This is a genomic window from Sporichthyaceae bacterium (assembly GCA_036269075.1).
Taxonomy (GTDB): domain Bacteria; phylum Actinomycetota; class Actinomycetes; order Sporichthyales; family Sporichthyaceae; genus DASQPJ01.
This window is the reverse complement of sequence record DATASX010000002.1, coordinates 1-57,671: the sequence shown is the minus strand read 5'-3', so window position 1 is coordinate 57,671 and position 57,671 is coordinate 1. Positions and strand designations below refer to the sequence as shown.

At 70.5% G+C, this 57,671-nt stretch carries 53 protein-coding genes (1 of these 53 running past the window's edge); 27 read left to right on the top strand and 26 right to left on the bottom strand.

Annotated features, from left to right (window positions below; translation table 11 throughout):
- A protein-coding gene (locus VHU88_00275) for an aldo/keto reductase (GenBank protein ID HEX3610096.1) crosses the window boundary here: on the top strand, positions 1–575 show its 3' portion. It extends 313 nt beyond the left edge of the window; 575 of the gene's 888 nt are visible here — the last part of the coding sequence; its start codon lies beyond the left edge, outside the window; its stop codon occupies positions 573–575.
- 26 nt (positions 576–601) lie between these two features.
- Here VHU88_00275 and VHU88_00270 read toward each other — a convergent pair whose 3' ends face one another.
- Genes VHU88_00270 through VHU88_00255 form a run of 4 tightly spaced genes read right to left on the bottom strand, consistent with a single transcriptional unit; the run spans position 602 to position 5,583 of the window.
- The gene (locus VHU88_00270) at positions 602–1,423 is read right to left on the bottom strand and encodes a DUF2470 domain-containing protein (protein HEX3610095.1); all 822 of its coding nucleotides are present in this window, start codon (positions 1,421–1,423) and stop codon (positions 602–604) included.
- Positions 1,424–1,432: 9 nt separating this feature from the next.
- Complete coding sequence (locus VHU88_00265) at positions 1,433–2,953, bottom strand: ABC transporter substrate-binding protein (protein ID HEX3610094.1); 1,521 nt, start codon at positions 2,951–2,953, stop codon at positions 1,433–1,435.
- Between the two features lie 28 nt (positions 2,954–2,981).
- Entirely contained in the window at positions 2,982–3,989 is a 1,008-nt protein-coding gene (locus VHU88_00260) for a hypothetical protein (protein HEX3610093.1), read from the bottom strand.
- 19 nt (positions 3,990–4,008) lie between these two features.
- Complete coding sequence (locus VHU88_00255) at positions 4,009–5,583, bottom strand: PEP-utilizing enzyme (protein ID HEX3610092.1); 1,575 nt, start codon at positions 5,581–5,583, stop codon at positions 4,009–4,011.
- A gap of 75 nt (positions 5,584–5,658) precedes the next feature.
- Between VHU88_00255 and VHU88_00250 the strand changes: the two genes are divergently transcribed.
- The 11 genes from VHU88_00250 (at position 5,659) to VHU88_00200 (ending at position 17,023) form a co-directional block, all read left to right on the top strand.
- Positions 5,659–6,285 carry a helix-turn-helix domain-containing protein gene (locus tag VHU88_00250; protein ID HEX3610091.1) on the top strand — a complete coding sequence of 209 codons (627 nt, stop codon included), beginning with the start codon at positions 5,659–5,661 and terminating at the stop codon, positions 6,283–6,285.
- Between the two features lie 72 nt (positions 6,286–6,357).
- Entirely contained in the window at positions 6,358–7,485 is a 1,128-nt protein-coding gene (locus VHU88_00245; protein ID HEX3610090.1) for an acyl-CoA dehydrogenase family protein, read from the top strand.
- Positions 7,486–7,487: 2 nt separating this feature from the next.
- The gene (locus VHU88_00240) at positions 7,488–8,993 is read left to right on the top strand and encodes an acyl-CoA carboxylase subunit beta (GenBank protein ID HEX3610089.1); all 1,506 of its coding nucleotides are present in this window, start codon (positions 7,488–7,490) and stop codon (positions 8,991–8,993) included.
- Between the two features lie 18 nt (positions 8,994–9,011).
- On the top strand, positions 9,012–10,931 hold the full coding sequence (locus VHU88_00235) for an AMP-binding protein (GenBank protein HEX3610088.1): 1,920 nt from the start codon (positions 9,012–9,014) through the stop codon (positions 10,929–10,931).
- Positions 10,931–11,386: a MaoC family dehydratase gene (locus VHU88_00230; protein ID HEX3610087.1), complete on the top strand. Its 456-nt coding sequence runs from the start codon at positions 10,931–10,933 to the stop codon at positions 11,384–11,386. The genes VHU88_00235 and VHU88_00230 overlap by 1 nt, the downstream gene beginning before the upstream one ends.
- The gene (locus tag VHU88_00225; protein HEX3610086.1) at positions 11,383–12,231 is read left to right on the top strand and encodes a CoA ester lyase; all 849 of its coding nucleotides are present in this window, start codon (positions 11,383–11,385) and stop codon (positions 12,229–12,231) included. The genes VHU88_00230 and VHU88_00225 overlap by 4 nt, the downstream gene beginning before the upstream one ends.
- Entirely contained in the window at positions 12,228–13,160 is a 933-nt protein-coding gene (locus VHU88_00220; GenBank protein HEX3610085.1) for an LLM class flavin-dependent oxidoreductase, read from the top strand. The genes VHU88_00225 and VHU88_00220 overlap by 4 nt, the downstream gene beginning before the upstream one ends.
- Positions 13,157–14,884 carry a biotin carboxylase N-terminal domain-containing protein gene (locus VHU88_00215; GenBank protein HEX3610084.1) on the top strand — a complete coding sequence of 576 codons (1,728 nt, stop codon included), beginning with the start codon at positions 13,157–13,159 and terminating at the stop codon, positions 14,882–14,884. The genes VHU88_00220 and VHU88_00215 overlap by 4 nt, the downstream gene beginning before the upstream one ends.
- Positions 14,881–15,294 carry a thioesterase family protein gene (locus VHU88_00210; GenBank protein HEX3610083.1) on the top strand — a complete coding sequence of 138 codons (414 nt, stop codon included), beginning with the start codon at positions 14,881–14,883 and terminating at the stop codon, positions 15,292–15,294. The genes VHU88_00215 and VHU88_00210 overlap by 4 nt, the downstream gene beginning before the upstream one ends.
- Before the next feature lie 77 nt (positions 15,295–15,371).
- The gene (locus VHU88_00205) at positions 15,372–15,746 is read left to right on the top strand and encodes an STAS domain-containing protein (GenBank protein ID HEX3610082.1); all 375 of its coding nucleotides are present in this window, start codon (positions 15,372–15,374) and stop codon (positions 15,744–15,746) included.
- Between the two features lie 215 nt (positions 15,747–15,961).
- Positions 15,962–17,023, top strand: coding sequence for a glycine-rich protein (locus VHU88_00200; protein HEX3610081.1), 1,062 nt, complete (start codon positions 15,962–15,964; stop codon positions 17,021–17,023).
- A gap of 11 nt (positions 17,024–17,034) precedes the next feature.
- On the opposite strand, the gene VHU88_00195 is transcribed toward VHU88_00200, so the two are convergent.
- The 5 genes from VHU88_00195 to VHU88_00175 all read right to left on the bottom strand — a co-directional run bounded on the left by VHU88_00195 (position 17,035) and on the right by VHU88_00175 (position 21,229).
- On the bottom strand, positions 17,035–17,370 hold the full coding sequence (locus VHU88_00195) for a metallopeptidase family protein (protein HEX3610080.1): 336 nt from the start codon (positions 17,368–17,370) through the stop codon (positions 17,035–17,037).
- Between the two features lie 151 nt (positions 17,371–17,521).
- Complete coding sequence (locus tag VHU88_00190) at positions 17,522–18,136, bottom strand: DUF305 domain-containing protein (protein ID HEX3610079.1); 615 nt, start codon at positions 18,134–18,136, stop codon at positions 17,522–17,524.
- On the bottom strand, positions 18,136–19,608 hold the full coding sequence (locus tag VHU88_00185) for a hypothetical protein (protein ID HEX3610078.1): 1,473 nt from the start codon (positions 19,606–19,608) through the stop codon (positions 18,136–18,138). Before VHU88_00185 ends, VHU88_00190 begins: the two co-directional genes overlap by 1 nt.
- Positions 19,609–19,712: 104 nt before the next feature.
- Positions 19,713–20,471: an ABC transporter permease gene (locus VHU88_00180; protein ID HEX3610077.1), complete on the bottom strand. Its 759-nt coding sequence runs from the start codon at positions 20,469–20,471 to the stop codon at positions 19,713–19,715.
- Positions 20,472–20,566: 95 nt separating this feature from the next.
- Positions 20,567–21,229 (bottom strand): peroxiredoxin-like family protein, encoded by a 663-nt coding sequence (locus tag VHU88_00175; GenBank protein ID HEX3610076.1) that lies wholly within the window; start codon positions 21,227–21,229, stop codon positions 20,567–20,569.
- Positions 21,230–21,336: 107 nt separating this feature from the next.
- Between VHU88_00175 and VHU88_00170 the strand changes: the two genes are divergently transcribed.
- Positions 21,337–21,972, top strand: coding sequence for a TetR/AcrR family transcriptional regulator (locus VHU88_00170; protein ID HEX3610075.1), 636 nt, complete (start codon positions 21,337–21,339; stop codon positions 21,970–21,972).
- Here the strand turns inward: VHU88_00170 and VHU88_00165 are convergent.
- Genes VHU88_00165 through VHU88_00140 form a run of 6 tightly spaced genes read right to left on the bottom strand, consistent with a single transcriptional unit; the run spans position 21,920 to position 27,094 of the window.
- Entirely contained in the window at positions 21,920–23,350 is a 1,431-nt protein-coding gene (locus tag VHU88_00165) for a glycosyltransferase family 87 protein (GenBank protein HEX3610074.1), read from the bottom strand. The genes VHU88_00170 and VHU88_00165 overlap by 53 nt on opposite strands.
- Complete coding sequence (locus tag VHU88_00160) at positions 23,347–23,826, bottom strand: hypothetical protein (protein HEX3610073.1); 480 nt, start codon at positions 23,824–23,826, stop codon at positions 23,347–23,349. Before VHU88_00160 ends, VHU88_00165 begins: the two co-directional genes overlap by 4 nt.
- On the bottom strand, positions 23,826–25,160 hold the full coding sequence (locus VHU88_00155; GenBank protein ID HEX3610072.1) for a molybdopterin-dependent oxidoreductase: 1,335 nt from the start codon (positions 25,158–25,160) through the stop codon (positions 23,826–23,828). Before VHU88_00155 ends, VHU88_00160 begins: the two co-directional genes overlap by 1 nt.
- Positions 25,161–25,171: 11 nt before the next feature.
- Positions 25,172–25,822 (bottom strand): class I SAM-dependent methyltransferase, encoded by a 651-nt coding sequence (locus VHU88_00150; GenBank protein ID HEX3610071.1) that lies wholly within the window; start codon positions 25,820–25,822, stop codon positions 25,172–25,174.
- Positions 25,812–26,447 carry a DUF2064 domain-containing protein gene (locus VHU88_00145; GenBank protein ID HEX3610070.1) on the bottom strand — a complete coding sequence of 212 codons (636 nt, stop codon included), beginning with the start codon at positions 26,445–26,447 and terminating at the stop codon, positions 25,812–25,814. The genes VHU88_00150 and VHU88_00145 overlap by 11 nt, the downstream gene beginning before the upstream one ends.
- A complete protein-coding gene (locus tag VHU88_00140; protein ID HEX3610069.1) occupies positions 26,444–27,094 on the bottom strand; it encodes a glycosyltransferase family 2 protein in 651 nt (216 codons plus the stop codon). Before VHU88_00140 ends, VHU88_00145 begins: the two co-directional genes overlap by 4 nt.
- A 129-nt stretch (positions 27,095–27,223) precedes the next feature.
- Between VHU88_00140 and VHU88_00135 the strand changes: the two genes are divergently transcribed.
- Complete coding sequence (locus tag VHU88_00135; protein ID HEX3610068.1) at positions 27,224–27,952, top strand: response regulator transcription factor; 729 nt, start codon at positions 27,224–27,226, stop codon at positions 27,950–27,952.
- A 13-nt stretch (positions 27,953–27,965) separates the two neighbouring features.
- Positions 27,966–29,093, top strand: a complete 1,128-nt coding sequence (locus VHU88_00130) for a HAMP domain-containing sensor histidine kinase (protein HEX3610067.1) — start codon at positions 27,966–27,968, stop codon at positions 29,091–29,093.
- Positions 29,094–29,123: 30 nt separating this feature from the next.
- On the opposite strand, the gene VHU88_00125 is transcribed toward VHU88_00130, so the two are convergent.
- The 3 genes from VHU88_00125 to VHU88_00115 all read right to left on the bottom strand — a co-directional run bounded on the left by VHU88_00125 (position 29,124) and on the right by VHU88_00115 (position 32,832).
- A complete protein-coding gene (locus tag VHU88_00125; protein HEX3610066.1) occupies positions 29,124–30,182 on the bottom strand; it encodes an NAD-dependent epimerase/dehydratase family protein in 1,059 nt (352 codons plus the stop codon).
- Positions 30,183–30,285: 103 nt separating this feature from the next.
- Positions 30,286–31,917, bottom strand: coding sequence for an NAD(P)/FAD-dependent oxidoreductase (locus VHU88_00120; protein HEX3610065.1), 1,632 nt, complete (start codon positions 31,915–31,917; stop codon positions 30,286–30,288).
- Positions 31,918–32,061: 144 nt separating this feature from the next.
- Positions 32,062–32,832 carry an enoyl-CoA hydratase-related protein gene (locus tag VHU88_00115; protein ID HEX3610064.1) on the bottom strand — a complete coding sequence of 257 codons (771 nt, stop codon included), beginning with the start codon at positions 32,830–32,832 and terminating at the stop codon, positions 32,062–32,064.
- Between the two features lie 134 nt (positions 32,833–32,966).
- On the opposite strand from VHU88_00115, the gene VHU88_00110 reads away from it, so the two are divergent.
- Together VHU88_00110 and VHU88_00105 are read left to right on the top strand one after the other, a co-directional pair.
- The gene (locus tag VHU88_00110) at positions 32,967–33,638 is read left to right on the top strand and encodes a TetR/AcrR family transcriptional regulator (protein ID HEX3610063.1); all 672 of its coding nucleotides are present in this window, start codon (positions 32,967–32,969) and stop codon (positions 33,636–33,638) included.
- A gap of 15 nt (positions 33,639–33,653) precedes the next feature.
- Entirely contained in the window at positions 33,654–35,348 is a 1,695-nt protein-coding gene (locus VHU88_00105; GenBank protein HEX3610062.1) for an AMP-binding protein, read from the top strand.
- Here VHU88_00105 and VHU88_00100 read toward each other — a convergent pair.
- The 6 genes from VHU88_00100 to VHU88_00075 form a co-directional block, all read right to left on the bottom strand.
- Positions 35,332–36,120: a TIGR03084 family metal-binding protein gene (locus tag VHU88_00100; protein HEX3610061.1), complete on the bottom strand. Its 789-nt coding sequence runs from the start codon at positions 36,118–36,120 to the stop codon at positions 35,332–35,334. The genes VHU88_00105 and VHU88_00100 overlap by 17 nt on opposite strands.
- A 63-nt stretch (positions 36,121–36,183) precedes the next feature.
- Complete coding sequence (locus tag VHU88_00095) at positions 36,184–38,172, bottom strand: DUF4350 domain-containing protein (protein HEX3610060.1); 1,989 nt, start codon at positions 38,170–38,172, stop codon at positions 36,184–36,186.
- 71 nt (positions 38,173–38,243) lie between these two features.
- Positions 38,244–39,146 (bottom strand): ABC transporter ATP-binding protein, encoded by a 903-nt coding sequence (locus VHU88_00090; GenBank protein HEX3610059.1) that lies wholly within the window; start codon positions 39,144–39,146, stop codon positions 38,244–38,246.
- 70 nt (positions 39,147–39,216) lie between these two features.
- Positions 39,217–42,102, bottom strand: a complete 2,886-nt coding sequence (locus tag VHU88_00085; protein HEX3610058.1) for an AAA family ATPase — start codon at positions 42,100–42,102, stop codon at positions 39,217–39,219.
- A 21-nt stretch (positions 42,103–42,123) separates the two neighbouring features.
- The gene (locus VHU88_00080; protein HEX3610057.1) at positions 42,124–43,401 is read right to left on the bottom strand and encodes a hypothetical protein; all 1,278 of its coding nucleotides are present in this window, start codon (positions 43,399–43,401) and stop codon (positions 42,124–42,126) included.
- A gap of 36 nt (positions 43,402–43,437) precedes the next feature.
- Complete coding sequence (locus tag VHU88_00075; GenBank protein HEX3610056.1) at positions 43,438–45,009, bottom strand: ABC transporter substrate-binding protein; 1,572 nt, start codon at positions 45,007–45,009, stop codon at positions 43,438–43,440.
- Between the two features lie 192 nt (positions 45,010–45,201).
- Here VHU88_00075 and VHU88_00070 point away from each other — a divergent pair, with 192 nt between their 5' ends.
- From VHU88_00070 to VHU88_00040, 7 genes are read left to right on the top strand one after another with little or no spacing between them, the layout of a single operon-like run.
- Positions 45,202–46,104 (top strand): branched-chain amino acid ABC transporter permease, encoded by a 903-nt coding sequence (locus VHU88_00070; GenBank protein ID HEX3610055.1) that lies wholly within the window; start codon positions 45,202–45,204, stop codon positions 46,102–46,104.
- The gene (locus VHU88_00065; GenBank protein ID HEX3610054.1) at positions 46,101–47,138 is read left to right on the top strand and encodes a branched-chain amino acid ABC transporter permease; all 1,038 of its coding nucleotides are present in this window, start codon (positions 46,101–46,103) and stop codon (positions 47,136–47,138) included. The genes VHU88_00070 and VHU88_00065 overlap by 4 nt, the downstream gene beginning before the upstream one ends.
- Positions 47,135–48,034, top strand: a complete 900-nt coding sequence (locus VHU88_00060) for an ABC transporter ATP-binding protein (protein ID HEX3610053.1) — start codon at positions 47,135–47,137, stop codon at positions 48,032–48,034. Before VHU88_00065 ends, VHU88_00060 begins: the two co-directional genes overlap by 4 nt.
- The gene (locus VHU88_00055; protein HEX3610052.1) at positions 48,031–48,768 is read left to right on the top strand and encodes an ABC transporter ATP-binding protein; all 738 of its coding nucleotides are present in this window, start codon (positions 48,031–48,033) and stop codon (positions 48,766–48,768) included. Before VHU88_00060 ends, VHU88_00055 begins: the two co-directional genes overlap by 4 nt.
- Positions 48,769–48,813: 45 nt before the next feature.
- On the top strand, positions 48,814–49,197 hold the full coding sequence (locus VHU88_00050) for a hypothetical protein (protein ID HEX3610051.1): 384 nt from the start codon (positions 48,814–48,816) through the stop codon (positions 49,195–49,197).
- A gap of 1 nt (position 49,198) precedes the next feature.
- Positions 49,199–49,675, top strand: coding sequence for a hypothetical protein (locus VHU88_00045; protein ID HEX3610050.1), 477 nt, complete (start codon positions 49,199–49,201; stop codon positions 49,673–49,675).
- 24 nt (positions 49,676–49,699) lie between these two features.
- On the top strand, positions 49,700–51,316 hold the full coding sequence (locus VHU88_00040; protein ID HEX3610049.1) for an AMP-binding protein: 1,617 nt from the start codon (positions 49,700–49,702) through the stop codon (positions 51,314–51,316).
- A gap of 40 nt (positions 51,317–51,356) precedes the next feature.
- Here VHU88_00040 and VHU88_00035 read toward each other — a convergent pair whose 3' ends face one another.
- Positions 51,357–52,511: an acyl-CoA dehydrogenase family protein gene (locus VHU88_00035; protein ID HEX3610048.1), complete on the bottom strand. Its 1,155-nt coding sequence runs from the start codon at positions 52,509–52,511 to the stop codon at positions 51,357–51,359.
- Positions 52,512–52,732: 221 nt separating this feature from the next.
- Between VHU88_00035 and VHU88_00030 the strand changes: the two genes are divergently transcribed.
- Genes VHU88_00030 through VHU88_00020 form a run of 3 tightly spaced genes read left to right on the top strand, consistent with a single transcriptional unit; the run spans position 52,733 to position 56,716 of the window.
- On the top strand, positions 52,733–54,073 hold the full coding sequence (locus tag VHU88_00030) for an ABC transporter permease (protein HEX3610047.1): 1,341 nt from the start codon (positions 52,733–52,735) through the stop codon (positions 54,071–54,073).
- A 36-nt stretch (positions 54,074–54,109) separates the two neighbouring features.
- Positions 54,110–55,690, top strand: a complete 1,581-nt coding sequence (locus VHU88_00025; protein HEX3610046.1) for an AMP-binding protein — start codon at positions 54,110–54,112, stop codon at positions 55,688–55,690.
- A gap of 12 nt (positions 55,691–55,702) precedes the next feature.
- The gene (locus tag VHU88_00020) at positions 55,703–56,716 is read left to right on the top strand and encodes a TIGR03617 family F420-dependent LLM class oxidoreductase (GenBank protein HEX3610045.1); all 1,014 of its coding nucleotides are present in this window, start codon (positions 55,703–55,705) and stop codon (positions 56,714–56,716) included.
- 12 nt (positions 56,717–56,728) lie between these two features.
- Here the strand turns inward: VHU88_00020 and VHU88_00015 are convergent.
- Positions 56,729–57,671: DUF222 domain-containing protein (locus VHU88_00015; protein HEX3610044.1), on the bottom strand; the 943-nt coding region annotated here is incomplete at its 5' end.

Here is a 57,671-nt window from a genome sequence, read left to right as displayed (position 1 = left end):
ACGGGCCGAGCATCTGGAAGCCTGTCGGGCGCCCGGAGTACCTGCGTCAGCAGTGCGAGATGAGCCTGCGTCACCTCGGCCTGGAGCAGATCCCCCTCTACCAACTGCACCGCATCGATCCGCAGGTTCCCGTCGCCGAGTCCGTGGGCGAGCTGAAGGCGCTGCAGCAGGAGGGCAAGATCGGCCACATCGGGCTGTCGGAGATCTCGGTCGACGACCTGCTCGAGGCGCAGCGGACGGCGACCATCGCGACCGTGCAGAACCTCTACAACCTGTCCGACCGAAGTGCCGAGGCGTTGCTGGACCACTGTGGGAGCCACGACATCGGCTTCATCCCGTGGTTCCCGCTGGCCACCGGCGAACTGAGCAAGCCGGGCGGCCCGCTGGCCGAGATCGCGCACCAGCACGGTTCGTCGCCGTCGCAGCTGGCATTGGCCTGGTTGCTGCACCGCTCGCCGGTCATGCTGCCGATCCCGGGCACCTCCAGCGTCGAGCACGTCGAGGAGAACATCGCGGCCGCGCAGATCGAACTGAGCCCGGCGGAGTTCGACGCACTGGCCGCAGCAACTTCCTGAGCGCACTTGGTTGGCCCCGCCCGGCGTCAGGCCTCGAGCCGGGTCCGGGCCTCGCGCAGCAGCGCGATGGTCTGTTGTCGCACCGCGTCGGTGTTGTCGGCGCGTTCGAGGAAGCCGACGCGGACGGATTGCTTGTCAGCACCGACGGTGGCGAGCACGTCCATGCCGTAGCGGTCGACGCCGGTCAGTTCGGCGCCGGACGGCTCCAGTCCGCCGAAGACCCGGCAGTAGTCGAGCAGTGCGTCGGCGTGGTCGTCGTTCATGTGCCGGACGACCCCGTCCGCGACGGCAGTGAGCGGATCGGGTTCGGCGGTCCGATAGTCCTCGGCGCTGACCCAGCTCATCCGGCCGAATCCGCCGACGTATCGGACGTCGGTGACTTCGAGGCGATACACGGCGAAGTCGTGGAACGTGGCGTAGAACGCTGTGGGGTGCGCGGCGAGGTACTGGTCGAGGCAGTCCTGGCGCTCGTCTTCCCCGACCTTGTGCGTCTGCCCGATCAGCGTGACCCGGCCGAGGGCGAGCAGGTTCTCACCGCCCTCGTGCTCGGTGATCAGCAGTGAGGCGCGCGGGTCGGCGGCCATGTTGCGGGAGTGCTCGGCCAGGCCGGACAGGCACAGCAGCGGCCGACCCCGGTCGTCGACGGCATAGCCGACCAAGGACCCGAACGGGTAGCCCGGGACCTCGGTGCTCAAGGTGGCCAGCGATCCGAATGCCTTGCCTGCCACCAAGGTGCGCGAGCGTTCGGCATCGCTCGGCAGGCCGTGCAGGTTCGCGGTGGCGCGCATCGTCGCCGCGCTGGCCGTCTGCTGATCGGGCGGGACACCGTGGCCGCCGTAGCTGGTCATGCGCTCAGCCTAGGGGTGCGCCAACTTCCGGTCCGGACCGAAGCACACGGGTCGGCTGCCGTCGACGGCGGCGAAACCCTTCTCGTCCAGGCGCAGGCCGTAGTAGCAGTCGACAGCCTTGGCCGGGGAACCCTTGGTGAAGGTGGCGCCCGGGCTCAGCCCCTGGAGCTTCTCGTTCGTCAACTGCCACAGCCCGTCGAGGACCATCGCGGTGGTGATGGTCCCGGCGCGGGCCTGGGCCGCGACTTTTGCCACCGCGGCCTCGAGGAGCTTGCCGGCGGCCCAGCCGAGCAACGTCTGCTGGTCCTCGGGGGCGGACGGGGCGTAGCGCGCCGTGGCCGCGTGAAAGGCCTGAATTCCCGCGGTGTCGGTGGTGGTGTAGGGCACCAGGCCGCTGCCCAGAAAAGTCCGGTTGCGACGCAACCCGGGATCGACGGAGGCGGCCGCGGACAACCCGATCGCACCCATCGAGATGGCCGGGAAGTAGTTCAGTGACGCGCAGGACCGAACAGCACGCACGCTGGCCGAGCCGTCCAGCCCGAGGAAGAGCGTGGTGACCCCGGCTTCCTTCATCTTCTGGCACTCGAACGTGTAGTCCGACTGGATCAGCGAGACCGCCTGGATCGGGCCGGGTTCGGCGCCGGCCCGTTCGACGCTCTTCGGGTAGTTGTTCTTCAGCCCGGTACAGATCGACGCCTCGACGCAGTACAGGAGACCGGCCTTGCGGGTGCCCGGTGTCTGCTTGGTCGCCTCGATCACGCCGCCGTCGTAAGAGGTGAGCGGAGCACCGCCGGTCGGGAACAGGTAGGGGCTCTGGACCCAGTCCTCGGCGGTGATGTCGCCGCCGACCACGGGCACCTTGTCGCGCTCGGCCGCGGTCCGCAGGGCGGCGATGGCGATCGGCGCCCCCGCGCCGACGACCGCGACCGCACCGCGGTCGTGGACGATCGAGTTCCAGTTCGCGCTGACCCGAGCCGGGTCCGAGGCGTCGTCGAGTTGGATCAGCCGCACCGGATGGCACGCCAACCCGCCGCGGGCGTTGATGTCCTTGGTCCACACCGCCAAACCGCCGCGCAGGCCGCCGATGGCCGCGCCCACCAGTCCTGATGAGGCCAGTGTCTGCCCGAGCACCACCGGGGCGAGTTGCTGCGGGCACGACGCGTCGACCGCGATTGCCGCAGGCTGCTGCGCGGCACTTGCGGTGCCTGCGGTCACCGCCTTGGTGCCGGCGACCGCGCCCGGCCGGGCGCCGGATCGCGCCGCGGGCGTCGGCACGCCGGGAACCGCGACAGTGCGGGCCGCGACGCCGGCGCCGGCCGGGGCGGCCACCACGGCCGGCGAGCCGCTGGGCGCAGCCGCTGCCGCGCCCTGGGTCTCCGCCTGCGCGGCCCCGGGTTCGTACCCGTTGCCGGCCGCGACGACGGCGGCGTGGTCGATGCGGCTACCGCCGCAACCGGTCAACAGCGCCAGCACCAGACCGAGGGCCGCCAACCTTCGGCGGGCGATCGCGTCGCCGAGCACCGCAGGCATCGCCACCTCCGTCGGTAGAGCCGCACCCTCAGCGGGTGCTCAGGTCCTCGATACGTCGGCTGCGCTCGCAGAGGCCGTAGCCCACCTCGCCGTCCCACCGGCAGCGCACGATCGCGTCGTTGAGGATCTTGACTCCGGGATCGGCGCGGTCGGCCCCGTACAGCGGCTCGTTCGGCTCGGCCAGCGTCATGGTCTTTGCGGTGAGCACCTCGAACTCGACCTCGACCGCGCGGCCGCCGTCGTCGAGGCGGACGAGGCCACGCCGTGGCTCGGCCACCGCGCTCTCCAGCGTCGGCATGTCGACGGGGGTGGCCTCGCGCAGTTTGCCGTCCTCACAGATGAATGCGCTGTCCAGCGCGACCCGGTCGTCGTTGCTCCACATCCGCAGGGCCACGAACACGCGCCCGCTGGGGAACTCGGCGTGCACCCAGGAACCCCGACGGAAGTGCGCGAAGTCGCGCGGCCCGTAGCTGTGGTCGCGGATGCCTGCCCCGGCGACCGCCCAGGACCGATCCCCGCAGCGCACCTGGCCCACCACCAGGCCGGGTTGCTCGTAATGCGTCAGCGCCCACGACTGGCCGGACATCGTCGCCGCGCCGAGGTCCCAGATCGGGGTCAGGGCCTCGAACTCGTACCGGAACGACAACGGGATCACCGGCCCGTCGGTGTGCAGTCCGCCGGCGAGTTGCTCGAGCGAGGTGCGGCGCACCAGCGCCTCCCCCGAGACGGTCCAGTCGGTCAGCGGCCGGTCGCAGCGAAACGCCAGCGTCCCGTTCGACGGACCACTGCGCCCGGCCGGCTCCGGACCCGGGCCGTAGGCCTTGCCGACCAGGACCTCGCCGCCGGGCAGGAACGCGGTGACCAAGGAACGCCAGATCGTGGGGTCGTGCGGCATCCGGCCCAGGTGGGTCCACAGGCCCACCTGCTGGGCCGGGTCGTAGAACTGGAAGAAGTAGTTCTCGCTCCACAGTTCGACGCCGTCGGCAATCGCGTGGGTGTAGTCCTCGTTCGGGTCGACCTCGTACGGGTTCTCCACGGCTGCTCCTTCGCGGTCATCAGATTCGGGTGACGGTCCCGGCGCCGCCGTCCAGCCGCACTCGGTCGCCGGTCCGCAGCAGTCGGCTGCCGTCCCGGGTGTTGATGACGCAGGGGACGCCCAGTTCGCGGGCGACGATCGCGCCGTGGGACAGCGGACCGCCCACGTCGATTGCCAGGCCGGCGGCGACGACGAAGCCCAGCGACCAACTCGGATCGGTGAGCGGGCAGACCAAAATCTCTCCCGGCTCCAGCTCGTCGAGCGCCTCGGCGCGCTCGATCACGCGCGCCGGTCCTTCGACCACGCCGGGGCTGACGGCGAAGCCGGACAACTCGACCGGGCCGGCTGACGGATCGTCAGATGTCGGCAGTGGCTCGGGCCGGCCGGTCCAGGCGTCCGGCAGGCGCTGTGTCCGGTACTCCTCGAACCGAGCCCGCCGCTCCTGCACCAACTCGATCGCGTCGACCGGCAGCGGGCCGGTCAGTTCCGCCATCGTCAGGAAGAAGACGTCCTCGGGATCCTTGAGAAGTCCGTCGGCGTGCAGGCTCGCACCGAGGCTGCGCGCGGCCAGGCGGCCCCCGTCCACCGCCCGGAGGAACGACGAGCGTCCGGTTTCCCGCAGCGGCACGAAATGCCGAACCAGGCGCAGCAGCAGGTGCGCACCGGGCCGGCGCACAGCCGGAAGGGCGGCGAGCAGAATGCGCTGCGCTTGCGCGGCCTCCGCGGCGCGGCGACGTTCGACCGCGGCCGGGGCGGCCTGTGCGGGCATGGTCCGGAACCGTTCCGCCATGGCACGCAGCGGCGTGTCGTCCTCCCGCCACGGATGCGCGGACAGCTCACCCTCGTCCGGCCCGTGATAGCCGTGGTCGGCGACGAATGTCGCGAGCTCGCCCTGCCCGTGCGCGATCTGCCACAGCTGATCCAGCCACGCCGTCTCGTGGATCGACTGGCCGGTCACCAGGCGCAGCTCCAAACCCGGATGTCCCGCTGCCGTGGCCACCTGGGCGAGCGCACTGAACAGCGCCGGCGCGAGCATGGTGCCGATCGTGTGCGGGACCATCACGCGGGTGTACAGCTCGGCGGCCTGCCGCAGCACCGCACGGGCCCCGGCCGGGTCGCCCGACGGCCGCGCCACGACCTGCCGCCACCACGCGTCCGCCTCGCCCTGCAGCGCCAGCAGCCGACGGTTCACGCTGCGTGCGGCCCGCGGCGTCCGGACCGCCACCACCGGGTAACGCCGGCGCATCGGCGCCGAGGTGACGCCGGGCCGCACGGTGCCGAAGAACTCGCGCTCGAGGGCATCCCCCGACTGCCCCGGGCTGCGGTCGGCCATCGCCCGGAACTGGTCGAGGTTGATCGCCGCCCGGCCGTGGAAGACGCCGATGAAGCGCTGGTCCGGATCGCGCGGCCAGCCGATCTCGGCACGGCGCAGCACCCCCAGCTCGGCGAACGCGGTGCGGACGCTGACCTCGGAGGCGCGCGCGTAGAACGTCCACGTCAACGGGGTGATCACCCCGGGCAGCGCCTCGGCGGCGTTGACCCGGGTCCAGAACGTGTCCGGTCCGCCCAGCGTGTCGAGAGGGTCGCTCGCCATGGCCTGCACGTTACACATTGTTCGTAGAATGTGTAAGAGGCTGAACGGCTCGCCTTCCCGGTAGGCTCGGTCGGGATGACGACCGTCGAACTCGCCGCCGAGCGCGGCCGCATCTTCAAGGCCGCCGTGGCGTGCTTCGCCCGGTACGGGCTGCGGCGGACCACGATGGACGACGTGGCGCAGGCGGCCGGGGTCTCCCGCAAGACCGTCTACAACTACTTCACCAACAAGACCGTGCTCATCGCCGAGGTGATCTTCGACGAGGCCCGCCGGGTGAACACCAGGGCCCGGCGCGGCCTGGACCTGGACCTGCCCTCGGCAGAGCTGCTGGTCGAGGCCGAACTGGCGTTGCTGGCCTCGGCCCGCAAGTCCGGTCACATCAAGATTCTGCTCAACCCGGCCGACTTCGGTGCTGCCGCCGCGGTGATCGACAACTCCGAACGCGTCGCGCAGGTGCAGCACGAGTTCTGGGACCCGGTTCTCGACCGCATCGAGGAACGCGGCGAACTCCCGGCCGGCACCGACCGTGCCGAGCTGGTCGCCTGGCTGACCTTCGTACATGTCGGTCTGTGCGCCCGACCGGAGGCCGCGGACCGCAAACACGTGCACCGACTGCTCGCCCGCTACGTCGCGACCGGTGTGCTCCACGCCGACGCCTGGTCGGGCTCGACCCGGCCGAACCTCGGAGTTAGTCCAGGTTAAACTGCCCGCCTCGACGCGTTCGGCACGACCGGGACGCGACCCCGACGGAAGCGGGCCCGCATGAGTTGGGAATTGAGCGAGGAACACGTCGCATTCCGCAAGACCTGTCGGGCATTCACCGACCGGGAGATCCGCCCGTTGGTCGACGAGGCGGAGATCAGCGGCACGTTCCCCGCCGACCTGTGGAAGCGCCTGGGCGCCGCCGGCCTGCTCGGGTTGTGCACGCCCGCCGAGCACGGTGGCACCGAGGGCGATTCGCTGGCGGTGGCGGTGCTCTCCGAGGAGCTGGCCCGGGCCTCCGGCGGCATCGCGGTGACGGCATTGGTCAGCGCCTACATGGCCGGCCCGCACCTGGTCCGCAACGGCTCGGCGGCCCAGCAGCAGCGGTGGCTCGCCCCGATCTGCGCGGGTGAGGCGGTCTCGGCGATCGCGGTCACCGAGCCCGACACCGGCTCCGACGTCGCCGGCCTGACCACTACCGCGCGGCGCACCGCCGCGGGCTGGGTGCTCAACGGCCGCAAGATGTTCATCACTAACGCCGGCCTGGCCGACGTGACCATCGTCGCCGCGCGGACCGGGACCGGACGGCACGACGGGGTGACGCTGTTCCTCGTCGAGAAGGGCACGCCGGGCCTGTCCTTCGGCTCGCCGCTGCGCAAGATGGGCTGGCACTCCTCGGACACCCGCGAGGTGCTGCTCGACGATCTGGCCCTCCCGGCCGACGCCGTGCTCGGCACCGAGGGCCGCGGGTTCCAACAGATCATGGAGGGCTTCCAGCTCGAGCGGATCTCGTTGGGTGCGATGGGGCTGGGCCACGCCGCGGAGTGCCTGGACCTGGCAAAGGCCTACACCGCACAGCGGGAGGCCTTCGGCGCCCCGCTGACCCAGCTTCAGACCATCCGGCACAAGCTGGCGATGATGGAGATCGAGCTGGAGTCTGCCCGGTTGCTGGTCTGGCAGTCGGCGGCCCGGCTGGACGCCAACCACCCGGAGGCGTTGAAGACGGTCGCCCAGGCCAAGTTCCTGGCGGCGATCGCGGCCAATCGCATCGTGGACGACGCCGTCCAGTTGTTCGGCGGTGCGGGCTTCGTGGAGGAGACCGCGGTGGCGCGGCACTATCGCGACGCGCGGATCCTGCGCATCGGCGGCGGCACCGACGAGATCCAGCTGGAGATCCTGACCAAGGACCTGGCGCGTTGACCGTGGCCGACCAGCTGGCAGACGCGACGGCGCGGGCCCGGGCCGGCGGCGACCCGGCGCGCTGGCCGACGAAACTGCCGGTGCGCGAACGCATCGCCTTGCTCGTCGATCCCGGCTCGTTCACCGAGGACGGCCTGTTGGCCGCCGCGACCGACGAGGCCCTGCCGGCCGACGGGGTGATCACCGGCATCGGCCGCATCGACGGACGCCGCGTCGCAGTGCTGGCCAGCGACTACGCGGTGAAGGCGGGCTCCTGGGGCCGGCTGACCTGCGAGAAGCAGATCCGCCTGCTGGAACGGGTCGACCGCGACCCCATGCCGGTCATGTACCTGGTCGACTCCGCGGGTGGCCGATTGACAGACCAGATGGGCTTCTTCCCGGGCCGCCGGGGCGCCTCGGCCATCTTCCATCTGCAGGTGCGGCTGTCCGGTCGGGTGCCGCAGCTCTGCGTGCTGCACGGTCCCTCGGCCGCCGGCGGCGCGTACCTGCCCGCGTTCTGCGACTGGGTCGGGATGGTCGAGGGCAACGGCTCGATGTACTTGGCCAGCCCGCGGGTCGCGGAGAAGGTCACCGGCGAGATCACCACGTTGGAGGAGATGGGCGGCGCGATCATGCACGCCTCGGTCTCCGGCTGCGCCGACGAGGTGTTCGGCTCGGACTGGGAGGCGATCGCGGCGGCGCGACTGCTCTTGTCCTACCTGCCCGACGACTTCGACCGCGCCCCGGCCGCGGCGCCCGGCCGACCGCCCGAGCGGGTGCTGACCGACGCGATGGTGCCGGCCGACCCCAACAGCTCCTACGACGTGCGCGACGTCGTCGAGACGATCGTCGACGCCGGGTCGTTCTTCGAGATAAAGGCCCGGTGGGCGCAGGAGATCGTGGTCGGGTTGGCCCGGCTCGACGGTGGGGTGGTGGGCCTGGTGGCCAACCAGCCCGCGGTGCGCAGCGGGGCCATCTTCGTCGACTCCGCCGACAAGGCCGCGCGGTTCATCACGATGTGCGACGCCTACAACATCCCGCTGCTGTTCCTGCACGACGTGCCGGGATTCATGGTCGGGGTGGCGGTCGAACGAGCCGGGATCATCCGGCACGGCGCGAAGATGATCGCCGCGATGTCCTCGGCCGAAGTACCGAAGTTCAGCATCGTGCTGCGCAAGTCCTACGCGGCGGGGAACTACGCGATGTGCGCGCCGGGCTTCGAGCCGCGAGCCACCCTGGCCCTGCCCACCGCGACGATCGGCCCGATGGGCCCGGAGGCGTCGGTCAACGCGGTCTATGCCAACAAGATCGCCGCGATCGACGACCCGGCCGAACGTGCCGAGTTCATCGCGGCCCGCACCGCCGAACAACGCGCCGACATCAACCTGCTGCGCATGGGCAGCGAACTGGTGCTCGACGCCGTCGTGGCCCCCGGCGACCTACGCGCCGAACTGATCACCCGCCTGGCCGATGCCGCCGGCTGGAGTCGCTCGCCAGGACGCCGGCACCGGATCAACTCCCCGGTCTGACACCAGAAGGAGCCGATGATGTCCGACGCCCACCTGCCGGGAGGTCCCCTGCTGCCGTTGCGTCCGGACTGGGTGCGCGCCGACCGGGTCGCGCAACTCGCGAAGGTGCGCGCGTGGGACGACCCGGACCGGTACTGGGAGTGGGTCGCCGCGCAGCAACGGTGGATGACGCCCTACCGGGAAGTCCGCACCGGCAGGATCGACGACTTCCGTTACTTCGAGGGCGGGCGGATCAACGTCGCCGACAACTGCGTCGACCGGTGGGCGCAGGACCCGGCCACCGCCGACCGGGCCGCGATCATCTGGGAGGGCGAACCGGGCGACACCCGCACGGTCACCTATCGGCAACTGCGCGACGAGGTCTCGGAGTTGGCCGCCGGACTGGTCGACCTCGGAGTCGGGCAGGGCGACGTCGTCGGCCTGTACCTGACCAACCTGGTCGAGGCCTTCACCGCCATCCACGCCTGCAACCGGATCGGCGCGATCTACACGGTGCTGTTCGCGGGCTTCGGCGCCGACGCCGTGGTCTCCCGGCTGCAGACCGCGCGGGCCAAGGTCGTGATCGTCGCCGACGCGGTGTACCGCCGCGGTCGCGCGGTCCCGCTGCTGGAGAACCTGCGCGCGGCGCGCCCGCGCATCCCGACGTTGACGACGACCGTCGTGGTGGACCGCACCGGGCAAGCCGTCCCGTTGGAGCCCGGCGAGGTCGCCTACGCCGACGTCGTTGCGGCCGGGCGGGGCGGCGTCGCGCCGCTGCCCATGGACCCGAACGACCCGGCGTTCCTGATCTTCACCTCGGGCACCGAGTCCCGGCCCAAGGGCGTGGTCCACTCGACCGGCGGCTTCCTGCTGGGGACCTGGGCGAACGCGCACTGGCAGGTGGGTTGGGAACCGGGCGACGTCTACTGGGTGGCCGCCGACGTCGGCTGGCTGACCTTCCCCATCCAGGGCGTGATCGGCGGACTGGCCTGCGGCATGACGATCTGCTGCTTCGAAGGTGCGTTGGACACCCCGAGCCCCAGCCGGTTCTACGAGATCTGCGAGCGGCACAAGGTCACCAAGGTGCTCGGCGCCCCGACGCTGTTCCGCATGCTCCGCAAGTCCGGCGACGACTTGGCCGCCGCGCATCCGCTGAACCTGAAGCTGATCACCATGCAGGGCGAGCCGCTCGACGGGGACACCTTCGAGTGGACCACGCGGACCTTCGACGTTCCGGTCGTCAACGCCTACGGACAGACCGAGACCGGATCGACCTGGGCCTACCCGGTGTACGGGGTCGAGCCGCTCAAGGCCGGATCGCTGGCGACCGCGGTGCCCGGCCACGCCTTCGAGATCCTCGACGACAACGGCACTCCGGTCCCGCCCGGCACCAAGGGGAACCTGGTGCTGACCACGCCGTTCCCGACCATGTGCCGCACGGTCTGGGACGACCCGGCGCGCTACCGACAGGCCTACTTCTCCCGCTTTCCGGGCCGTTATGCCACCAACGACGAGGCGGTGCTCGACGAGGACGGCCACCTCTGGGTGCTCGGCCGGGTCGATGACGTCATCAACGTCGCCGCGCACCGGATCTCCACGATGGAGATCGAGGCCGTTGTCACAGCGCATCCCTCGGTGGTCGAGGCCGCGGTGGTCGGGGTGCCCGACCCGACCAAGGGCACCGTGCCGATCGCATTCGTCACGCTGGCCGCCGGAGTCGAACCGGAGAAGGCGCGCGAACAGATCGGCGAGCACATCGTCGCCGAGATGGGCGCCTACGCGCGGCCGGCGGCGATCCACATCACCCCGGTGCTGCCGAAAACCCGGACCGGCAAGACGATGCGCCGCCTGTTGCGCGACCTGATCGTGCACGGCAAGCCGACGGGCGACACCTCCGCGATGGAGGACCCGGGGGTCCTGGAAGTGGTGGCCGGGGTCGTCGCCGGGGAGCACAGCTGATGGCTGGTCAGTACTTCGAGGATCTGACGGTCGGTCAGGTCGTCGAGCACGCCACCCGGCGCACCGTCACCGAGACCGACAACGTGTTGTTCACGACCATGACGATGAACCCGGCGCCGCTGCACCTGGACCACGAGTACGCGGCCGGGACGGAGTTCGGGCAGCCGTTGGTCAACTCGATGTTCACTCTGGCCCTCGTCGTCGGGCTCTCGGTGCCCGAGCTGACCCTCGGCACGATCGTCGCGCAACTGGGGATGAGCGACATCGTGTTCCCGGCCCCGGTGTTCCACGGCGACACGATCCGGGTCTCCAGCGAGGTCGTGTCGATGCGCGAGTCGAAGTCCCGGCCCGATGCCGGTGTCGTGGTCTTCGAGCATCGGGCTACCAACCAGCGCGGCGAAGTGGTCTGCAGTGCTCGCCGCACGGGTCTGATCCACCGGCGGAGCGCGGTTTGACGAGCAACCCACCCCGGCAGTGGCGCAGCGTCCTGTTCGTGCCGGGTAATCGGCCCGAGATGATCGCGAAGTCCGCGCGCAGCCTTCCCGACGTCGTGATCGTCGACCTCGAGGATGCGGTCGCGGCGCCGGAGAAGAACGCCGCGCGGTTGCAGGTGCTCGAAACGTTGCCCGCCGGTCGCCCGGAGGTGTCGACCGTGCTGGCCCGGGTCAACCCGACCGGCTCGCAGTGGCATACCGCCGACCTGGCCGCGAGTCTGCGGCTGATCGAGGCCGGGGCGTTGGACGGGGTGGTCCTGCCCAGGTACGAGCACACCGAGGAGTTGGCTGCGCTGCGCGCCGAACTGCCTGCTGACGCGGTGGTGCTGGTCGGGTTGGAGACCGCGCTGGGGGTCGCGGACGCCCGGCCGCTGCTGGCCGCCGGGCCGGACGCGGTCTACTTCGGAGCCGAGGACTTCGCCGCCGACGTCGGTGGGCGACGCAGCCCGGGCGGCCAGGAGGTGTTGTTCGCGCGTAGTCAGGTCCTGTTGGCGGCCGCGCTGAGTGGCCTGGCAGCGGTGGACCAGGCGGTGGTCGCAGTCCGCGACCTGACGGCTTTCCGGGTCGACGCGGCGGCCGGGCGCGATCTCGGCTATGTGGGGAAGGTCTGCCTGCACCCGGACCAGGTCGTCGTGGCCCGCGAGGTCTTCACCCCATCGGCGGCGGAGGTCGAGCACGCCCGAGCGGTGCTGGCCGCGGGCGCCGCCGGCGTGGCCGTGGTCGACGGTGCGATGGTCGACGGCGTCCACGTCCGGATGGCACAGCGGGTGCTGGCGCGGGCAGGCTTCGGGGAGGACGGGTCATGAGGGTTGGACTGGCCGTGCCGTTGGGTCTGCCCTTCGACCGCATCCCGGCACTGGCCCGCCGGGCCGAGGAGTTGGACTACGACCTGTTCGCCTCCGGCGAGCACGTCTTCTTCCACGGGGCGGTCCCGAACGCGATGGTCGCCCTGGCCGCCGCAGGTGGAGCTACCGAACGCATCCGACTGCTCTCGGCGTTGACCCTCGTGCCGACCTACCCGGCCGCGTTGCTGGCCAAGATGGCCGCCACGCTCGACGCGGTCACCGGCGGCCGCTTCGAGTTGGGGGTCGGCGTCGGCGGGGAGTACCCGTCGGAATTGCGCGCCTGCGGCGTGGATCCGCGGCATCGCGGTGCTTACACCGACGAGACGTTGGAGGTGCTCGCCAAGCTGTTCACCGGAGAGCGTGTGACCCACGAAGGCCGCTTCGTCACCATCGAGAACGACCGACTGGACCCGCCGCCCGTGCAACGTCCCGGTCCGCCGCTGTGGGTCGGTGGCCGCAAGCCGGCCGCGGTGCGGCGGGCCGGACGGTTCGCCGATGTCTGGATGCCGTACCTGATGGAGCCCCGACAGGTCGCGGCGAGCCTGGCCGAGGTGAGCGAGGCCGCGCAGGCCGCCGGCCGCAAGCCCGATGCGGTCGCCGGCGCGTACTTCGCCTGGACCCACGTCGACCCCGACGACGCCAGGGCGAGGCGCGACGGCATCGCCACGCTGAGCCGGCTCTACCAGCAGGACATGACCCCGGTGGCCGATCGCTACCTGGTGCTCGGTTCGCCGGAACGGGTCATGCAACGGCTCGGCGAGTACGCCGCGGCAGGCGTGCGGACCGTCTTGATCGCGCCGGCCTGCCCGGACGGGGCGGCGGAGTCGCTCGTCGAACTGGTGGCTGAAACCGTGCTGCCGGCTCTGCACAGCGAGGAGTTCGCCCGGTGACCGTGCTGACCACCGATCCGGTCGAGCCGCTGGGTTCGGTCCTGATCGCCAACCGGGGCGAGATCGCCGTGCGGATCCTGCGTGCCGCGAACGACGCCGGTCTGCGTGGCATCGCCGTGCACACCGTGGTGGACGCCGGTGCCCTGCACGTCCGCCGCGCTGACGAGGCCCACGAGGTCGGCGACTACCTGGACATCGAAGCACTGGTGACTGCCGCGGTGCGCAGCGGCGCGCAGTCCGTGCACCCCGGTTACGGATTCCTGGCCGAGAACGCGGACTTCGCCGCCGCGGTGCTCGCGGCAGGCCTGACCTGGATCGGTCCCCCGCCCGCGGTGATCCGGAACCTCGGCGACAAGGTGACGGCGCGTCAGATCGCCGCCGCAGCAGGGGTTCCGATGGCGCCGGGGACCACTACGCCGGTGAGCGACGTGGCCGAGGTGGCGGCCTTCGCCGCTGCCCACGGGCTGCCGCTGCTGATCAAGGCGGCGTTCGGCGGGGGCGGTCGGGGCCTGCGGGTGGTGCGCGAACTCGCCGAGATCCCGGAGGCCTTCGCCGCCGCGGGCCGGGAGGCCACCGCCGCTTTCGGGCGCGGTGAGTGTTTCGTGGAGCGGTTCCTGGACGGGGCTCGGCACGTGGAGGCGCAGGTCCTGGCCGACGACGCCGGTCGGGTCGTGGTCGTGGGCCTGCGGGACTGCTCGGTGCAGCGCCGGAACCAGAAGCTGATCGAGGAGGCCCCGCCGCCGACGCTGCCTGCCGGGGTCCCGGAGCGGTTGAGTGCGGCGGCCCGGGCATTGTGTCGATCGGCGGGCTATCGCAACGCCGGGACGGTGGAGTTCCTGGTCGGGGCCGACGGCTCGGTCGCGTTCCTGGAGGTCAATACCCGGCTGCAGGTGGAGCACCCGGTCACCGAGGCGAGCACCGGGGTGGACCTGGTCGCCGAGCAGTTCCGGCTGGCCGCCGGGGCCGCGTTGGTCAGCGAGGCTGACGTACCCGCGACCTGTCATGCGGTCGAGTTCCGGCTGCCGGCCGAGGATCCGGCCGCGAACTTCGTCCCGTCACCGGGCACGCTCACCGCCTTCGCCGTCCCGCTGGGCCCGGGGGTGCGCTGCGATGCCGGGGTCGAACCCGGCGATGCAGTCGAGGCCCGTTACGACTCGATGTTCGCCAAGTTGATCGTCTCGGGACCCGACCGTGCCACCACGCTGCGGCGCGCGCATCGTGTGCTCGGGGAGACCGTCGTGACCGGGGTCCCGACGCCGATCGAGCTGTACCGCAGCATCGTCCAGCACCCGGACTTCGCCGGGGAGCCGTTCCGGGTGCACACCCGATGGGTCGAATCCGACCTGGCGGTCCCGGGGGCGGCGCCGGACCCCACGACGGTCTCGGTCCGGGTCGGCCGGCGATTGATGCCGGTGGCCCTGCCGGGGCTGGCCGAGGTCGGCGCGCGGGCCGAGCAGATCCGCGCCGACTCCGCCGACCTGCGGGCCGGCGGCGCGGCAAGCGCGGACGGCCCGACGGTGATCGCGCCGATGCGCGGCACGATTGTGGCGGTCGCGGTCAAGGACGGCGACGTCGTGGCGATCGGCGACCTGATTGCCGTTTGCGAGGCGATGAAGATGGAGAACCCCGTCCGCACGCGCCGAGCCGGGGTGGTCGCCGGACTCACGGTTGCCGTCGGCGATCCGGTCGATCAGGGCAGCGTGCTGTGCGAGATCCGCCCGTGAAGGATTCGCTGCGCCCCGGGCTGACCCATACACTCACCTACGTCGTGCCCGAGTCGAACACCGTCCCGATGCTGTTCCCCGAGGCGACAGTGCTCGCCTCGCTGCCCAAGGTGTTCGCCACCGCCTACATGGTCGGACTGTTCGAGTGGGCGTGCACCGAGCTCGTGGCCCCACATCTCGACGAGGACGAGCGGACCCTCGGCGTACACGTCGACTTCAGCCACACCGCCGCAACGCCACCGGGTCTCACCGTGACGGTGAACGCGCTGCTCACGAAGGTCGAGCGTCGCAAACTCGAGTTCGAGGTGTCCGGCCACGACGGTGTGGACGAGATCGGTGGCGGGGTGCATCGACGAGTGGTGATCCGCTTCAGCCAGTTCGAGGAACGGGTGGCCGGCAAACGTCGGTGAGGCGAATTCAATGCCGTGCGCTGCACTACCCGGCGTGTTCCGGGAACGAACGCCGCACTCGCGCCGTTGCTCCCTACGTGGCAATCGAGGACGCACGACTGCGCATCAGTGTCGGCGCCGACGGCAGTCCGTGCGTGCTCACGGTCGCCGGCGAGGTGGACATCGACACGGTGGACCTCCTGCGCCGCGCTCTGAGCGACGCGCTGACCTGCGGCGCGAACCCGTCGGTCGTGGTCGACCTGACCGGCGTCACGTGGTTCACCGCGCACGGGCTGACGGCGCTGGTCGAGGCCCGCGGCCAGGCCCGGGCCTTGGGGAAGCGACTGCGGGTCGTGGTCGGCGACAACCGGGCTGTGACAGTCCCGCTGCGAGCCACCGGCCTGGATCGCACCGTTGCCCCCTTCCCCACCCTCGCCGACGCCTTGGATCCGGTAGCGGCAGCAGCTTCGTGACGAAAGCGAGACGCCGCTGAAACCCGGCCGAAGGCCGCTGAAACCTCCCCGACGCGCGGGCTTCACGCAGCCTCGACGGACAGGTGAGCCGGGCCACAAATCCGTTTGAGGGATGCCGGCAGCGGCAAGAATGACGCTGTCGGTTCGGGTCCCTAAGGCCAAACGAGAGCAGCGGGCAGATGTCGGCGAATCCAATTATCGGCGCAAGCCGCGCGGTGTCCGCGCGTACCGCGCGGCACATGTTCCGGGCGACGGTCCCGGCCGCGGCCATCTCCCTCGTGCTGGCGGGTACGGCTCTTCCCGCGTCCGCCGCGGAGACGTCGGGCAACTGTGGCGCCCCCAGTACGCCCGGCACCGTCACATGTGCCTACGACAACCCCAAGGTCACCAACTACGTGTTCCGCGTCCCGGTCGGAGTGACCGACGTGCACATCGCGGCCCTCGGCGCGGCCGGTGGCGACGGCGGCACGATCAACCCCAGGGTGCACGCTCCCAAAGGCGGGGCCGGCGGCTCGGTCGCGGCCGATTTCCCCGTCATCGCCGGTGACGTGCTGCGCATTCTGATCGGCGGCCGGGGCGAGAATGCCGAGGGCCTGAAGCAGGGCGTCGGCGGAGTCAACGGGGGCGGCAAGGGCGGCGCCGGAACAGTTGGCGGTGGTGGCGGCGGCGGTTCCTCGAGCGTGCGATTCGACGGCACCGACTGGGCATCCCGCATCCTGGTCGCCGGTGGCGGTGGCGGCGCCGGCGGTGCCATGGACTCGGCTGCGGCGGCCAAGGCCGGCGGCGGACCCGGCGGCGGCGAGCGCGGCGGAAACGGCAGCGGCGACGACTTCGGCAAGGGCGGCATCGGCGCAATGGGGCCCTCCGGCGGGGCCGGTCTGACGCGGGTCACCGGCCTGGACGGCCACAGCGGATACGACGAGCGGTTCGGTGGCTACGGCGGCGAGGGTGGATACGGCACCCTCAACAGCATCCGGCACTCCGGCAACCCCGCCGAAGGTCCGATCGGCGCCGGTGGTGGCGGCGGCGGCTACGCCGGGGGCAGCGGCGGCTCGTCGGGCGCGACGCTCGGCGGGGGCGGCGGCGGTGGCAGCGGGTTCGCCGCGACCGCGGCCCTGGCACCGGCTGTCGCGCGGCTCGGGTCGATCGAACTCTCCATGGGCACGGAGCGTGGCGACGGCCAGGTGTTGATCACCTACCGGATCCCCACCGACCGGCACGACCGGCCCGGCCCCGCCGCAGGCGGCCCGCCCACCCTGGCCGCCCACCGATCCTGAGTGACGCGTAGTCAGGCCCAACCGAGCTCGTGCAGTCGTGCGTCGCTGAGGCCGAAGTAGTGCCCGATCTCGTGCTTGACGACGATCTCGACGCGCCGCAACACATCCTCGTAGGTCGAACACCGCACGAGAATCGGGTAGCGGTAGATCGTGATCCGGTCCGGGAGCGCGAAGGCGTACTGCATGCCCCGGCGGGTGAGCGGGATCCCCTCGTAGAGACCGAGCAGATTCGGCCGCCCGAAGCCGTCCTCGACGCCGAACGCCACGTTCGCGATCCGTTCGCTCAGCGCCGGCGGCAAGTTCTCCAGAACCCGGGCGACCTCGAGCTCGAACTCCGCTGCGTCCATTGCGTACACGGCGACCTGCCTCCGTCGATTCCGGGCAGCCGGGCGACCGGCGCAGAGACTGAATGCCGGCGGGGTACGGCGCTATTCCGGCTTGCCACCGATCGGCGCAGGGAACCTGGACACATGCCCGCGAAATGCTCCTGACGATCAGTCAGGACCGAGGGCGGACGGAGTTGAGCAGCCCGAGGATGGTCCGGGTCTCCTCCCGCTGCGTGAACGCCATGCGCTGCGCGAGGCCACGGACCACGGGCAGGCCCGCCCGAGTGCCTGCGTCGGTCAACATCGGCAGGCCGCCGTTGTGGTGACGCAGCATCAGTTGCAGGAACGTCAGGTCCAGCGCGGTGCCGTGAGCGGTGCGCAAGCTGTCGAGCTCCGCGGCGGTGGCCATCCCCGGCATGGTGGTCATGCGCCGGGTCGACCCCGTCATCCAGGTCATCGGCGCACCGGCCGGAAGCGTCGGCGCACCCCACAGGGCCAACCAACCGCGCATCGTGCCGATCTCGAGCAGTTGGTCGTCCTCGATCCCGGCGGCCAGTGCGGCCACCCTCGGGTCGGCGGTCCGGCCGCGGACCAGTTGGGCCATCAGCACGGCCTGCTCATGGTGGACGATCATGTCCTGGCTGAAGCCGATGTCCACCGGCCCGGGAGCCGCCACGGACGCGGCCGCGCGGCCGTCGCCCTGCAGCGAGGCGCCGAGCGCCACGCCCAGCCCGAGGACACCCGCGACCGTCAACCCGGCGACCGCCTGGCGCGTCCGAGTCCGCATCACGGCCTCCGGTAGGCCTGGTTGGTGAACCGCAGTGCCAGGAAACCGTTGTCCTGGCAGCTGGCCCAGAGTTGGTCGACCCCGACGAACCGCGGGGGTGAGCTGCACCAGTCGGCGGTCAGGTCGGCGGGCTGGTCCCAGCCGGCCATCACCCCCGGGCCGGTGTCCCGGATGCCGGACAGGTTTCCCGAGTAGGTGATCGCGTGGGCGGCGTGCTCCGAGCCGAGCAGTTGCTCGTTGCGTCCGACCTGAGCCGGCGGGTTGAAGTACGCGATCTCCTTGGGGTTCATCGGATCGCGCACGTCGAAAACCCGCACACCGGACTGGAAGAACCCGCACGCGAGCGCCGTCGGGTCGGCCTTGCGGTCCACGCCGCAGTAGTGCGCGTCGTAGCCGAAGAGGCCGTTGTGCGCGACGTCGGGCGCCACGCTCGCGGCGTTCTCCGGCCTGCTGACCTCCAGCTGCAACTGTCGGACGATCGTGGGCCGGGTCTCGTCGCTGATGTCGATGATGTGGACGTCCTCGCCGGCGAACTCGTCGACCGCGATCAGATAGGGCTTGCCGTTCCAGGTGACCGGGATCGTGTGCTGAGCGACCGACTCAGGTCCGCCCCAGGTGACCCGGCCCAGCTCACGGAACACCGGCATCGGCTTGCGGGCCTGCACGTCGCTGACGTCGAGCACGACCACCCCGGCGGGGAACGCGGTGGTCAGGTACATCCGGTTGCCGTCCGGGCTGAGCTCGAAACCGTGGTCGGCGAAACCGATCGCTCCGATCCCGGCGATCCGCGGATGCGTGGGATCGGCGACGTCGATCGCGGTGAGGCCACCACCGCCGAGTGAGGACGACCAGTAGGTCCGCCCGTCCGGCGACCACTGTCCTTCATGGTTGACCGTCGTGGCCGGCATCGTCTGATCGGTCCCGGCGAAGGAGTTCAACAACCTCGGGTGCGCGCAGTCGCTCTTGATGTCGTAGACGTCGAAGGCCAATGTGCCGAGCGCGGGCCCCACCGAGACCCCGGCCAGCAGGCCACGGGCCTCGTTGACCTTCAGCGTCTCCCAGGTGTCGGTGAGCATCGCCGGGCTGGTCAGGTTCGCCGTCAGTTTCGGGTGCCGCGGGTCGGTGGCGTCGATCACCTGCACGCCTTCGGACTTCTTGCGGCCGAGGCCGAAGACCGAGGTCGCGTTGTAGGCACAGTGGCCGTACTGCGGGTTCACCCAGGTCGTACCCTCGCCCTGGTACTGCCCGAGCAACTCCAGGTTGCAGGAGTAGCCCTGCCGCGAGCGTCCGCTGCGTCGATCCGCCAACGGGACCTGGCCCTGCAACCCGGTTTCCGGAGCCGAACCCGGCCCGCACTGGGCACGCGGAACAGTGCTGCGCACACCCGGCGAACCGGCCGAGGAAGCAGCTCCGAACGCCGGGACGACCAACGCCAACGCGCAGACGACGGCAGCTGCGCCACGAGAACCCATACGGAACTCCGATCAAGCGGATCAGGCCGGCTTCCGAGAAGGTCAAGTCCAAAAGTATTCGCCGGGTGCGAAGCTACGCCGGGAACCGGAACCGCGCCACTGTCTCAGCGGGCGCTATTGCTTGCGCGCTCCGGCAGCACGGCCGGTGCTCCGAGCAACCGGACCAGCACGACCGCGGCGATCGCCTGCGTGGTCAGCACGGCGGTCAGCACCACGAGTTGGAAGCGGGCCGCCTGGACCGGGCTCGCGCCACCGAGCAGCGCACCGATGAAGGCGCCCGGCAGGGTGACCAGGCCGGTGGTGCGGGTCTGGTCCAGCGCGGGCACCAGGGCCTCGGCGGCAGCCTCGCGGGCGATGTCGGCCACCGCGTACCGCATCGTCGCGCCCAGGGCCAGCCAGGCCTCCACCTCCTCGCGGCGGGCGATCAGGCCGTCGTGCAACCGGCGCCCGGCCAGCGTCGTGCCGGTCATCGAGGCGCCGACGACGATCCCGCCGGCGGCCACCACGTACCGCGAGTCCAGCGGCAGCACCCCGAGGCCGAACACCACCAGCAGGCTGGTTCCTACGCCGGCCACGCAAGCCGCGGCCACCGCGGGCCAGGCGCCGTCGGTGTCCGGCATCCGGCGCGCCGCGGTGCGGATCGCCACGGTCAGCATCACCAGCAGGACGAGGCCAACCGCGGCAGGCCGGGTGATCGCCCCGCGCAGCAGCACTCCGACCACGCTCAACTGCACGGCCGCCCGGACCACGGCGACGACCGGACCCCGACCGGCCGGCACCCGACCGATGCGCAGGACCAGGCCGGTCAGGCACACCAGGACGAGCACGCCGAGCACCAGGTGCGCCACCTGCGACCGGCTCACGACGCCCCTCCCGACCGCAGGCGCTCCCTCCGATCGGCGACATCCTTCCCGACGCGCGATGGATCAGCGAAGTGACGTGCTGTCAGTTCGCGTACTCAGCCCGGCAGGAGGCCGACCTGCTCGAGGATGTCGGCAGCCTCGGTCCGGGTCGTGAAGTCCGGATGGACGTCGATCCAGCGGATCGTTCCGGAGCTGTCGAGGACGACCACGGTCGGCATGGGGATCGCCTGTGTCCCGTCAGCGTTCGAGGCAGCCACGTCCACGCCCAGATCGGCCTGCGCGGACCGTGCGGCCGCACCGGTCTCGGTGAGCAGGCCGAGCGCCCCGGCGGTCTGGTTGCCGGGATCGGACAGCACCGTGAACGACAACTCGTTGCCCTCCTTCGCCCCGGCCACCTCTTCGGGCCGCTGCGGACTGATCGCGATCAGGGCCACCCCGGCGGCGTCCAACTGCGGCGCCAAGGACTCCTGGTAGGCGCGCAGGGTGAGGTTGCAGTACGGGCACCAGGCGCCGCGGTAGTAGACCACTACGGCTGCCCGATCGGCCCGGGCCTCCGCCAGGCTCGTCGGCTTGCCGTGCTCGTCCAACAGGTCGCCGTCGGGAATCGGCCGCCCCACCCAGGCGGAAGCATCGCCACTTCGGGCTGCCTGCTCCGCGCGCTCCTGCGCGAACACCGCGAGAGCCTCGGCCGGCAGCTGCGCGGCCACTTGCTCGTGGAAACCAGCCACACGGGCGGCAATCGTCGAGGGAGAACTCATGACACGAACCTCCGAGAGAGGGAAGAAAGTGGAGTGATTGCTCCACTCTACGTCTCGATTCTGGAGTGTCAACTCCAAAAGGTGCTGAGTCCCGCTACTCTCGGGCCATGGAGGGGCCCCGGGTGCCACGGCTGACCGCGAAGGGTCAGGCCACCCGCGAACGCATCGTTGCCGCCGCGGCGGGGCTGATGGTCAGCGGCGGGGTGATGGCAACCACCATCGACGACGTGCAGACCGCCGCCGGCGTGAGCGCCTCGCAGCTCTACCACTACTTCGGCGACAAGCGGGCCCTGGTCGCCGCGGTGATCGTCCACCAGACCGAGGCGGTGGTCGGTGGGCAGGAACCGCTGTTCGCGGCGCTGGACACCTTGGAGGCCCTGCGGCAGTGGGGTGACCTGATCATCGAACTGCAACGGTCCCGCAACTGTGCGGGCGGCTGCCCGCTGGCGACGCTGGCCGGCGAACTGGCCGAATCCGACGAGGCGGCCCGAGCCGGCCTACGGGTGGCCTTCGCGCGCTGGGCCGCCGGGATCGCGGGCGGCTTGCGCCGCATGCAGGATCGCGGCGAACTGCCCGGTGGCGCCGACCCGGACCGATTGGCAGTCGCAGTGCTGGCCGCATTGCAGGGCGGCCTGCTCCTCGCTCAGGTCGAACGGGCCACCGAGCCTCTGGAGATCGCCCTGGAGACCGTCATCGACCACATCGCATCACTGTCCGCGGGCGCTCGCCGATGCCGTAGCTAGGTTTCTGACGACGGGTCAGCTGAACCAGCACGACGACGGCGGCTGCCAGTAGGTAAGCGCACTGCTGCATCGCGGTGTTCGACACCCGGAGCGCGCCGGAGAAGTAGACGGGGTAGGCGGCCGCCGCCACTGCCAGCCACTCGGGCCGTTCGGCCAGTACAGCCAACCCCACCAGCAGCAGCGCGTACCAGGGTTGGCTCGGGCCGACAATCACGAACGTGATCCCGACCAACGCCACGGCCCCGAGCGCCGGTGGGTTCCGGTCGGCCCGGCGCAGAACCGCGACGGCCACCGCCGCCAGCACGACGGCCCCGACCGGCGCTGCCACCCGACCCGGTACCAGCAACCGAAGCGCACCGAAGCGCTGCTCGCCGGAATATCCCTCCTCGTGCAGGTATCCGGGCAGGTAGCCGATCACGTCGGTACCGACCGCGACCACGTGCGGCAGATAACCGGCCAGGAACACCGCGGCGGCGGTGGCCAACAGCACCGCGCGCCTGCGGGTGGCCAACGCGGGCGCGACGAGCACCGGGATCAGTTTCACCGCGACCGCTGCGCCGAACAGCGCGCCCGCCACCGCAAGACGACCGGCGCCTTCCGCCCGCCGACCGGACAGGACGCCGAAAGTCCCTACCAGCAACAGGATTCCCAGGACGTCGATGTGCGCGTTGTTGCCGCACTCGAGCCAAACCATCGGGCACCAGGCCCACCAGGCCGCGGGCCAAACCGGCCGACCCGACCGGCGCAGGGTGCGGATCAGGACCAGGGCGGTGGCCCAGGCCAGCAATGCGCTGAACACCTGCGCGGCCTGGCGACGCTCATGCTGCGGGGAAACCAGGTGCAGGCCCAGGAACGCGGCCTCGGCCACCGGCGGGTAGATGGTGTGCACCGTCGGCCGGTTGATCAGCGTGCAGTCGTGCGGTACGCCCAGATAGGTGCACGCGTCGACGTAGCCCCGCGCCGGCGAAGCGCCGACCACTTGCTGCGCGACCGGCCCCGTCGGGAACAACCACGGGTCGCGCAGGTCGCGCAGTGCCGGGTCCAGCGGTGTGTACCGGTACGGGTCGATCCCGTGCGCCTGCACGGTGCCGTCCCAGACGTAGCGGTAGTAGTCGTCGGTCGTGGTGGGCACGAAGCAGACCGCGAGGGCCTGGAAAGCGGCCGCGCCGGTCAGGATCAGCACGCTCGCCCGGCGGGCCGGGATCTTCCGGAGGGCAAGCACCGCCACGACGAACACCACGCCGGCCAACGCGTAGGCGGCCAGCACCCGCCCGGCGTGACGGTCCCACGGCGCGCCGAGGCGCAGTGCGCGGGCCTCGATCCCCAGGCTCAGGGTCAGGCAGATGAGCACCGCGGCGGTGCGCCGGGCGACCTTCATCGCGGTCGGGGCCGCCGCCGGGACACCGCGAGGCGGATCAGGTAACCCAGCAACGACAGGCCGAACAGCACGGCGACGACGAACAACCAGTGCGGCAGGTAGGCCTGCGTGCCCCGGCCGGTGGCGCGCCGGAAGGAGGCGGCCCGCCCGCCGATGAGTGGGAACCAGACCAGCAGCAGCAGCAGCGAGACCGCGGCCGGGACCCGCACGAAGTTCAGCCACGCCACCTGGCCGGGGCGGCGTCGCCAAACCGCGACCAGCGCGCCATCGGCGGCGACGTAGAGCGGCAGCAGCACCGCATCGTGCAGCACCGCGCCGGACACGAACCATTCCCCCACCGGCACCGGCCGCTCGGCGAGCAACGGACGCAGCGCGAGCGCGCAGAGCAGGAAGCCGCAGCCGATCAGCAGCGCATGGACCGGATGCGCACCGTAGGACCGGCGGGCGCGAGCGAGGAGTTCGAGGGCCCGGGACATCAGGCCTCGAAGGTCAGGCGACGGACCCACTTGGTGTTGCGGACCCCCGGGTTGTCCGGGACGATGATCCGCGCCGGCCACCCGTGATCCAGCGACAGATCCGCGCCGTTCACCCGCAGCGCCAACAGGCTGCCGCGGTCGGCGATCTGGTTGTCCGCCAGGCGGCCTCGAGCGAATTCGCCCCCGTCAGCCTGCAACGACTCGACGAACACCGACCGCGCGTGCGGTACCCCGGCCAGCCGCGCGAGGTCCCGCAGTCGCACCCCTTCCCAGCGTTGGGCCGGGACCGACCAACCCTCCACACAGGCGATCGGCAGGTGCGCCACGTACTGGGGCATCGCCAGCAGGTCCGCCCGGCGCAGCGAGATCGGCGCGGCCGCGCCGTGCACCTCGAGCCGCCATTCCTCACCGGCCGGACGCACCCCGACGTCGGCCGCGAAGATGTTGACGACGAAGTCGTTCGGTCCGTCGCCGGAGTCGTAACCGCCGCGCGGGGCCAGCAGCGCGACCCGTCGCAGCGGGCCACCGATCGACTGACCCACCGTCAGAACGAGCAGCGAGGCCGACCCGGCCGCGACCAGGCCCAGCGCGCCGCGGCGCGACACGGTCGGCGCGGCCGGAGCCCGGCTCACCAGGCCGTACTCCTCGTACGGCTCGACAGTGGTGTGCTTCAGGTCCACGCGCAGTTCGTCGCGCAGCTTTCGGGCCCGCAAGGCCGCACGCATCTTCGGCACCTTCAGGCAGGCGTGGACAGTGAACCCGACCATGAACACCCACGCGCCGTAATAGTGCAGGCGGTAGAAGGATCCCGGGAAGCGGTACCAGTACTGGACATTGAGCAATCCGGTGACGAACGTGAACACGGCTCCGCCGACCAGCACGAACAGCGAGGCCCGTTCGGCAGCGTGCGCGGGGCTGCGCACGGACGGCCATTCGAACAGCTTCGGGATCACCGACCACAGCTTGGCGACCAGCACCGGAACCAGGACCACACCCAGGGTCACGTGCAAGCCTTGGGTGACCCGGAACAGCCAGGCCGGTCGGGTCGGCCAATGGAACGGCACGAACGTCAGGACGTGCGAGCCCTCGCGCCCGCCGTTGCCGGGCAGCCACGGGTTGTAGGCCAGGAAGTCCAGCAGGCCGGTGAGAAACATGAGCGGGATGCCGACCAGCAGGAGGGCGCCCAGCACCGAGGTCAGCCAGGGGCCGCGGATCGGGCTGCGCCAGAAACCGGGCCGGAAGGGTCCGGGCGGGGGATGTCCGTCGACCCAGGCCATGACCGACCTGATCCGGGCGGTCCGCCGACGAGGGCCGGCGTCGAACTTGAGTGCCATCATGCGCTCCGTCAGATTCGTTGCAGTGAAGCGAAATGACGTCCGTCGCAGGACCATTGCTCGACGGCGACGAAGCCGATCGCCACGGCCTCGGCGACCAGCGCGGACCAACCTACCCGGGCCCAGGCGAACGCCGCCGTCTCCCGGCCGGCCGCGCCGGTGACCTGGACCCGCGTGCGACGACTGATCCCGTCTGCCTCCACCTCTACGACCACCACTGCCCCGGGAGCCAGCAGCTCCCGGATGCGGGCGAGCAGTCCGCCGACATCACCGCCGATGCCGACGTTCCCGTCGGCCAGCAGGGCCGCCTGCCACCGACCTGCCCCCGGCACCCGGTCGAAGACCGAGCGCCGCAGCGCCAGTCCGCCTGCCGAGCGGGTCAACGCGATCGCCGCGGCAGCGACGTCGACCCCCAACGCCGGCACGCCCCTTCGGGCCAGAGCGGCCACCAGTCGGCCGGGACCGCAACCGATGTCGAGCGTCGGACCGGTGCACCGGGCGAGCATCGTCAGGTCGGCCCGGTCGGCCGGGCGAAGCCAGCGCCGGACGTCGAAATCGAGATCGGCACCGGCACCGTCGCAGGCCCGCAGTGTGGCCCGGTCCCAGAGGGCGCGTTCGTAGAGCCGCAACACCGCGGGATCCCAGTCGACCTCAACCGACATCGCGGGCCCGGCCGATCATCCCGGCGTGCGTGCGGGCGAAGTGGGTGTGCGGTGCGAGTGCGGCCACCCGGGCCGCGCAGGCCGGTGTGTCGACGTCGCACAGTTGGGGCAGCAGCCCCACGCCCAGGCCGGCGTCGCGCAGTCGACCCAGTTGCACGGCCCCGGTGAAACTGGTCGACATCGGCACGCCCAGCACCAGGTCCGGGTGCGGGTCGCGCATCCCGAGCGCCCAGAAGCCGCCGTCGTCGCTCGGCCCGAACCACGCATCGTGGTCGGTCCACCGCACGCTCAACTGACGTGGCGTCACCTGCGGGGTGTCCATGCCGATCAGCAACGTCGGTCCGCTCGCGCGGGCCAACGCGTCCGCGATGCGCTCGTCGAGACCGCCCGAGCACTGCGGCAGCACCTCGATCCCGGTGGGCACCCAGTCCCCCGGCCGGCCGTCGAGCATCAGGACCCGACGCCGAGCCGGTGCCCGCAGCACCGCGTCCAGCGTGTCCCGCAGCGCAGCCGCCGCCAACTGGGCCGCCTCGACCGCGCTGAATCGTGAGCACAGTCGGGTCTTCACCCGACCGGGCAGCGGTTCCTTGGCCAGCACCAGGATCGTCGTCGGCGCGTCCCTCACCTGGAAAGTACCGATCGCATGTCGTGCACCGCGCGCAGCGTGCCGCGCACCGTGCCGGTGACCTTCGAACGTCCGGTGCGTGGCCGGTAGTCGACGTCCCGCTCGACCACCCGCCACCCGGCCTCGATCGCGCTGACCACCATGTCCAACGGATAGCCGAACCGACGGTCCGTCAGATTCAGGTCCAGCAGGCCTTCCCGCCGAGCGGCGCGCATCGGGCCGAGGTCGCGCAGCTGCACCCCGGTGCGGCGGGACAGGTGCCCGGCCAGCGCGCGATTGGCCAACCGGGCGTGCACGGGCCAGGCTCCCGGAGCCGGGATACGCCGGCCCAGCACCAGGTCGGCCTCGCCGCCCAGCACCGGGCCGACAACCAGGTCGAACTGCCGTGGATCCAGCGAGGCGTCGGCGTCGCAGAAACACACCACCGACGCCGTGGCCGCCATCAGCCCGGCGTGACAGGCCGCGCCGAACCCCCGCTGCGGTTCGACGACCACCGTCGCGCCGAGATCTGCCGCGATCCGCGCCGAGCCGTCCGACGACCCGTTGTCGACCACGATCGGCCGGGCCCACCCCGGCATTCGGCCCAACACCCAAGGCAACGCCGCCGCCTCGTCCAGGCAGGGCAGCACCACGTCCACGATCTCCATGGGCGCGAACGTAGGGCCGAATCGGCCCGCCGGGGCCGCGAAAAGTCTTACGGTCCGCAGACGAGCGGCGCCGGCGTACGAAGTGTTACGGTCCGCGGAACACCCGCCCGGCGGCGCTCGGGACGGACCATGTGTTCTTATCCTGGGGTGGTGAACGCCCGTGTGCTGGTGGTCGAGGATGACCCCACCGTCGCCGAGGTCGTGCTGACCTACCTGCGCCGCGACGGCCACGAGGTCGAGCACGTCGGCGACGGCCCGGCTGCCCTGGAGGCCGCGACCCGCGCCTGGCCCGATCTGGTCGTGCTGGACCTGATGCTGCCCGGCCTGGACGGGCTCGAGGTGTGCAAGCGGCTTCGACAGGTCGCGCCGGTCGCCGTGATCATGTTGACCGCCCTGGGCTCGGAGAGCGACCGGGTCATCGGTCTGGAGATCGGCGCCGACGACTACGTGACCAAGCCGTTCAGCCCACGCGAACTCGCGCTGCGGGTCCGGTCCGTGCTGCGCCGCGGGGGCACGGCTGCGGCGGGAGCCGCCGCGGAGGTGTTGCGGGCCGGGTCGCTGGTGCTGGATCCGACGGCCCACCGAGCGACCCGCGAGGGCGCCGAACTCGCGCTGACCACGCGGGAGTTCGACCTGCTGGCCTTCCTGCTCGCCCATCCCGGTGAGGCATTCACCAGGGAGGAGTTGATGCGGCAGGTGTGGGGCTGGGACTTCGGCGACCAGTCCACCGTGACCGTGCACGTGCGTCGGTTGCGCGAGAAGGTGGAGGCCGACCCGAAGGACCCGCGCCTGCTGGTCACCGTCTGGGGCGTCGGGTACCGATTCGACCTGCCCGCCGAACAACCTACCGAACGATGAACGCGAGCTGCTCATGAGTGATCAGATGCAGATCGTGCTGATCGCGGCGGGCTGGGCCGGTGCCACCGCGGCGCTCGGGGCCGCCGCCCTGCGGGCCCTGCGCAATCGCTCGATCGGCACCTCGTTGCTTGTGCTCTGTCTGACCACCGTGGCTGCCGTCATCGCCGCGACCGTCGGCACCGCGGACGCGATGTTCCTGTCCCACCATGACTTCACGGTCGTGATCCTGGTCAGCGTCGTGGTCGGTGTGCTGATGGCGGTGGTGTCGGCCGGGCTGGCCCGGATGCTCGTCGCCGGGAGTCGGGTCCTGTCCGCCGAGGCACGGGCGCTGGGTGCCGAGGGCTCTGTCACCCACACAGTCCGAATCGGTCTACCAGCGAGCGCGGAACTGGCCGAGGTCTCCCGCGAGCTGGAGGCCGCGCGCGTCCGGCTGGCCGAGTCGCGGGCCCGCGAGGCCGCGTTGGAGGCCTCCCGGCGGGAACTGGTCGCCTGGGTCTCCCACGACCTGCGCACCCCGCTGGCCGGGATCCGGGCGATGGCCGAGGCGATGGAGGACGGCATAGCCGAGGATCCGGCTCGCTACAACAAGCAGATCCGCACCGAGGTCGAACGCCTGGCCGGCATGGTCGACGACCTGTTCGAGTTGTCCGTCATCAACGCCGGCGCGTTGCGCCTGTCCTTGGAGCGCATCTGCCTGTCCGATCTCGTCAGCGACACCCTCGCCGGTGCCGATGCCCTGGCCCGGGAACGCGGCGTCGCGTTGCGCGGGCACGCGAGCGACCAGGTGGTGTCCGTCCGAGCCGACGGCCGGGAACTGTCGCGGCTGATGAGCAACCTCGTCGTGAACGCGATCCGGCACACCCCCTCCGAGGGATTCGTCGACATCCGCCTGACCACCACCGGTGAAGTAGCGACCATTGCGGTCACCGACTGCTGTGGCGGCATCGCCGAGGAGGATCTGCCCCGGGTGTTCGACGTCGCCTGGCGCGGCACCAACGCCCGCACCCCGGGCCCGGACGGCGGCGCCGGTCTCGGGCTGGCGATCGTGCGCGGCATCGTCGAGGCCCACGCCGGACAGATCACCGTCGCCAACACCGGCGGTGGCTGCCGGTTCGAGGTGACCCTGCCGACCCTGGCCTGAGGCCGAACACTCCGCGGATCTGACGCGACGTCAGTCCCGTTGCGGGGCAGCGGCGAACTCCGCCATGCCCGCCGCGAAATCCGCCGTCGGCTGCCAGCCCAACTCCTCGCGCAGGCGTTGCGAGGAGGCTGTCACGTGGCGCACGTCCCCGGCCCGCCAGGCGCCGGTGACCACCGGACGCGGCCCGGCGCAAGCCACCGACAACGCCTGCGCCAACTCCCCCACCGTTCGCGGCACCCCGCTGCCGACGTTGTAGGCCCGCACGGCGCCGGCCGGGATCGGCCCGTCCTCGGCAGTGGCGGCCAACGCCGCCAGGTTCGCCGAGGCGACGTCGCGCACGTGCACGAAGTCACGACGCTGGCCGCCGTCCTCGAACACCTGCGGGGCGCGACCGGCGGCCAATGCGGAGCGGAAGATGCTCGCCACCCCGGCGTAGGGGGTGTCGCGGGGCATGCGCGGACCGTAGACGTTGTGGTACCGCAGGGCGGCCACCCGCGCTTCGGTCACCCGCGCCGCGGCCGCGGCCAGGTGCTCCTGGGCGAGCTTCGTGACGGCGTAGACGTTGCGCGGATCCGGCGCGGCGTCCTCGGAAACCAGTTCGGGTTCCAGCGGCGACCCGCACGCCGGGCAGGGCGGGTCGAAGCAGCCGGCGTCGAGGTCGACCGGTCGACGTGGCCCCGCTGCGACCGACCCGTGGGTCACGCAACGGTAGCGACCCTCGCCGTAGACAACCATCGAACTGGCCAGCACCAATCGCCGTACCCGGGCGGCCGCCATTGCCCGCAGCAGGACCGCGGTGCCCAACACGTTGGCCTCGACGTAGTCCGGAGCATCCTCGAGCCCGACACCGAGCCCGACCATCGCCGCCTGATGACAGACCGCGTCGACCCCGACAACCGCGTCGCCCACCGCTTGCGGGTCGCGCAGATCGGCATGCCGGAACTCCACGCCGGGCGGCACGTCGGGTTTACCGCGATGCGCCGCCGGCAGCAGGCAATCCAGCACCCGCACCTCGTGGCCGGCCTCGAGCAAGGACTCGGCGACGTGGGACCCGATGAACCCGACACCACCGGTCAGAAGAATCCGCACGGGGCGAAATTACGACACCCCGCCACAGAACACAGCGACCTGCAGCATCCGTTCATCGGACGGTAAGACCTCGAACCGAGGTACCGGCCGGAGCGGGCAGGCGTCAGGACCCCGCGAACACGAATCCTTGGAAGTCATCCGCGATCGCCTGGTCGCACAGCGCCCGGTAGCCGGCCACCGTGTCCAGGTTCGGGAGAAACGCTCGCGCCTTGCCGGGGATGTTCGCGCCGGTGTACGTGGTGTCCGCCTGGGGGAACAGGGTCGCCCCGGCGACCTCCTCGTTGTGCGCCACCCAGCCGTCCTCGGCGACCGTGGTGGGCTCCACCGTCGTCACACCGCGCTCAAGCGCCTCGGCGATGATCCGCGAGATGAATTGCACGTGCTGCTCGATGGAGGTGGGCATGTTGGACAGCACACCGGGACTCTGCGGGCCGGTCATCATGAAGAAGTTCGGGAACTGCGCGCTCGACATGCCCAGGTAGGTGCGCGGGCCGTCCGTCCACTTTTCCCGCAACAGTTGCCCGCCGCGACCGCGGATGTCGATGCGGTTCAGCGTGCCGGTGGTGGCGTCGAATCCGGTGGCCAACACGATCGCGTCGAACTCGTACTCGCTGCCGTCCGCGAGGCGCACACCGGTCGCCGTGATGGCGGCGATGGGGTTGTCCTTGATACCGACCAGGTGGACGTGCGGGGAGTTGAAGGTCTCGAAGTAGCCCGAGTCCAGCGGGATGCGCTTGACCGCGTAGGTCAGTTTCTTCGGGGTCAGCAGGTCCGCGGTCGCGGGGTCCTTGACCTTCTCCTTGATCTTCTGGTCCAACCACCGCCCGATCCGCAGGTTCGATTCGATGTCGAAGATGGGCTCGTGGAAGCCCGCCACCATGAAGCTCAGGCCACCGATGTCCCAGCGGCCCTGCAATACCGCGTCGAGTTCCTCGTCGGAGTGCTCAGCCAAGGGCTTCGTCTGGAAGTCGTACGGCATACCGAAGGCGGAGTTGCGGGTGTGTTCGCGGATCTGCTCGAAGTTCTGCCGCCGATCAGCGGTCACCTGCTCCGGCACCGGGCCGTGATTGGCCGGCACGATGTAGTTCGGCGTCCGCTGAAACACCGTCAGATCTGCGGCCTGCTCGGCAATCCGCGGGATGGACTGAACAGCGCTGGCGCCGGTGCCGATGACGGCAACCCGCTCGCCGGTGAAGTCCACCGGCTCGTGCGGCCACAACCCGGTGTGGAACGTCCGCCCCTGGAAATCGCCCAGGCCGGGGAAGTCAGGGGTGTTCCAGGCCGAGAGGCAGCCCACGCCAGTGATCAGGAATCGCGCCGTGAGGGTCGCGCCGTCCTGCGTCCGCACCGCCCAGGTCGCGCTGCTCTCGTCGAAAGTTGCAGATGCAACCCGAGCGTCGAACTGGATGTCGCGGTAGAGATCGAAGCGCTCGGCGACGTGGTTGAGGTAGGTGAGGATCTCCGGTTGTTCCGGGTAGCGCTCGCTCCACTCCCACTCCTGCCACAGCTTCTCGTCGAACATGTAGCCGTAGATGAAGCTCTCACTGTCGCAGCGCGCGCCCGGGTAGCGGTTCCAGTACCAGGTTCCACCGATCCCGTCGCCGGCCTCGAGGACCCGGACCGACAAGCCCATCTCGTTCCGCAGCCGGTGGAGCATGTAGAGGCCGGAGAAACCCGCGCCGACGACGACGGCGTCCAGGTCGGGCGCTGAATCGGAGGGATTCGCTGCGGACATCTGACCTCCACGCTGGCAAGATCGGCTGCGACACTGAGTCCGGGCTGCCGGGCCATTATCCCGCCGGCCGGCCGGCAGGCGCAAGAGTCGAGTAAGCGGCGATTCACGCGCCACTCGAACGGCTTTTCCCTTTCCTGGAAAGGCTTATCGGCCGGTCCACTGCGGGCGCCGGCCGTCCCGAAAGGCCGCCGGACCCTCCTGCGCGTCGGCGCTGCGGTAGACCGGTTCCCAGAGGCGTTCGGCCTGCGCGTAGGCCTCGCGCATGGACAGTTCCGCGCACAACCGAACCGTGGCCTTCGCGGCAGCCACCGACAGCGGCGCGTTCGCCGCGATCCGCTCCGCCAGCTCCTGCGTGGCCGGGACCAGGTCGTCCGCAGGCACGACCCGGTTGACCAGGCCCACCTCGTACGCCCGGCTCGCGGAGATCGGGTCGCCGGTCAACAGGATCTCCATCGCGATCCGTGGCGGGATCAACCAGGGCAGCGGCGCCGCCCACGGCGACCCGCGGCCCACCTTCGCCTCCGAGACCGCGAAGCGCGCCGTGTCGGCGGCAACGACCAGGTCGCAGGCCTGTGCCAGCAGGAAACCACCTCCGTAGGCGATGCCGTTCACGGCGGCGATCGTCGGCTTGGCGACCTCGATGTTGCGGCCGAACTGGGGCACGAAATCAACCGGCGGCACGGTGAGCGCGAGATCGGCCATCTCCTTGAGATCACCGCCGGCGCAGAACGCCTTCTCCCCCGCGCCGGTCAGCACGAGAACTTGCGCCGCGGCGTCCTCGTTGAATTTAGCGACACCGGCCCACAGCCCGTCGCGCACCGCCTTGTTCAGCGCGTTGCGCGCCGGTTCCCGGTTGATGGTCAGCCAGGCGACCCCGCGTAGCACGCGATAGGTGACTACCTCGTCGGTTTCCAATGCGGTGCTCCGTGATTTCTCTTCGGAGATGCCGGCGGCCATTCCTGGCTCTAGTGCATGATGATTCCCTAACCGTCGGGCCGCAAGACATGGCCCACCGCCACCGCTGTCGACGGGGAACGGAGTCGACGTCCTTGCCCAGGATCAGCACCACGGCAGCGCGGGAGACGGCGAACAACCGCCCGCAAGGCCCTCGGCGACGCGACCCCGAGCGGAAGGACCGCATCCTCGAGGCCTCCGCCGAGTTGATCGCGGGCCGCGGTTACACCGCCGTCGGAATGGCCGACATCGGCGCGGCCGCGGGCATCGTCGGCTCCGGCATCTACCGGCACTTCCCGAGCAAGTCGGCGATTCTGGCGGCGTTGCTCGGCAAGGTCATGGACAACCTGGAGGCGTCCGCGGTGGGAATCGCGGCCACCTGCACCGGCGACCGCGAAGCCTTGACGGCACTGGTCGCAACCCACGTCCGGGTGACGATCGCCGACCGGCCCCTGATGAGCGTCTACCACGGCGAGATGCACAACCTCGACGCGGACGACCTGCGCAAGCTGCGGCGCATGCAGCGGCGCTACATCGAGGAATGGGTCTCGGTCCTCGCCCCGCTGCGGCCCGACCTCGCCGATGCCGAGGTCCGCCTCATCGTTCACGCGGCGATCGGCGCCATCCAGTCGATCCTGTTCCACAACAGTGGATTGCCTGCGGCGCGCTTAGCCGAACTGCTCGAGACCGCGGCTCATTCCTGTCTCGGCGTGCCGGCCGCCGACGGGGTGGCGCCGTGGCCACCGGACCCGAATGTCGCTGGTTGAACCGAGGAGGCGGACATGGCCGACAGCTTCCCTGAACTGGACGTGACCTCGCTGCGCGGTCGGCGGGCGGTGCACCGGTGGGAACGGACGTCGGTCGGAGACGTCTTCGAACGGCTCACCTGGAGCTACCCCGACAAGACGGCGCTGATCGGCCACCCCGGTTCGTTCGCCGACGAACGGTACCGGCGGGTCAGCTACCGACAGGCCGACGAGACCGCGAACCGGGTCGCGAATGCTCTGCTCGCCCGCGGGCTCGAACCCGGGGCTCGGGTGCTGCTGTACTGCGAGAACTCGGTCGAGGCACTGCTCGCCAAGGTCGGCATCGCCAAGGCAGGCATGGTCGCGATGCCGGTGAACCCTTCGCTGGCCGTCGATGTACTGGCCTACCTGATCGGCCAGGCGCAGCCGTCGGTCGCGATCGTCGACGGCGTGCTCTGGCCCCGGGCGCAGCCGGTGCTCGCGGCCACCGGTGTGCCGGTGCTGGCGACCATTCGGATCGGCGGCGACGACACCGAACTTCGTAGCCGGCCTGACGCCCCGTCGTTCTCCGAGTTGGTCGACGCCGCCGGCAAGGAGGAACCGACCGTCGTCATCCACGGCGACGACATCTGGCAATTGCTGTACACCTCGGGGACGACGTCGATGCCGAAAGGCGTGATGCTCTCCCACAACGCCAGTCATTTCGCGGCATTCAATTTCGCGCTCTCCCTCGGCCGGGGGGTCCGGCTCGAGTGCGACCTGCGCATCGGTGCCTTTCTGCCGATCATCTACCACGTCGGCGATCAGTGCTTCACGATCTCGGCGTTCCTGTCCGGCGGGACCCTCGTCATCGGACGGAAGCCCGTCGCCGCCGACATCGCCGACGCGCTGGAGAGCGAGGCGATAACGGCGTTGTGGGCCGGATCACCGCAGTTGGTCCAGGGCATCGTGGACGAACTGGACCAGTCCCCTCGGGCGGTGCGCACCCTGCAGGTTCTGGTCTACGGCTGGGGCGCGATCCCGCCCCGGACCTACGAGCGACTGCGCCACCACGCCGGTGACGACCTGGTGATGATGGGAATATTCGGCCAGACCGAGGCCATTGCCTGCCACCGATTCTGGCCCCTGAAATGGCCGGAACTCTACGAGCGCACCGCTCCGGCGCTGAACTACGTGGGTGTCCCGAGTCCGGTGCTGGCCTCGGACGTCCTCGACGAGGACGGCAAGTCGGTCCGCGACCGGCCGGGAGTCCATGGGGAGGCGGTGTACCGCAGCCCGACCGTGACCGCGGGTTACTACCTCGACGAAGCCGCGACCCGGGAGGCGTTCCGCGGTGGCTGGTTCCACTCCGGCGACGTCTGCACCGTCGACGAGGACGGTCTGCGCATCATGGTCGACCGCTGGAAGGACATCGTGAAATCCGGCGGTGAGAACGTCTCCAGCATCCGCGTCGAGGCGGTGCTGCATCAGCACGCCGGTGTCGCTCGCGCCGCGGTGATCGGCCTGCCGCACGAGCGTTGGGGGGAGGCCGTGACCGCCGTGGTCGTGCCCCGGCCCTCGTCGACGCCCACCGAGTCCGAACTCATCGAGCACTGCCGGGAACGACTGGCCGGCTACGAGTCGCCGAAGGGCGTGATCTTCGTCGACGCACTCCCCGAGACGGTCGGCGGCAAGGTCCTGAAGTACAAGTTGCGGCAGGAGCACGTGGACCACTTCACCGTCGATCACTGACCGGCGCCGGGCGGCCCGGTCCCGCCGCCCCGGCGAAGGCCTGCGCGATCCGCATCCACGACGAGGCGGCGTCGCCGACGATCCTCAGGGCGACCTCGTCGCGGTGTCGGCGTTGCGTCACCAGCAGGCAGAAGTCCAACGCGTCGCCCGCCACCCGGTCGGCGGCCTCGGCCGGCCCCCACGTCCACTGGGTCCCGTCCGGCGCGAGCAACTCGACGCGGATCGGTGCGTCCGGAGTCTCCAGCTTGTTTGCCTGGTAGCTGAAGGCTCGGGCCCCGATCCCGAGGTGCGCGATGTGCCGGAGCCGTTCCGTCGGCCTCCGGTTGACACCGAGCGCGTCGGCGATGTCCTGGCCGTGCGCCCAGGTCTCCATGATCCGTGCGGTGATCGAGGACGCCAGGCTCATCGAGGGTCCGTACCAGGGCACGCGTTCGCCGGGGTCGCGGTCCTTCGCGCAGTCGATCAGGTTCTGGCGGGCCCGCCGCCACCACGCCCGAAGTTCGGCGGCCGGGACAGCGCGGTGCTCGAGCGCGACTCGGTCGGGGAATTCGAAACCCCAGACCAACATCTCCCGCATGTGCACCTGGAAACCTTCTGGATCGACGATCGACTGCACAGTCGTCCCGTCGAAGTACGCCAGATGCGAGATCTGATCGCGGATCAACCAACCCGCGGCCGGTGTCGGGATTTCCCAGTCCGGTTCGGGAAGCGGATCCACCAGTGCATCGATGTCGGCCGACTCAGCGGCGAGATCCGCGGCGAGGTCGGACATGCGAATCGGCATAGGAAATAGTGATTCACTACCGCCCCGATTGCAAGGCTGCCACGCTGCGGTTCACCGCCGGCGGCGGCGCACCCAGCAGGTCATCCCGGCCAGAGCCGCGGCACCGGGAATCCCGCCCATCGACACCGCACCGAGCAGGTGGCGCCGGCTCTCGGTGAGCTGCAGGCGGCGCAGGTCCGGCCGGTCGCCGCCGACCACGACCAGGTCCTCCTGGCCGGCCAACCAGTTCAGCGCATTGATGAACATGCGCCGGTTGTCCTGCTCCCCGAGCAAGGCGTTGCACGCCCAGTCCGCGTCGGCCACGACCACCAGCCGGGTGCGAGCAATGCTCGGCCCGTTGCCCGACACCCGGGTCTCCCCCGCATCGCGCACCTGCGACTGGTCGGCAGTCGCCGCCAGCACCACGGGTCCACCACGGTCGCCGCGGGTCGGGTCGAAGACCAACCGGGTCCGGTCCGGTTGCAGCCAAGACTTCGGGCTCGACTCGGCCAGCTTGGCCACGGTCAACCCGTCGCGTTCGGTGGCAGCTGTGGTGATGCCACCGGCGCCGACCATCTCCACGCCGGACACCCGCTGCGCCACCGCTGAAACCGTCGGGAAGCTGTTGACCAACAACGTCGTCGGGTCCCCGGCAACGCCGCGGCTCGGATCGACGACCACACCAGGGAGCAACCGCAGCCCGTAGCTGTTCGTGATTGCCGAGAGGTCCGGACCGCCCGGGTCGTCGAAGATCATCATTCGCCCGTTCGCGGCGAGATAGTTGTCGATCAGCTTGACCTCGCGGTCCGCCAGTCCACCGGTCGGCCCCGGCATCAGCAGCGTGGTGCATTCCTTGGGCACCGACTGGGCGACGGTCAGGTCCAACCGCATCGCGGTGATGCCGTTCTCCTTCATCGCCGCGCGCGCTGCCTGGTAACCGCCCGGGGCATCGTCGTCGAGCTCGCGCTCGCCGTGGCCGGCCAAGGCGCACACCATCTGACGGGACCGGCGAGCCAGCCGGGAGACAGCGCTGGTCACGGATTCCTCGGTGAGCGGGGCGAACGTCTCCCGCGTGTCGCGAGCCTCGACCACCACGTCGCCGCTGTCCTTCGCCCCAAGGCGCGCAGCCTCGCCCGGGGTGTTGGACAGATCGATGACGCGGGCGGAGATCTGCCGACTGTGCCCGGTGAACTGGTCCAGCAGCACCCGGGCGTCGCGCGCCTCCGCGGACCCGGAAGGTTCGAACACCGTGATCCGAACCGGCACGGTCAGCGCGTCGAGCACCTCACCGGACGGCTTGGACAACGTGAAACGCCCGGCGGCGGTCAGATCGACGCGAGCGCTCACCGGCACCGGCACCAGGTTCACGCCGAGCGCGACCGCCAACGCGATCGCCGGACCGACCAACCCGCGTATCCGGTCGCTCAGCCGCAGACGACCGATCTGGCGCGAGACCGCGAGGATCAGACACACCGCTGTCGTCGAGGCGAAGTACACGAGATCGGACAGCTGCGGGGCGCCGCGGTAGAAGTCGTCCAGGTGCGGCTGGAACGACAGTCCGTGCAGCGAACCGGTGTTGCCCGCCAACTGCGCGCCGACCAGTAGCGCGAACGACGCCGAACCCGCGGCCACCGCCGTCGGGGTCAGCGTGCTGGCCAGTGTGCCCACGGCGCAGAACAGCGCGATCACGCACAGAGCGCCGGCGTACCCGGACACGATCGGCAGGTAGTCCGGACGACCCCCGAGAGCCAGCAACGCGACGTAGCCGAGCGTCGGCACCATGAGCACGACGAAGAAGCCGACCGCGGACAACCACTTGCCCAGGATCAACCCGCTGGGCGCAACACCTCGACCCAGGATCACGTCCAGGTGCCGGGTCCGCCATTCGTCCGCGATCAGCCGGCTGGTCACCACCGGCACGGTCACCAACAGCACGAAGGCCAGGTTGGGCAGCCAGAATCGCAGGCTGGCCTCGCGGGAACCGTCGGAGACCACGTAGAAGAGGGTTCCGGTGAGCAGCAGGAACGTGACCGCGACGCCGTAGCACCACGGCGTGCTCAAGTAGGAACGGAACTCCCGACGTGCCACCCGCAACGCCCCGGGAGCCGGTCGCCAATGTTCCTGACGGGCCGTCACAACTGCTCACCGGCGACAGCGGTCAGGAACGCCACCTCGAGGTCGTCCGGCACCGGCGCGAGCTCGCACAATCGCCAACCCCGGCCGGCGACCGCTTCCGCGATCAGCGGGGCGACGTCCGCGGAGTCCACGCCGCAGCGATCGTCCTCGACCCGGTGCACGCCGGGGATCTCCTCGAGCACCGCGCGGATCTCCTCCGGCGCTGCACCTTCCACCCGTACCCGCAACCGCAGGGCGTCGCCGTGCACCGGCCGATCCAGGCTGATCCGTCCGGCGTCGAGCACGACAACCCGATGACAGACCGCGGCGACCTCGGCCAGCAGGTGCGACGAGAACACGATCGCGGCCTCGCCGGACAGTTCCTCGATCAGGCGCCGGAAGGCGACCTTCTGCCGCGGGTCCAGGCCTTCGGAGGGTTCGTCGAGCAGCAGCACGTCCGGGTGGTGGACGATCGCCGCGGCCAGCGCAACCCGCTGTCGCTGCCCGCGGGACAGTCGCCCTGCCAACCGCTCCGCCAGGTCCAGCGCCCGGGTGCGGGCCAGTGCCTCTTTCGCGGCCTCGCGACGCTCCCGCCGCGGCACCCCGGACAACCCGGCCAGGTAACTGACGTAGCTCAACGCCGTCTCGTCGGCGTACAGCGGCGGGTCCTCGGGCAGGTAGCCGATGCGTCGCCGCGTGCCCGCATCGAGCGCCGGATCGCGTCCGTCCAGCAGCACCGTGCCGGACCGGCCGGGCAGGATCCCGGCGAGCCGACGCAGCAGAGTGGTCTTGCCGGCGCCGTTCGGGCCGAGCAGACCGAGCACCTCGCCGCGGGCAACGGCGAGATCGACCCCGTCGACCGCCGGCCGCGGCCCGTAACGGATGGTCAGATTCTGGGCCTGCAGCAATGCCGCCTCCACATCGCCGACGCTAAGCCGCGGCGGCCGGGATTACCTACGTAAGCAGTACCGAATCGAATACTGAGCCTGCTCAGACCAGCTCGGCGAGCCGATCGGCCAGCTCACCACGGGAGTTGATGCCGACTTTCGTGTAGACGCTGGCCAGGTGGGTCTCCACCGTGCGGCGGCTGATGCACAGCTGGGCGGCGATCTCCGCGGCGGACAACCGCCGTGCGGCGAGCCGGGCGACCTCCAGTTCGCGGGAGGTGATCGCCCGCGCTCCCAGGGTGGCCTCGGCAGCCCGGCGGCCGGGGCGCCCCAGCCGCTTCAGCCGGGCGAGCGCACGATCGCGCCGCCAGGTCGCGCCCATCCGGTCGTAGCTTTCCGCGGCCCGACTCAGGCGAGCGACCGAAAGCGCCGGGTCGCGGCCCTCGCGAGCCAGTCCGAGCACCAGGTCGGCGCGTGCCCGCAGGGCGGGGTACGGCAAATCGGCCAGCACCTCCACCGCGCTCTCCGCCGCATCGGCGGCGGCACTGGGCTGGCCGGCGGTCAGTGCCGCCCAGGCCCGTGCGGTCGCCGCCGCTCCGGTGAACAGGGGCCGGTGAATGCTCGCGGCGATCAGTTCCAGCGCGGCCGCCGCTTCCCGGGCCGCCTCCACGTCGTCCCGCTCGTGGGCCAGCTCTGCCGCGTCCGCCCACACGAACGCCCCGAAGACCGGCGCATCCGCGTCGACCAGTTCCGCTGCGCCCCGCGCCAGCAGCTGGGCCGCCTCCGCCGTACGCCCGTCGCGCCAGGCCACCAGACCTTCGGCGTGCGCGGCGATTCCGGTCATCATGAACCAGACCCTGGAACCGTAGATCGCCCGCGCGCCCGCCAACGCCTCGTGCGCTTCGCCGAGTTCCCCGACCTCGGCGGCGGACAACGCCTGGCACGTGAGCGCAAGGCCGCGCCGCAGGCCGATCCGGCCCGCGTTGAGCATCACGACCTCGCGCGCGCACTGCAACGAACCTCGGTAGTCGCCGGCCAACCACCGGACCAGCGACTCCACCTCGAGGACATTGCACTCACGCCAACCCGGCGTGGCCTTCGCCGACTCCAGCGCCGCGTACGCCTCGGGCAACCGGCCCTCGAAGCCCAGCGACCAACCCATGGTCATCAGGCCCCAGGTGACCCGGTACGGCTTACCGTGCGCCCGCGCCCGGTCGATGCTGAACTGCAGTACGTCCTCGGCCTCGGCGAACTTGCCCTGGTACAAGGCGGCGCTTCCGCGGACCCCTGCCGCCCACAGCGTGGCCTCGGCGTCGCCGGCCTCCTGCGCCTCGGCGAGCAGTTGCCCGGCGTCGGTGTAGAGCGCCGAGATGTTCCCGGAAAGGCCTCGTGCGTAAGCCAATTCCAACGCCGCGAGTCGGGCCTGTGTCGCCTGTCCCAGCGACTGGTGCAGCGCGACGGCCTCCTGCGCCGCGACCGCTGCCGCCGCCACCTCGCCGGTCCCCCAGGACAGGAAGCTGGTCAACCTGGATTTCACGACCGCCCGCCGTGCCAGATCCGGGCTGTCCGCCAACACGCTGTCGATCTCGCGCAGCGCGGCGACCGCCGCCCGCGCGTCCGCGTCGGCCCGGTGGTCGATGACCCAGTCGGCGCCACCGAACAAGGCATCGGCGACCAGTTCCCAGCGCTTGTCCGCCGCCGGTACGAAGTCGACCAGGATGCTCAGGATGCCCAGGCCCTCCTGGTAGGCACCGCGCTGTTCGGCCTGACGCAACGCCTCGAGCAGCACCGCGATGGCCTCGTCGTCGCCGCGCTCGCCGGACCGCGCGAAATGCCCGGCAGCCTCGCCGAGGCGCCCGGCGACGAGCAGGTGGCGGGCAACCCGACGGTGCACCACGAACCGGCGCGCACCGCCGATCTGTTCGTAGATCGTCTCCTGGATCAGCGGATGGCTGATCTCGTAGGCCGGGACCTGGGCGCGCTCCAACTCGGTCACCAACCGGGAGCGAACCAGTCGGTCGAGCGATGCGGCAACCGCGTCCAGCGAGGAATCGGTGAACCGCACCAGGTCGACCAGTTCCACCGGACCCCCGGCCACCGCGAGGATCTCCAGCACCGCACGGGGCGCGTCCTCGAGGTTCCCGACCCGCACCAGCACCCGCGCGCTCAGTTCCTCGGGCAGATGCCGCAGGCCCGGCGCGCGACGGTCGATCCCCTCGTCGCGGGCGGCGCGCAGTAGGTAGCCGGCGTAGAGCGGATTGCCTCGCGAACGGTCCCAGAGCCAGTCCAGGAACGGTTTCCCGACCGAGGTCCCCATCACGTCCTCGGCCAGTTCGGCCAGGGCAGGGTCGTCGAGCGGACCGATCTCCAACCGGGTCAGCGCGCCCAGATCCTCCAGGTCGAGCACGGCGCGCCACGCGGTGGGCACCTCGGCCATCTCGCCGGGTCGCACCGTTGCCAGCACCAGGATCGGTGCGTCCGCGAAGTGCTCGGCGAGGTAGGGCAGGACGTCCCACGAGGACGGATCGGCCAGGTGCATGTCGTTGAGCACCACGCCGAGCGGGTTGGTCTGCGTCAGATTGGCCAGCAGCCCGCCGAGGCTGCCCAACAGGCGGGGTCTGGGCGGCTCGATCTCCGGGGCCCGGCCCCGCAATGCCGCGACGCTTCGCAACAGGCAGGCAAGATCGTCGAGATACCCGTCGCACAGCGCCGAGATGTCGTCGCGGTGGAACGAGCGGAGGTGTCGTTCCAGGGCGTCGACCCACAACCCGAACGACGCGGTGGCCCCCAGCCTGCGGGCCCGGGCCTCGAGTGTGGTGATCGGGCCGGACATCCGGGCGAGCGCCTCGTCCGCCAGTCGTGTCTTACCGACGCCCGGCTCGCCGATCAGGAGGACGACGCGGAAGGCGCCGGACGAAGCCCGGCGCCATTCCTCGTGGAGGTCAGCCAGTTCGCGGTGTCGCCCGACGAACCTCTGTGCCTCGGGCATCGGCTCCTCCCCGGAGGGTCGTCACGATCGAGATCGCATTCGCCGTACCGAGAGCCGACGGCGCACGAGCCGCAGCCGGAGAAGTGCCAAGAACGCCAAACAGATCAGCGCCGCGCCGAAAGCCAAATAGCCGTGGCGGAGGTCAGTCGCAACCTGCGGTGTCATCTCGCGGTTCCCGCTGCCGGGAACCAGGGTCGGCCCAGTGTGCACCCCATCCAGGGGTGCCGTCCATGCAGCATTCTGCAAACGGTTCAAGGTTCGGGTCGAAACCCCGGACGGAGGGGCCACCGGCGGGGCGCCGAAGCCGGCGTCCGAGGCGTGGCCGAGCAGCCGCACCTCGGCGCCACCGAACTGGAAGCCGCCGCCGGCGAAGCCCTGCGGGTTGTTCGCGCCGAGGTCGTCGTTGCGATACACCATCCGCATCCCGGCAGTGACCGCCTGGAAGGTGCCGTCCTTCTGCGTCTGTACCACCGCCGGCACCAAGGCCACGCCTTTGTAACCGGAAGCGGCAAACGCATCGTTCACCTGTTGCTGCGCTCCCGGGGTCGGCGCGCCGGCGACCACGACGCCTTGATCGGTGATCTGCACCGGGGTGCCGTTCACGGTGGCCCCGGTGACCACTGTGTTCGCGATCCCCTTCGCCTTGTCCTTCGGCGTGATCAGCCCGGTAGCCGTGGACGTCAGGTTGTCGATGCGCAGCGGCCCGATGGTGATGCCGTGCAGCACGGACGTGGAGGTGGCCCGCACGCCACCCTCGGCGGGTTCGGTGTGCGACGTGATGTGCGCCCACTCGAGGATGAACTGTCCTGCCGCGTTGTAGTTCGTGATCGCGGCCTCGGCGATGGAGGACGGGGTCGAGGTTGCCTTGGCGTGGAATCGCCCGTCGGCGGCCTGGCCGCCCGCCGAGCTGATCGGGCCCGCGAAAGTGGCCTCGCCGGGCGACGCGGGGAAGTAGCCCGCGGCCTCTCCCGGCGGCGGATCTGGCAGCTTGCCGGGCTTGCCCGGCTGGCCGCCGCCGAGGAAGTCGTAGACGTAGGTGCCGCCTTGGCCGCGTTGGAAGAACGCCGCGATCGCCTGCGAGCCGGCCGGCGGGCCGTTGAGTTGCGCATTGGCCCCGACGAGTCGGCTCTCCTCGTCACCGACCGCGTAGAGGTACCCGGTCGCCACCTGACCCTGGGCATAGGAGTCCACCGCGGTGAACCCGGGGAACGGGACGGGTTCGTCCGCCGCCGCCGGGGACGCCTGCGCCGCGATCAGCGCGGCGCACATCGCCGGCAGCGCGAACTTCAGAAAACGCACGTGGCTCACCTCCTATCGGCCGTGGGTGACGAGACGTCAGTTCTTCTGGCCGGGGGGAATGTCGCTCAATGGCCCGGTCAGGTACCGCCAGACCAGCTGGTTGCCCTCCTTCTTGAGCTGCACCAGGTAGGTCGTCGAGTTCGACCGGTGGTGCCCCGGGCTGAACGACAGCTTCGGGCCCAGCCCGGTGTCCCAGTTGCTGAGCTGGTCGAGCTCGTCCTTGATGCCCTGCCGGGTCACGTTGAGCCCGAGCTTCTTCAGCGCGTTGCCCAACAGGACCGAGCCGACGTACGCGGCCTTGGTCCAGTTGGAGTGGTCGATGCGCGGGTAGTACTTCTCGACCGTGTCCTTGTAAGCGCTGAAGCCCGCGGCGTGCGCCGCCGGTCCCAGCGGGTCGTCGGGGATCCAGTCGATGGTGGCGATCGTGCCCTCGGCGGTCGGACCGGTGAACTTCGGCGTCGTCTGGAAGTACAGCGCGGCAGATCCGGAGTACCCGAACTTCGGCTTGTAGGCCTGCGCCGCCGCCTCGCGGACCATGCGGGCGAAGATGCCGGGGTCGACCATCGCCGTGATCGCGTCGACGTTCTTCGTGCGGCACTGGGCGATGAAGGTGGTGGTGCCGGGGTCATCGAAGTTGGCGGCCTGGGTAGCCAGCACCTTGCCGCCGAGCGCCTCGAAAACCCTGGTGTAGGCGGCCTTGTAGGCCTCACCGGTGGTGTTGTTGAAGTGGATGATGCCGACGGTCCGGACGCCCTGCACCTTGTACTGGTACTCGGCCAGATGCTCGCCCTCGAGTTCGCCGGAGGCACCGACCGGGAAGCTCCAGGCGCCCGCGTACTGCGCTTCGCCCCATCCGTCGCTGCCGACGTTGGGCACCTTCTGCGCGTCCAGGTACGGGGTGATCGCGTCGTTGGTGGGCACCGACTGGCTGCAGGCGAAGGCGAAGACCTTCTCGCGCTCGACCAGGTCGCGCACCGCGTTGCTGCCCTTGGTGGCGTCCCAGCCGTCGTCGCGGACCTGCACGTCGAGCTTGCGGCCGTTGATGCCGCCGCTGTCGTTGATGGCCTGCAGCCCGGCCCGGCAGGCGTAGGACAGGTTCTCCCCGAACGAGCCGACCGGTCCGGAGTAGATGCCGATATGGCCGAGCTTGATCGAGTTCGCGGTCACGCCGGTGTCGGTGGCGGTGGCCTTGCCGCCCGCCGGCGCGGCCGGTGCGGCGGGCTTGGCCGCGCCACCGGCCTTCGCCGGTGTCTTGCCGACGGCCGCAGCAGCGGCCGTGCCCGCGCCCGCGCCGGCCTTCCCGGTGTCGGTCTTGGTGGTGTCGGTCTTGGGGGTGGTCGCCTTCCCTGTCTGGGGCGAGGTCGCCCCAGCCGCGGCGGTCGTCGTCTTCGCGGCCGCCGAGGTGTCGGTGCTGCCGGCGGCGGCCGGGGAGTCCGCAGCGGGTGCCGCCGGTGCCGCCGCGGCAGGCTGGGCCACGCTGGAGTTGCCTTGCGCCGCCGGTTGGTTCGCCTGCTCGATCGCGGCGCGCTGCGAGGCGCTGCCGCCGCAACCGGTGAGGATCAGTGCGGAGGCCGACGCGGTGGCAATCAGGGGAATGGAGCGATACACAACGACTCCTCAAGCGGGACTCGGTACGGCAGATGCATCCAGGTGGATCCTGCGCAGTGCGCAGTACCGGCGTCTTGCGTAGGAGATACCGATCCGGCTACGTAATCCAGCGCCGGCCGACCTCGGTGCGTAGTCGAATCCGTAGGTCCTACGCAAGACGGCAGCCGCGCGCGGTCCCTAGCGTCACGCGGCATGGGCAGGCTGCTCCAAACCTTGATCATCGGCGTGGACACCGGCGCGTTCTACTCACTGATCGCGTTGGGAATGGTCCTCGTCTACCGGACCACCGGCGTGCTGAACATCGCGCACGGCGGCGTCGGCGTCCTGGTCGGGTTCGTGGCCTGGGACCTGATCACGCTGCGGCACTGGCCCTACTACCTCGGGGTCTCCGTCGGCATCCTGGCCGCCGTCGTGCTCGGCCTGGCCTTCGAACGCCTGGTGATCCGTCATCTGCCCGGCCGGCCCGACCTGCAGACCGTGTCCACCCTCGCGCTGTTCCTGCTCACCCAGAGCACGGTGTTCCTCGTCCCGTGGTGGGGCAACACCTGGGGAGAGCTGTTCCCGTCGCCGCTGCTCGGTCACGGCGTGCGCATCCCGGTGGCCGACTACTCGATCAGCTGGGACCAGATCGTGCTGCTGATCGTCGGGGTGATCGTGTTCGCGGCCCTGTGGTTCCTGCTGCGGCGCACTCGACTGGGCATGGCGATGCGAGCCGTCTCGGACGACTCCACCGCGGCACGGATCATGGGCGTGCCACCGAACCGGGTCTCCGCCACGGTCTGGGGACTTTCCTTCGGGCTGTCCGGGCTGACCACGATGCTGCTGGCGCCGATCCTGTTCCTGGACAACACCTCGCTGACCGGGCTGACGCTGAAGGCGTTGACGGTCAGCTTCATCGGCGGCCTGGTCTCGTTGCCGCTGACCGTGCTCGGGGCGATGCTGCTGGGCGGTCTGGAGGCCTACTCGCAGGTCTACGCGCCCGGCGTGAAGGGTCTCGCTGACGCCTGGCCGTTCATCCTGTTGGTGGTCGTGTTGTTCCTGCGCTTCGTGCGCGGCCGCGGCGTCTACGCCGACAACTCGCTGGCCCGCGCATGAGTCTGACCGAGGTGCGAGCCGAACCTGCGGCCGCGGTGGATGCCGGCGGCCTCGGCGCGCTGCTGCCGTTGCCCGGGCGCCTGCGCCCGCGGGCATTGATCGCCCGGATCATCGGGTTCACGGTGCTCGGCGTCGGCGCCTTCACCCTGCCTGGGCTGTTGTCCTGGGCCGGGCCGACCTACGCCCTGGCCGTCGGCGCGGTCGTGGCACTCGCGGTGCTGTCGGTCTCGGTGCTCGGGTGGAGCGGCGAGATCAGCCTGGCCACGTTGGCCCAGATGGGCATGGGCGTGGTCGTCCTGAACTTCCTGCAGGAACGGGGGGTCGCCTTCGCCGCGATCGTGCCGATCGCGATGGTCGCCTCGATCCCGGTGTCCTTGATTCTCGGCGTGTTCGCACTGCGGCTGCGCGGGGTGTACTTCGCGATCGCGACATTGGCCTTCGCCACCCTGGCCCAGAAGTCCTTCTTCCAGTCCTATCTCGGCAGCGAGGGCGGATTCGAGAAGCCGCTGCAGAGACCGTCGTACCTGACCACCGACAAGCACGTGTACTACCTGGAGATCGCGACGCTCGCCGTCGTGGCCGTCATCTGCTACCTGATCCTGCGCTCGCCGATCGGCACCCGACTGGCAGCCCTGCGGGATTCCGAGATGGCCTTCGCGGTGCTCGGCCACTCGCCCGCACGCTACAAACTGTTCACGGTGTGCCTGTCCGGCGCGATTGCCACCTTGGCCGGCACGTACTACGGGATCCTGCAACAGGTGGTGGCGGCGAACTACTTCAACCCGTCGTTGGCCATCGCCTACTTCGCCTACGCCGTCGTGGGCGGGCTCGGCTCGATCGGCGGGGCAATCGGTGCCGGGCTGGTTTTCGGTTCCACGCCGCGCTATCTGGAGACGCTCTCGCAGGGAAAGCTCGCCGGCTACGACCTGTTCGTTGCGGCCGCTATCGCCATGGTGTTCATCCTCTGGGTGCCCGGCGGCATCGCGGCGCTGGGCCGACGGGTCTGGACGATGATCGAAGGCCGGCCGCGATGAGCCAGGTCGTCAACTACCGCACCGCGCGCTCGGGGCGCGCGGCCGAAGTGCAACCGGACCCCGCGAAGCTGGCGCGGTTCGCGCCGTTGCGTGCTCGCCTGGGCGCCCGGCTCGCCACGAACGCGACGCCGGTGCAGACGACCGAGCGACCGGTGGTGCTCGCCGTGTCCGGCCTGTCCATCCGATTCGGCGGCCTGCAGGCGCTCGACGACGTCGCATTGGTCGCACGGGCCGGTGAGGTGACCGGCGTGATCGGGCCGAACGGGGCCGGCAAGACCACGTTCTTCAACTGCGTCTCCGGCCTGTATCCGCCCGACACCGGTGAGATCACCTTCGAGGGCCACCCCTTGCGCGGTTCGGTGGTCTCCCGTGGCCGCCGTGGCCTGGGCCGCACCTTCCAGGCCCCGCGCCTGTTCTCCAGCCTCTCGGTACTGGCCAACCTCGAACTGGGCTGCGCCGTCGCGGACAGCGCCGGCCGGTCGTACACGTTCGACCCGGCACTGGCCCGGCTGAACCGCGCGGAGCGGGCCGAACGGATCGCCCGCCTCGTCGGTTTCCGCGGCAACATGGCCACCCCTGCCTCGGGCCTGGCATTCGGCGATCTGCGGGTGATCGAGTTCGCCCGAGCGTTGTGCGGCGCTCCGCGTCTGCTCATGCTCGACGAACCAGCCTCCGGGCTCGACGTCGAACAGGCCGACGACCTCGTCGCCCTGTTGCGTCGACTGGCCGACCTGGGCCTCGCGGTGCTGCTCATCGAGCACGACATGGCCGTGGTGATGGGTGTCTGCGACGTCATCACCGTGCTGAACTTCGGGACCGTGCTGGCCTCCGGGACGCCGGCCGAGGTGCAGTCCGACGAGAACGTGATCGAGGCGTACCTGGGGCGGGCCACATGAGCTTGCAGGTAAGCGGATTGCGCGTCTCCTACGGCGCGATCAAGGTGCTCGACGGGCTGGACCTGAGCGTCGGCGACGGCGAGATCGTCGCGATGATCGGGCCCAACGGCGCGGGCAAGACGACCACGTTGAACAGCATCGCCGGACTGGTGCCCCGGTCCGGAGAGGTGCTGCTCGACAACACACCATTGCCCCCGGACCCCGAACAGGTCGTCCGCCGCGGCCTCGCCCTGGTGCCGCAGGGCCGACGGATCTTTCCGACGATGACCGTCGAGGAGAACCTGTTCATGGGCACCTACGCGCGCGGGGGCACCTGGAAGGACGCACCGCGCCGGTTCGCTCCGATCTACGAGGTGTTCCCGCGGCTGGCCGAGCGACGCCGACAGGTCGCCGCGAGCCTGTCCGGGGGCGAGCAGCAGATGTTGGTGATCGGCCGAGCCTTGCTCTCCGAGCCGGACATCATGCTCATCGACGAGTTGTCGCTGGGACTGGCGCCGAAGATGGTGCTCACCTTGATCGACACCATCCGCACGATCAACGCCGAACGCGGAACCGCCTTCCTGCTCGTCGAACAGGCGGCGACCGCGGCATTGTCCGTCGCGTCCTCGGCCTACCTGCTACGTAAGGGTGAAGTCGTCTACGCGGGGCCCGCCGAGCGACTGCGGGCCGATACCGAACTGCTGCACGAGGCATACCTGGGCCGGCGTCAGAACACTGCCGCCGCGGCCAGGTGAACCACCCGACCCAAGACCATGACCGGACACAGAAGGGCTCGGACCATGGATCGGATCCGACGAGAGCACGGCCGGGCCATCCTCGGCGCGGGGTTCCTGATCGCTGCCGTGGTCGTCCTGATCGTGGGCTACTCCAGCATCCGCGACGAGATCTACGTCGCGATCCAACTTCCCGACGTGCTGTGGAGCGGTGTCGGCGCGGTGCTGCTGGCGGTGGTCGGGGTTGCCTTGTTCCGCTCGGACGACGAGCGGACGATCCTGCGTCGGCTGGAGGAGTTGGAAGGCACGAACTCCGAACTTGCCGAGCGCGTCGGGTATCTGACGCAGCTTCTGGAACTTGCCATCCTGCCCGACACCGACGACGTCCCGGCCCCCGCCGCCACACCGGCCGACGCCGCCGCGGATTCGTTGCCGGCCCCGGCGCACTGACATGCTCCAGACCGTCGCGCTCGGGGTAACCGTCGAGGCGCCCTTGACCGAGTTGGTCGTCTGGTGTCGATCGGCGGAATCCCGCCGGTGCTTCCCCGGCGTCGACAACGTCCGAGGCGACGGCACCGGCCTCTACTTCAACGTCAGCGTGCAGGCACCCGGCGCGGCTCCGGCGCTGGTGACCGTCGACGAGTACCTCAAGGGGCACGGCCGGGAGCCGGGCGGGCTCTGGTTCGAGACCTCGCAGGTGTGGACCTGGCCGAATCGGCAGGCCGCGATTTCCTGGCACCGTTACCAATTCCGGGCGCAGGGCTCACGCACGGCACTGGATTTCACGTGGCGCTACCTGTTGCCGGGGCTGGCCGGCGCGCAGGTGGTCAACGCGATGCGCTTCGACCGCTCGATCGAGCGAGCGGCCGAGATCTACCTGGACCGCCTGGCGCGTCGCGTCGAGGAGCGCTGCGCCGCCGTGGCCTGACCGGCTCTGGCGAGAGGAGAGGTGATGGACCCGCCCAACGGATGCATCCTCAGCCGGATCGTCCGCACGCAAGCGAAGCTCGACCCCGACCGGCTCGTGCTGGTCTTCGAGAACAGCTCATTGCCCACCGAGCACGTGACCGCGGGCCAACTCGCGACGCGCGGCAACCAGGTGGCCTCGGTGCTGGCCGGAGCCGGCCTGCGTCGTGGCGACCCGGTTGCCGTGATGATGCGGAACAACCCGGAGTTCGTGTACACGCTGATCGCGAACGCGCAACTCGCCCTGCCGACGGTTCCCGTCGACCCGCGGGCCCGGGGCGACAAGCTCGCGTACTTCCTGGGTTTCGCCGAATGTGCCGCCCTGGTGACCGCCGATTACGTGCTGGCCGACGAGGAAGTCGCCGCGGTCGTCGCGGCCGGCGGGGTGCGAACCTTCGTCGTCTCGACGCCGGAGGGTCGCGCGCTCGGGCTGGAGCCACCGCCCGGCCACTTGCTCAACGAGGTTCTCGAGGGCCCCGAGGTTCCCGATCTGGGCGAACACGTGGACGATCCGGCCACCCCGTGGCTGCTCTCCTACACCTCCGGTGTCGGCTACCCGCAGGCCGTCGAGATCGACCACGACCGGCTGACGTTCCACCTGCAACTGCCGCACTTCTGGGACTACCGCCGCGACGACGTGGCCTACACCGGGCAACTGCTGGCCCAGGAAAAGACTTTGCTCAGCACGTTGCTGCCCGCGGTGTCGGGTCGGATCGACCACGCCGTCCTGTCGCGGTCGTTCGCCCAGAACCGCCTGTGGGACGTGTGCATCGAGCACGGCGCGACGATCTGGTCGAGCGTGGGCGGCATGGCCACAGCTGTCTACAGCGAGCCGAGTTCCGACCTCGACCGCGCCCACCGGGTCCGGCAGGTGATCTCGACCGGGATGCCACGTGAGATCTGGCGGGCCTTCGAGGAACGTTTCGGCGTCAAGGTCCTGGAGTGGTACGGGTCCATGGAGGGCGGGTTCGCCTGCAATCCGGTGGGCGTCGGGCCGATCGGCTCCTTCGGCAAGCCTCCCCCGGATCTGGTCGAGATGGAGGTCGTCGACGACCAGTCGCGTCCGGTCCCGCCCGGCCGCATCGGTGAACTGATCACCCGACCGGCCGGCGCGCCCGCTCGGCTGCGTTACTGCAAGAACCCGACGACGTCCCAGACCGTGGTTCGCAACGGTTGGCTGCACACCGGGGACATGGTGACCCGCGATGTGAACGGCTGGCTGTACCTCGCCCACCTTCGGGAGGACAGCGGCCTTCGCAAGGCCGGCGAGTTCATCTCCGAGAGCTTCATCCGGAAGGCGCTCGTCGAGGACCCCGACGTTCTCGACGTGCACATCTACGGAATGCCCGCCCGCAGCGGGATCCCCGGCGAGACCGACATCGTGGCCGCGGTGGTGCTCCGCGACCCGGCGGAGTTCGACGTCTCCGCACTGTTCGCCCGGTGCGCCGCGCGGCTCGAGCAGTCGCACGTCCCGGACTTCATCCAGGTCGTGGACGATCTTCCACCAACCCGGGTCGCGGACGGGCCGGGCGCGCGTTTCCTCGCCGCCAAGTTGCAGCGGTCGGCGGCGAACGCCTTCGCCCGTCCCGTCGTGCCCGTCTGACGAACCGTCAGACTCGCGTCGCGCGGGCCGGCGGTGCACGTCAGTAGGACCGCGGGAGCCCGAGATCGTGCTGCGCGACGAAGTTGAGGATCATCTCCCGGCTCACTGGTGCGGTCCGCAGCAGCCTGGCCATGCCCCAGTAGGGCAACAGTCCGTACTCGGTCGACAGGCCGTTGCCGCCGTGCGTCTGAATAGCCGCATCCACCGCGTCGAGCGCCGCCTCGGCGGCGGCGTACTTGGCCATGTTGGACTCCGAGCCGGCGGGCAGGCCGCAGTCGTGCAACCAGGCTGCCTTGTAGGTCATCAGCGCCGCGAGTTCGGTCTCGATGCGGGCCTTGGCCAACGGGTGGGAGACCGCCTGATGGGTCGCGATCGGCACGTCCCACACCACCCGGGACCGGGCGTATTCGGCGGCCTGCCCAAGCACGTGGCGGGCCACCCCCACGCACACCGCCGCGCCGGTGATGCGTTCCGGGTTCAGACCGTGGAACACCTGCTGGAACCCGCGGCCGACGTCCCCGACCACAGCCGAGGCGGGCACCCGGACGTCGTCGAAGAACAGCGTGAACTGACGCTCCGGCAGTTTCAGCGCCACCGGCAACGGGGTCCGCACCAGCCCCGGTGCGTCGGTGGGGACCAGGAACAGGGTCAGCTCGGCACGACCGGTCTGCTCGTCGCGGCCGGTCGCGGTCACCACCAGGATCGCCTCGGCGTTGTCGACCCCGGAGATGTAGTACTTGGTGCCGTTGATGACGTAGTCGTCGCCGTCGCGCACGGCCCTGGTGGACAGGCGATGGGTGTTGGAACCCGCGTCGGGCTCGGTGATCGCGAAGACGATCTTGCTGCTGCCGTCGGCGATCCGCGGCAGCCATTGCTCGCGCTGTTCCGCCGAGCCGAACCTTGCGATCACCTCTCCGGAGATGGCCACAGCCACCAACAGCAGCAACAACGGGCAGCCGCCGGCCGCGGACTCCTCGATCACCATCGCCAGTTCGACCAGACCCGCCCCGCCACCGCCGTACTCGGCGGGCAGGTTCACCCCGAGATAGCCGGCCTGCCCCATCGCGGTCCACAGCTCGTCGCAGGTCAGACCGGCCTCGACCTGCGATACGTAGTACTGCGGGCCGAACTTTGCGGTGATGGACCGAACCGCCTCACGCAGGGCGCGGTGTTCGTCGGTCTCCTGGAAGTCCATCGCGCGGTCCTCCGATGCTCGGCTCGCTGCAGCGCCGCAGCGGGGAAGCAGCCCACCCTCGCGAGTTAGTACATCATCGTTCACTAAAGATGACGCCGGCAAGACCGCCGGCACTCGCGGTCCCGGCCGACATCTGCTCCAATGATCACCCCGAGCGGGCGCTCAGTGATCGGAATGGAGGGCTGCCCGTGCTCAAGCTGCGGGACAGGCAGGAAGCCCCGATGCGCGCCGGACGGCCGCCGGCCGCCGCGCGCGGCAGGGCGGCTTCCCGGCTGCGGGAGAGCTTCCACTTCGCCCTCGTCGGCGTGCTGGCCAACAAGATGCGCTCGGTGCTCACGATGGTGGGAATCGTGATCGGCGTGGCTTCGGTCATCTCCCTGGTGGCCGTCGGCACCGGGTCCAACCGTGCCGTGCAGGCCTCCATCGACCGGCTGGGCTCCAACAGCCTGCGGGTGCTGCCCACCGCCACGGTCGCAGGTAGCACCGGCAGCGGGATCCTGGCCCAGATCAAGCGGCAGCTCGGACTGAAGCCGGGCCAGGAGAACAACACCCACGATCACAAGTCGACCTTGACGATGGCCGACGCCGCCGCCTTGCTGAACAACCCGTCGGCGCCCGACGTCACCCAGGTCTCGCCGACCCAGGTGGTGTTCTCGGCCGTGGCCCAGTACGGCTCGTCGTCGCACACCACGCAGTACCTGCTCGGCGAGGCCCCGAACTACCTGGAGATCGACAACGACACCCTGCTCGCCGGGCGGGACTTCACCGCCGAGGAGTACGCCGGCCACCGGCGCCTGGCGATCCTCGGCACCAGCGTCGCCGCCGACCTGACCGACGGACCACCGCAGGACCTGGTCGGCGAACAGGTCCGCCTGAACGGTCAGCCGTTCGAGGTGATCGGCATCCTCGGCGCCAAGGGATATTCGGGGCAGCAGGATCTCGACGACAAGATCGTCGCCACCGGTACCTCTGTCTCCGACGCCCTCTACGGTTACGCCCCGCCCGGCCAGGGGCCGCTGTCCGCGCTGGCCGTGGAAGCCGGCTCGCGCGACACCGTGGCCAAGGCCCAGGCCGAGGTGCAGGCGGTGCTGGCCCAGCGACACCCGATCGGGCCCAACGGGCCCGACTTCGTGGTGTTCAACTTCTCCTCGGTGCTGGCCGCCGGCTCCGAGGCCAACCACACGCTGACGATCCTGCTCGGCGCCGTCGCCGGGATCAGCCTGCTGGTGGGCGGGATCGGGGTCATGAACATCATGTTGGTCTCGGTCACCGAACGCACCCGCGAGATCGGCATCCGCAAGGCCATCGGCGGGTCCCGCCGCGACATCATCGGCCAGTTCCTGTCCGAGGCGGTGATTCTGTCGATGTTCGGCGGCGTCATCGGCATCTCCCTCGGGTTGGTCGCAACGCGGTTCGACATAGCCGGGGTGCACCCCGTAGTGGCGCTCTGGTCGATCTGGATGGCGCTGGCCGTCTCGCTGTTCACGGGCCTGTTCTTCGGCTTCTACCCCGCCTCCCGCGCCGCTGCCCTGGCTCCCATTGATGCCCTCCGATATGAATGAGCGACGAGCAAATCCGTCGTCGCGAGGAGGTCAGCGATGGGCCTGGACCATGATGCGGCGCGCAACCTGATCCAACGCGTCAACGTCGGGGACATGCTGACCCGGGTGGCGTTCGCCCGCCCGGACTCGCCGGCCCTGGTCGACGGCGCGCGCCGGTGGACCTACGGACAGTTCGACGCCTGGGTGAACCGGCTCGCCCACGGGCTGGCCGCGCGCGGTTGGTCGACCGGTGACGTGCTGGGGTTGGCCTCGGGCAACAGCGCCGAATTCCTCGCGGTGTACTACGCGTGCGCCAAGCTCGGCCTGGTCGCCGTGCCGATCAACCTGGCCTGGCGCAGCGCCGAGATCGCCTACGTCCTCGGCCATTCCCGGGCGCGCGGGTTGGTCGTCCAGACGCAGTTGCGGGAGGCCGTCGCGCCGGCCTTGGCACAGCTGCCGACCTCGCTCGAAGTGATCGTCGCCCCCGGACCCGACGGCAGCCGGGCCGACGGTGCGGACCCTGCCCTCGAGGAGATCCTGGTCGAGCGTGACGACCCGCCGGTGTTCCACATCGAGGACCGGGCTCCGCTGAGCTACCTGTACACCTCGGGCACCACGTCGTCCCCGAAAGGCGTGGTGGGCACCCATCTGAACATCTACCTGGAGTCGGTCTCGGCCGCGTTGGACTCCGGATGGAGTGCGGGCGATCGGTTCCTGGCAGTGATGCCGATGTTCCACACCGCGCAACTCAACGCCTTCTGCACCCCGGCGGTCGCCGTCGGCGGCCAGATCGTGATCCACCGCGGGTTCGACCCGGCCGGTTTCCTCGACACCGTGGAGGCGGAGCGGATCACGCAGGTTTTCGCGTTGCCGATGATGTTCCGAGCGGCCCTGGAGCACGACTCGTTCGGTGGCCGGGACCTGTCCAGCCTGCGCCGCGCGGTCTACGCGATGGCCCCGATGCCGCAGGCGCAGATCAAGGCCTGCCTGGACGGGTTCGGCTGCGAGTTCGCGTTGCTGTTCGGGCAGACAGAGATGAGCCCGATCACCACGCTGTTCCGCCCGGAGCACCAACTCAGCCACATCGGTGCGGTCGGGACCCCACTGACCGGGGTGCAGGTCGGGATCATGGACGAGTCCGGACGACTGCTGCCCCGCGGCGGGACCGGTGAAATCGTCTACCGCGGACCGTCCACCATGGCCGGCTACCTGCACGACGAGACGGCCACGGCTGCGGCCTTCGAGCACGGCTGGTTCCACTCCGGCGATGTCGGGCGCCTGGGCGAGGACGGGGTGCTCTGGTTCGTCGACCGCTACAAGGACGTCATCAAGACCGGTGGGGAGAACGTGGCCTCGTTGGAGGTCGAACGTGCGGTCTACGACACCGAACCGGCGGTGGCCGAGGTGGTGGTCGTCGGACTGCCGCACGAGCGCTGGACCGAGGCCATCACCGCAGTCGTCGTGCCGAAGCCCGGGGCCCGGATCGACCCCGAGGCGTTGCGCGCGGCGCTACGCGACCGACTCGACGGCTACAAGGTGCCGAAGGCCGTGATCGTGGTCGACGCACTGCCACGCACGTCGACCGGGAAGATCCGTAAGAACGTCGTACGCGAGACCCACGCCGGCCACTTCAGCTGACAGGATCGCGCCATGCGAGTGGACACCGGGCTGACCGCGGCGCTCGCCGACGCCGGTGCCGCCGCCGCTCGCGCGGAGGCCGACGGGTTCGAAGGCGTCTGGGGTTACGAGACCAACAACGATCCGTTCCTGCCGCTGGCGTTCGCGGCGCAGGCCACCTCGACCGTCGAACTCGGGACGGGCATCGCCCTCGCGTTCGCGCGCTCGCCGATGACCACCGCGTACAGCGCGTGGGACCTGCAGCGCCTGTCGAACGGCCGGTTCATCCTCGGCCTGGGCTCGCAGATCAAGCCGCACATCGAGCGCCGGTTCTCCATGCCGTGGTCGCGGCCGGCGGCGCGGATGCGGGAGTACGTCGCGGCGCTGCGCGCGATCTGGACCTGCTGGCAGGACGGAACCAAGCTCGACTTCGCCGGCGAGTTCTACACGCACAACCTCATGCCGCCGCACTTCAACCCCGGGCCGATCCCGAGCGGTGCTCCCCCGGTGTTCCTCGCCGCGGTGGGCGACGCGATGACCCGCACGGCCGCCGAGGTGGCCGACGGCATCCTGCTGCACCGCTTCACGACCGTGGCGTACCTGGCGAAGGTGACGCTGCCGGCGCTGGAGGCCGGACGACCGAACCGCGACCCGAACCTCGCGCCGATCCAGATCGCGCTGCCGGCCTTCGTCGTGGTGGGCGACACCGAGGAGCAGATCGCCGCAGGCATGGCCGCGACGCGCCGCCAGATCGCCTTCTACGGATCGACACCGGCCTACCGGCCGGTGCTCGATCAGCACGGCTGGGGCGAGCTGCAACCCGAACTCCAGCAGCTGACCCGCGAGGACCGTTGGGCGCAGATGGACGCCCTCATCACCGACGAGATCGTCGCTGAGTTCGCCCCGATCGGCACTCCGGAGGATGCCGGCGCCGAACTGCGCCGCCGGTTCGCCGGCATGGTCGAGCGACTCTCCCTCGCGCCACCCGGCCCAGTCGACCCGGACCTCCTGGCCCGCCTCGCGGCCGCTGTCCGGCGGGAGGGTTAGCCGGCCGCGGGGTCAGAAGGGTGGCCTCTCGGGGAGGGCCGGTGGCCGGGGGTTCGGGATTCGTTCGACGGGTGGGTCGATGCCGTCGGGGTCGGGGGGCCGGGTTCGGTAGGTCCGCCCGGAGGGTGTGGTCAGGGTCAGGGCTCCGTCGGGGTCCTGGGTGGCTGACCAGCCGGGTAGGTGCTTGAGGCGGTGGTGTTTGGGGCAGCGCAGGGCCAGGTTCTTGGTCAGGGTCGGTCCGTCGGTGGTGTGGGCGATGGTGTGGTCGTGCTCGGTGCGGGTGGCCCGGCAGCCGGGGTGCACGCAGTGCTGGTCGCGGGCCTTGACGTAGCGGGCTTGGGCCGCGGTGGGCAGCCGGCGGGTGGGGTCGGCGTTCAGGTCGGGGTCGGTGGAGATGATCTGGATCTGGTAGCTGATCCGCGGGGCCATGTCGGCGGGAAAGCAGATCAGGTCGACCAGCGCGTCGGCACGGGCCGCGTCGATGCCGCGGTCATCCCCTGGGGTGATGGCTTGGTGGGCGGTGGCATCGATGACCGCGAAGGCGGCCTGTGCGACCGGGGTGGGCAGGATGGCCTCCAGGGCGGACATCCCATCGCCGATCTCCCACATCTTCACCGAGCGTTGCGCTACGGCCGCGGCGCGGCGTTTGGCGACCGCGTCCGCGTCGAGGCGGGCCACGGCGCGGCGGGTGGCCCGGCGCAGGTTCGCCGGGGTCAGCCCCTCGGCCTTGCCCAGCGCTGCCGCCTCGACCTGCGCGAGCAGTTCGGCGTCGAGCTCGGCGGTCTCCTCCAGGATCACCCGGGCCTTGGCCAGAGTGATCCACCCGGCGCACAGGGCGTCCACGGTGCCCGGCAGGCGGCGCCGCAGCTCCACCGCGACATGGACCCGGTGATCACTGGTCCGATCAGCCAGGCCCAACTCCAGGGCGACCTCGGCGTAGGCCGAACGCTCGGCG

Coding starts and splice junctions, on each gene's coding strand:
- VHU88_00270 (HEX3610095.1), bottom strand. CDS start 1,423: ATGACCAGCTACGGCGGCCACGGTGTCCCGCCCGATCAGCAGACGGCC.
- VHU88_00265 (HEX3610094.1), bottom strand. CDS start 2,953: ATGCCTGCGGTGCTCGGCGACGCGATCGCCCGCCGAAGGTTGGCGGCC.
- VHU88_00255 (HEX3610092.1), bottom strand. CDS start 5,583: ATGGCGAGCGACCCTCTCGACACGCTGGGCGGACCGGACACGTTCTGG.
- VHU88_00250 (HEX3610091.1), top strand. CDS start 5,659: ATGACGACCGTCGAACTCGCCGCCGAGCGCGGCCGCATCTTCAAGGCC.
- VHU88_00235 (HEX3610088.1), top strand. CDS start 9,012: ATGTCCGACGCCCACCTGCCGGGAGGTCCCCTGCTGCCGTTGCGTCCG.
- VHU88_00230 (HEX3610087.1), top strand. CDS start 10,931: ATGGCTGGTCAGTACTTCGAGGATCTGACGGTCGGTCAGGTCGTCGAG.
- VHU88_00220 (HEX3610085.1), top strand. CDS start 12,228: ATGAGGGTTGGACTGGCCGTGCCGTTGGGTCTGCCCTTCGACCGCATC.
- VHU88_00195 (HEX3610080.1), bottom strand. CDS start 17,370: ATGGACGCAGCGGAGTTCGAGCTCGAGGTCGCCCGGGTTCTGGAGAAC.
- VHU88_00190 (HEX3610079.1), bottom strand. CDS start 18,136: ATGCGGACTCGGACGCGCCAGGCGGTCGCCGGGTTGACGGTCGCGGGT.
- VHU88_00185 (HEX3610078.1), bottom strand. CDS start 19,608: ATGGGTTCTCGTGGCGCAGCTGCCGTCGTCTGCGCGTTGGCGTTGGTC.
- VHU88_00175 (HEX3610076.1), bottom strand. CDS start 21,229: ATGAGTTCTCCCTCGACGATTGCCGCCCGTGTGGCTGGTTTCCACGAG.
- VHU88_00170 (HEX3610075.1), top strand. CDS start 21,337: ATGGAGGGGCCCCGGGTGCCACGGCTGACCGCGAAGGGTCAGGCCACC.
- VHU88_00165 (HEX3610074.1), bottom strand. CDS start 23,350: ATGAAGGTCGCCCGGCGCACCGCCGCGGTGCTCATCTGCCTGACCCTG.
- VHU88_00160 (HEX3610073.1), bottom strand. CDS start 23,826: ATGTCCCGGGCCCTCGAACTCCTCGCTCGCGCCCGCCGGTCCTACGGT.
- VHU88_00155 (HEX3610072.1), bottom strand. CDS start 25,160: ATGGCACTCAAGTTCGACGCCGGCCCTCGTCGGCGGACCGCCCGGATC.
- VHU88_00150 (HEX3610071.1), bottom strand. CDS start 25,822: ATGTCGGTTGAGGTCGACTGGGATCCCGCGGTGTTGCGGCTCTACGAA.
- VHU88_00140 (HEX3610069.1), bottom strand. CDS start 27,094: ATGGAGATCGTGGACGTGGTGCTGCCCTGCCTGGACGAGGCGGCGGCG.
- VHU88_00135 (HEX3610068.1), top strand. CDS start 27,224: ATGTGTTCTTATCCTGGGGTGGTGAACGCCCGTGTGCTGGTGGTCGAG.
- VHU88_00130 (HEX3610067.1), top strand. CDS start 27,966: ATGAGTGATCAGATGCAGATCGTGCTGATCGCGGCGGGCTGGGCCGGT.
- VHU88_00120 (HEX3610065.1), bottom strand. CDS start 31,917: ATGTCCGCAGCGAATCCCTCCGATTCAGCGCCCGACCTGGACGCCGTC.
- VHU88_00105 (HEX3610062.1), top strand. CDS start 33,654: ATGGCCGACAGCTTCCCTGAACTGGACGTGACCTCGCTGCGCGGTCGG.
- VHU88_00100 (HEX3610061.1), bottom strand. CDS start 36,120: ATGTCCGACCTCGCCGCGGATCTCGCCGCTGAGTCGGCCGACATCGAT.
- VHU88_00085 (HEX3610058.1), bottom strand. CDS start 42,102: ATGCCCGAGGCACAGAGGTTCGTCGGGCGACACCGCGAACTGGCTGAC.
- VHU88_00070 (HEX3610055.1), top strand. CDS start 45,202: ATGGGCAGGCTGCTCCAAACCTTGATCATCGGCGTGGACACCGGCGCG.
- VHU88_00065 (HEX3610054.1), top strand. CDS start 46,101: ATGAGTCTGACCGAGGTGCGAGCCGAACCTGCGGCCGCGGTGGATGCC.
- VHU88_00060 (HEX3610053.1), top strand. CDS start 47,135: ATGAGCCAGGTCGTCAACTACCGCACCGCGCGCTCGGGGCGCGCGGCC.
- VHU88_00055 (HEX3610052.1), top strand. CDS start 48,031: ATGAGCTTGCAGGTAAGCGGATTGCGCGTCTCCTACGGCGCGATCAAG.
- VHU88_00050 (HEX3610051.1), top strand. CDS start 48,814: ATGGATCGGATCCGACGAGAGCACGGCCGGGCCATCCTCGGCGCGGGG.
- VHU88_00045 (HEX3610050.1), top strand. CDS start 49,199: ATGCTCCAGACCGTCGCGCTCGGGGTAACCGTCGAGGCGCCCTTGACC.
- VHU88_00040 (HEX3610049.1), top strand. CDS start 49,700: ATGGACCCGCCCAACGGATGCATCCTCAGCCGGATCGTCCGCACGCAA.
- VHU88_00035 (HEX3610048.1), bottom strand. CDS start 52,511: ATGGACTTCCAGGAGACCGACGAACACCGCGCCCTGCGTGAGGCGGTT.
- VHU88_00030 (HEX3610047.1), top strand. CDS start 52,733: ATGCGCGCCGGACGGCCGCCGGCCGCCGCGCGCGGCAGGGCGGCTTCC.
- VHU88_00025 (HEX3610046.1), top strand. CDS start 54,110: ATGGGCCTGGACCATGATGCGGCGCGCAACCTGATCCAACGCGTCAAC.
- VHU88_00020 (HEX3610045.1), top strand. CDS start 55,703: ATGCGAGTGGACACCGGGCTGACCGCGGCGCTCGCCGACGCCGGTGCC.